Origin of the sequence: Streptomyces sp. NPDC004284 (assembly GCF_042874035.1) — a bacterium.
Lineage (GTDB): Bacteria > Actinomycetota > Actinomycetes > Streptomycetales > Streptomycetaceae > Streptomyces.
In genome coordinates this window covers 1-55,371 of record NZ_JBIAMJ010000015.1, presented here as the reverse complement: position 1 = coordinate 55,371, position 55,371 = coordinate 1, and the positions used below count along the sequence as shown (strand labels likewise).

General features: G+C 71.9%; 54 protein-coding genes and 1 tRNA gene (1 of these 55 only partly in view). 23 read left to right on the top strand and 32 right to left on the bottom strand.

Annotated features, from left to right (window positions below; translation table 11 throughout):
* From ACFYUS_RS30015 to ACFYUS_RS29990, 6 genes are all read left to right on the top strand, one after another.
* Positions 1-1,942, top strand: partial view of a SulP family inorganic anion transporter gene (locus ACFYUS_RS30015; protein WP_388858866.1) — the 3' portion only. The gene continues 452 nt to the left of window position 1, outside the view; 1,942 of the gene's 2,394 nt are visible here — the last part of the coding sequence; its start codon lies off the left edge, out of view; it ends in the stop codon at positions 1,940-1,942.
* Positions 1,943-2,135: 193 nt separating this feature from the next.
* Positions 2,136-4,091, top strand: coding sequence for an acetate--CoA ligase (acs, locus tag ACFYUS_RS30010; RefSeq protein ID WP_388858863.1), 1,956 nt, complete (start codon positions 2,136-2,138; stop codon positions 4,089-4,091).
* Positions 4,092-4,319: 228 nt separating this feature from the next.
* On the top strand, positions 4,320-5,711 hold the full coding sequence (gene nhaA, locus ACFYUS_RS30005) for a Na+/H+ antiporter NhaA (protein ID WP_388858860.1): 1,392 nt from the start codon (positions 4,320-4,322) through the stop codon (positions 5,709-5,711).
* A 76-nt stretch (positions 5,712-5,787) separates the two neighbouring features.
* On the top strand, positions 5,788-6,273 hold the full coding sequence (locus ACFYUS_RS30000) for a phage holin family protein (RefSeq protein WP_388858857.1): 486 nt from the start codon (positions 5,788-5,790) through the stop codon (positions 6,271-6,273).
* The gene (locus ACFYUS_RS29995) at positions 6,270-7,205 is read left to right on the top strand and encodes an alpha/beta fold hydrolase (protein WP_388858854.1); all 936 of its coding nucleotides are present in this window, start codon (positions 6,270-6,272) and stop codon (positions 7,203-7,205) included. The genes ACFYUS_RS30000 and ACFYUS_RS29995 overlap by 4 nt, the downstream gene beginning before the upstream one ends.
* A gap of 121 nt (positions 7,206-7,326) precedes the next feature.
* Positions 7,327-7,518 (top strand): hypothetical protein, encoded by a 192-nt coding sequence (locus tag ACFYUS_RS29990; protein ID WP_388858851.1) that lies wholly within the window; start codon positions 7,327-7,329, stop codon positions 7,516-7,518.
* Positions 7,519-7,536: 18 nt separating this feature from the next.
* On the opposite strand, the gene ACFYUS_RS29985 is transcribed toward ACFYUS_RS29990, so the two are convergent.
* The 3 genes from ACFYUS_RS29985 to nth form a co-directional block, all read right to left on the bottom strand.
* On the bottom strand, positions 7,537-8,736 hold the full coding sequence (locus ACFYUS_RS29985) for a MarP family serine protease (protein WP_388858848.1): 1,200 nt from the start codon (positions 8,734-8,736) through the stop codon (positions 7,537-7,539).
* A gap of 79 nt (positions 8,737-8,815) precedes the next feature.
* Entirely contained in the window at positions 8,816-9,520 is a 705-nt protein-coding gene (locus ACFYUS_RS29980) for an NUDIX hydrolase (protein WP_388858845.1), read from the bottom strand.
* Positions 9,521-9,619: 99 nt separating this feature from the next.
* Positions 9,620-10,636 (bottom strand): endonuclease III, encoded by a 1,017-nt coding sequence (gene nth / locus ACFYUS_RS29975; RefSeq protein WP_388858842.1) that lies wholly within the window; start codon positions 10,634-10,636, stop codon positions 9,620-9,622.
* A 314-nt stretch (positions 10,637-10,950) separates the two neighbouring features.
* Between nth and ACFYUS_RS29970 the strand changes: the two genes are divergently transcribed.
* Entirely contained in the window at positions 10,951-11,625 is a 675-nt protein-coding gene (locus ACFYUS_RS29970; RefSeq protein ID WP_015034542.1) for a Crp/Fnr family transcriptional regulator, read from the top strand.
* Between the two features lie 68 nt (positions 11,626-11,693).
* Here ACFYUS_RS29970 and ACFYUS_RS29965 read toward each other — a convergent pair whose 3' ends face one another.
* From ACFYUS_RS29965 to ACFYUS_RS29945, 5 genes are all read right to left on the bottom strand, one after another.
* The gene (locus tag ACFYUS_RS29965; RefSeq protein WP_388859254.1) at positions 11,694-12,578 is read right to left on the bottom strand and encodes a prohibitin family protein; all 885 of its coding nucleotides are present in this window, start codon (positions 12,576-12,578) and stop codon (positions 11,694-11,696) included.
* A 125-nt stretch (positions 12,579-12,703) separates the two neighbouring features.
* Complete coding sequence (locus ACFYUS_RS29960; RefSeq protein WP_388858839.1) at positions 12,704-13,534, bottom strand: MBL fold metallo-hydrolase; 831 nt, start codon at positions 13,532-13,534, stop codon at positions 12,704-12,706.
* Positions 13,531-14,481 (bottom strand): NUDIX hydrolase, encoded by a 951-nt coding sequence (locus ACFYUS_RS29955; protein ID WP_388858836.1) that lies wholly within the window; start codon positions 14,479-14,481, stop codon positions 13,531-13,533. The genes ACFYUS_RS29960 and ACFYUS_RS29955 overlap by 4 nt, the downstream gene beginning before the upstream one ends.
* A gap of 87 nt (positions 14,482-14,568) precedes the next feature.
* Entirely contained in the window at positions 14,569-15,039 is a 471-nt protein-coding gene (locus ACFYUS_RS29950) for a RidA family protein (RefSeq protein WP_388858833.1), read from the bottom strand.
* Positions 15,036-15,194, bottom strand: a complete 159-nt coding sequence (locus tag ACFYUS_RS29945; RefSeq protein WP_015034547.1) for a DUF4177 domain-containing protein — start codon at positions 15,192-15,194, stop codon at positions 15,036-15,038. The genes ACFYUS_RS29950 and ACFYUS_RS29945 overlap by 4 nt, the downstream gene beginning before the upstream one ends.
* Before the next feature lie 170 nt (positions 15,195-15,364).
* Between ACFYUS_RS29945 and ACFYUS_RS29940 the strand changes: the two genes are divergently transcribed.
* Together ACFYUS_RS29940 and ACFYUS_RS29935 are read left to right on the top strand one after the other, a co-directional pair.
* Positions 15,365-16,327 (top strand): ArsA family ATPase, encoded by a 963-nt coding sequence (locus tag ACFYUS_RS29940; protein ID WP_388858830.1) that lies wholly within the window; start codon positions 15,365-15,367, stop codon positions 16,325-16,327.
* Entirely contained in the window at positions 16,324-17,706 is a 1,383-nt protein-coding gene (locus ACFYUS_RS29935; RefSeq protein WP_388858827.1) for an ArsA family ATPase, read from the top strand. Before ACFYUS_RS29940 ends, ACFYUS_RS29935 begins: the two co-directional genes overlap by 4 nt.
* A 99-nt stretch (positions 17,707-17,805) precedes the next feature.
* Here ACFYUS_RS29935 and ACFYUS_RS29930 read toward each other — a convergent pair whose 3' ends face one another.
* Positions 17,806-18,150, bottom strand: coding sequence for a WhiB family transcriptional regulator (locus tag ACFYUS_RS29930; protein WP_015034550.1), 345 nt, complete (start codon positions 18,148-18,150; stop codon positions 17,806-17,808).
* A gap of 588 nt (positions 18,151-18,738) precedes the next feature.
* The gene (locus ACFYUS_RS29925) at positions 18,739-19,041 is read right to left on the bottom strand and encodes a hypothetical protein (protein ID WP_388858824.1); all 303 of its coding nucleotides are present in this window, start codon (positions 19,039-19,041) and stop codon (positions 18,739-18,741) included.
* A gap of 180 nt (positions 19,042-19,221) precedes the next feature.
* Here ACFYUS_RS29925 and ACFYUS_RS29920 point away from each other — a divergent pair, with 180 nt between their 5' ends.
* A complete protein-coding gene (locus ACFYUS_RS29920; RefSeq protein ID WP_388858821.1) occupies positions 19,222-21,462 on the top strand; it encodes a transglycosylase domain-containing protein in 2,241 nt (746 codons plus the stop codon).
* A gap of 71 nt (positions 21,463-21,533) precedes the next feature.
* Here ACFYUS_RS29920 and ACFYUS_RS29915 read toward each other — a convergent pair whose 3' ends face one another.
* Positions 21,534-21,998 carry a GatB/YqeY domain-containing protein gene (locus ACFYUS_RS29915; protein ID WP_030690864.1) on the bottom strand — a complete coding sequence of 155 codons (465 nt, stop codon included), beginning with the start codon at positions 21,996-21,998 and terminating at the stop codon, positions 21,534-21,536.
* Positions 21,999-22,072: 74 nt separating this feature from the next.
* On the opposite strand from ACFYUS_RS29915, the gene ACFYUS_RS29910 reads away from it, so the two are divergent.
* The 3 genes from ACFYUS_RS29910 to ACFYUS_RS29900 all read left to right on the top strand — a co-directional run bounded on the left by ACFYUS_RS29910 (position 22,073) and on the right by ACFYUS_RS29900 (position 23,878).
* On the top strand, positions 22,073-23,011 hold the full coding sequence (locus ACFYUS_RS29910; protein ID WP_388858818.1) for a metallophosphoesterase: 939 nt from the start codon (positions 22,073-22,075) through the stop codon (positions 23,009-23,011).
* A gap of 17 nt (positions 23,012-23,028) precedes the next feature.
* Positions 23,029-23,766: a Pr6Pr family membrane protein gene (locus tag ACFYUS_RS29905; protein WP_388858815.1), complete on the top strand. Its 738-nt coding sequence runs from the start codon at positions 23,029-23,031 to the stop codon at positions 23,764-23,766.
* Between the two features lie 38 nt (positions 23,767-23,804).
* A tRNA-Pro gene (locus tag ACFYUS_RS29900) sits at positions 23,805-23,878 on the top strand.
* Positions 23,879-24,018: 140 nt separating this feature from the next.
* Here ACFYUS_RS29900 and ACFYUS_RS29895 read toward each other — a convergent pair.
* Both ACFYUS_RS29895 and ACFYUS_RS29890 read right to left on the bottom strand, forming a co-directional pair.
* Positions 24,019-24,348, bottom strand: coding sequence for an SCO4225 family membrane protein (locus tag ACFYUS_RS29895; protein ID WP_388858812.1), 330 nt, complete (start codon positions 24,346-24,348; stop codon positions 24,019-24,021).
* Positions 24,349-24,642: 294 nt separating this feature from the next.
* Complete coding sequence (locus tag ACFYUS_RS29890; RefSeq protein ID WP_388858809.1) at positions 24,643-25,521, bottom strand: glycosyltransferase family 2 protein; 879 nt, start codon at positions 25,519-25,521, stop codon at positions 24,643-24,645.
* 210 nt (positions 25,522-25,731) lie between these two features.
* Here ACFYUS_RS29890 and ACFYUS_RS29885 point away from each other — a divergent pair, with 210 nt between their 5' ends.
* Entirely contained in the window at positions 25,732-26,880 is a 1,149-nt protein-coding gene (locus ACFYUS_RS29885) for a protein kinase (protein WP_388858806.1), read from the top strand.
* Positions 26,881-26,914: 34 nt separating this feature from the next.
* Here ACFYUS_RS29885 and ACFYUS_RS29880 read toward each other — a convergent pair whose 3' ends face one another.
* Positions 26,915-27,196, bottom strand: coding sequence for a hypothetical protein (locus ACFYUS_RS29880; RefSeq protein WP_388858803.1), 282 nt, complete (start codon positions 27,194-27,196; stop codon positions 26,915-26,917).
* A 208-nt stretch (positions 27,197-27,404) separates the two neighbouring features.
* Here ACFYUS_RS29880 and ACFYUS_RS29875 point away from each other — a divergent pair, with 208 nt between their 5' ends.
* On the top strand, positions 27,405-29,291 hold the full coding sequence (locus ACFYUS_RS29875) for an alkyl/aryl-sulfatase (RefSeq protein WP_388858800.1): 1,887 nt from the start codon (positions 27,405-27,407) through the stop codon (positions 29,289-29,291).
* A 32-nt stretch (positions 29,292-29,323) separates the two neighbouring features.
* On the opposite strand, the gene ACFYUS_RS29870 is transcribed toward ACFYUS_RS29875, so the two are convergent.
* Together ACFYUS_RS29870 and ACFYUS_RS29865 are read right to left on the bottom strand one after the other, a co-directional pair.
* On the bottom strand, positions 29,324-30,331 hold the full coding sequence (locus tag ACFYUS_RS29870; protein WP_388858797.1) for a YdcF family protein: 1,008 nt from the start codon (positions 30,329-30,331) through the stop codon (positions 29,324-29,326).
* Positions 30,332-30,400: 69 nt separating this feature from the next.
* On the bottom strand, positions 30,401-31,813 hold the full coding sequence (locus tag ACFYUS_RS29865; protein WP_388858794.1) for a tetratricopeptide repeat protein: 1,413 nt from the start codon (positions 31,811-31,813) through the stop codon (positions 30,401-30,403).
* Between the two features lie 143 nt (positions 31,814-31,956).
* On the opposite strand from ACFYUS_RS29865, the gene ACFYUS_RS29860 reads away from it, so the two are divergent.
* Both ACFYUS_RS29860 and ACFYUS_RS29855 read left to right on the top strand, forming a co-directional pair.
* Positions 31,957-32,991 (top strand): Lrp/AsnC family transcriptional regulator, encoded by a 1,035-nt coding sequence (locus ACFYUS_RS29860; RefSeq protein ID WP_388858791.1) that lies wholly within the window; start codon positions 31,957-31,959, stop codon positions 32,989-32,991.
* A gap of 32 nt (positions 32,992-33,023) precedes the next feature.
* Positions 33,024-33,311: a DUF6191 domain-containing protein gene (locus ACFYUS_RS29855; RefSeq protein ID WP_388858788.1), complete on the top strand. Its 288-nt coding sequence runs from the start codon at positions 33,024-33,026 to the stop codon at positions 33,309-33,311.
* A gap of 54 nt (positions 33,312-33,365) precedes the next feature.
* Here ACFYUS_RS29855 and ACFYUS_RS29850 read toward each other — a convergent pair whose 3' ends face one another.
* Positions 33,366-34,196 carry a class I SAM-dependent methyltransferase gene (locus tag ACFYUS_RS29850; RefSeq protein WP_388858785.1) on the bottom strand — a complete coding sequence of 277 codons (831 nt, stop codon included), beginning with the start codon at positions 34,194-34,196 and terminating at the stop codon, positions 33,366-33,368.
* 62 nt (positions 34,197-34,258) lie between these two features.
* Here ACFYUS_RS29850 and ACFYUS_RS29845 point away from each other — a divergent pair, with 62 nt between their 5' ends.
* A complete protein-coding gene (locus tag ACFYUS_RS29845) occupies positions 34,259-36,085 on the top strand; it encodes a prolyl oligopeptidase family serine peptidase (RefSeq protein WP_388858782.1) in 1,827 nt (608 codons plus the stop codon).
* A 24-nt stretch (positions 36,086-36,109) separates the two neighbouring features.
* On the top strand, positions 36,110-36,850 hold the full coding sequence (locus ACFYUS_RS29840; RefSeq protein WP_388858779.1) for an SURF1 family protein: 741 nt from the start codon (positions 36,110-36,112) through the stop codon (positions 36,848-36,850).
* A gap of 569 nt (positions 36,851-37,419) precedes the next feature.
* On the opposite strand, the gene ACFYUS_RS29835 is transcribed toward ACFYUS_RS29840, so the two are convergent.
* From ACFYUS_RS29835 to ACFYUS_RS29790, 10 genes are all read right to left on the bottom strand, one after another.
* Positions 37,420-38,706 (bottom strand): hypothetical protein, encoded by a 1,287-nt coding sequence (locus ACFYUS_RS29835; protein WP_388858777.1) that lies wholly within the window; start codon positions 38,704-38,706, stop codon positions 37,420-37,422.
* Positions 38,703-39,431 carry a SigE family RNA polymerase sigma factor gene (locus ACFYUS_RS29830; RefSeq protein ID WP_388858775.1) on the bottom strand — a complete coding sequence of 243 codons (729 nt, stop codon included), beginning with the start codon at positions 39,429-39,431 and terminating at the stop codon, positions 38,703-38,705. Before ACFYUS_RS29830 ends, ACFYUS_RS29835 begins: the two co-directional genes overlap by 4 nt.
* A 252-nt stretch (positions 39,432-39,683) precedes the next feature.
* Positions 39,684-40,790 (bottom strand): aspartate-semialdehyde dehydrogenase, encoded by a 1,107-nt coding sequence (locus tag ACFYUS_RS29825; RefSeq protein WP_388858772.1) that lies wholly within the window; start codon positions 40,788-40,790, stop codon positions 39,684-39,686.
* Entirely contained in the window at positions 40,787-42,067 is a 1,281-nt protein-coding gene (locus ACFYUS_RS29820) for an aspartate kinase (protein ID WP_388858769.1), read from the bottom strand. Before ACFYUS_RS29820 ends, ACFYUS_RS29825 begins: the two co-directional genes overlap by 4 nt.
* Positions 42,068-42,182: 115 nt before the next feature.
* Entirely contained in the window at positions 42,183-43,985 is a 1,803-nt protein-coding gene (locus ACFYUS_RS29815; RefSeq protein WP_388858767.1) for a tetratricopeptide repeat protein, read from the bottom strand.
* A 59-nt stretch (positions 43,986-44,044) separates the two neighbouring features.
* The gene (locus tag ACFYUS_RS29810) at positions 44,045-44,443 is read right to left on the bottom strand and encodes a hypothetical protein (RefSeq protein ID WP_388858763.1); all 399 of its coding nucleotides are present in this window, start codon (positions 44,441-44,443) and stop codon (positions 44,045-44,047) included.
* Positions 44,444-44,461: 18 nt separating this feature from the next.
* Positions 44,462-46,465, bottom strand: a complete 2,004-nt coding sequence (locus ACFYUS_RS29805; protein ID WP_388858760.1) for a tetratricopeptide repeat protein — start codon at positions 46,463-46,465, stop codon at positions 44,462-44,464.
* Positions 46,462-47,124, bottom strand: a complete 663-nt coding sequence (locus tag ACFYUS_RS29800; protein ID WP_388858757.1) for a DUF5063 domain-containing protein — start codon at positions 47,122-47,124, stop codon at positions 46,462-46,464. The genes ACFYUS_RS29805 and ACFYUS_RS29800 overlap by 4 nt, the downstream gene beginning before the upstream one ends.
* Positions 47,125-47,171: 47 nt before the next feature.
* Positions 47,172-47,771, bottom strand: a complete 600-nt coding sequence (gene recR / locus ACFYUS_RS29795) for a recombination mediator RecR (RefSeq protein WP_030747474.1) — start codon at positions 47,769-47,771, stop codon at positions 47,172-47,174.
* A gap of 66 nt (positions 47,772-47,837) precedes the next feature.
* Positions 47,838-48,173 (bottom strand): YbaB/EbfC family nucleoid-associated protein, encoded by a 336-nt coding sequence (locus ACFYUS_RS29790; protein ID WP_352018515.1) that lies wholly within the window; start codon positions 48,171-48,173, stop codon positions 47,838-47,840.
* 288 nt (positions 48,174-48,461) lie between these two features.
* Here ACFYUS_RS29790 and ACFYUS_RS29785 point away from each other — a divergent pair, with 288 nt between their 5' ends.
* Entirely contained in the window at positions 48,462-49,166 is a 705-nt protein-coding gene (locus ACFYUS_RS29785) for an SLATT domain-containing protein (RefSeq protein WP_388859249.1), read from the top strand.
* A gap of 25 nt (positions 49,167-49,191) precedes the next feature.
* Here ACFYUS_RS29785 and ACFYUS_RS29780 read toward each other — a convergent pair whose 3' ends face one another.
* From ACFYUS_RS29780 to ACFYUS_RS29770, 3 genes are all read right to left on the bottom strand, one after another.
* Positions 49,192-49,842, bottom strand: a complete 651-nt coding sequence (locus ACFYUS_RS29780) for a hypothetical protein (RefSeq protein ID WP_388858754.1) — start codon at positions 49,840-49,842, stop codon at positions 49,192-49,194.
* A 112-nt stretch (positions 49,843-49,954) separates the two neighbouring features.
* Complete coding sequence (locus ACFYUS_RS29775) at positions 49,955-50,653, bottom strand: GntR family transcriptional regulator (protein ID WP_388858751.1); 699 nt, start codon at positions 50,651-50,653, stop codon at positions 49,955-49,957.
* A gap of 67 nt (positions 50,654-50,720) precedes the next feature.
* Complete coding sequence (locus tag ACFYUS_RS29770; protein WP_388858748.1) at positions 50,721-52,082, bottom strand: aspartate aminotransferase family protein; 1,362 nt, start codon at positions 52,080-52,082, stop codon at positions 50,721-50,723.
* Positions 52,083-52,118: 36 nt separating this feature from the next.
* Between ACFYUS_RS29770 and ACFYUS_RS29765 the strand changes: the two genes are divergently transcribed.
* Positions 52,119-53,105: a hypothetical protein gene (locus tag ACFYUS_RS29765; RefSeq protein ID WP_388858745.1), complete on the top strand. Its 987-nt coding sequence runs from the start codon at positions 52,119-52,121 to the stop codon at positions 53,103-53,105.
* Here the strand turns inward: ACFYUS_RS29765 and ACFYUS_RS29760 are convergent.
* A complete protein-coding gene (locus tag ACFYUS_RS29760; protein WP_388859246.1) occupies positions 53,092-53,547 on the bottom strand; it encodes a hypothetical protein in 456 nt (151 codons plus the stop codon). The two genes, ACFYUS_RS29765 and ACFYUS_RS29760, sit on opposite strands and share 14 nt — an antisense overlap.
* Before the next feature lie 178 nt (positions 53,548-53,725).
* On the opposite strand from ACFYUS_RS29760, the gene ACFYUS_RS29755 reads away from it, so the two are divergent.
* Positions 53,726-54,562, top strand: coding sequence for a helix-turn-helix transcriptional regulator (locus ACFYUS_RS29755; RefSeq protein WP_388858742.1), 837 nt, complete (start codon positions 53,726-53,728; stop codon positions 54,560-54,562).
* Positions 54,559-54,744, top strand: a complete 186-nt coding sequence (locus ACFYUS_RS29750; RefSeq protein ID WP_388858739.1) for a DUF397 domain-containing protein — start codon at positions 54,559-54,561, stop codon at positions 54,742-54,744. The genes ACFYUS_RS29755 and ACFYUS_RS29750 overlap by 4 nt, the downstream gene beginning before the upstream one ends.
* Here the strand turns inward: ACFYUS_RS29750 and ACFYUS_RS29745 are convergent.
* Positions 54,735-55,371 (bottom strand): chitinase (locus tag ACFYUS_RS29745; RefSeq protein ID WP_388858736.1); only part of this gene is annotated, 637 nt, incomplete at its 5' end. The genes ACFYUS_RS29750 and ACFYUS_RS29745 overlap by 10 nt on opposite strands.

Below are 55,371 nucleotides of genomic sequence, written 5' to 3'. Positions count from 1 at the left end.
CGCCCAGCTCCACATCGTGCTCGGCGGCACCCCGCAGAGCTCCCCCGTCGACAACGTCCTCGGCCTGCCCGCCCAGTTGGCGCGCGCCCACCCGGCCACGCTGACCATCAGCGCCCTCACCGTGGCCGTGCTGCTCTGCTGGCCCCGGCTGCCGGGCCGCGCGGGGCGGCTCGTGCGGAAGGTTCCGGCCGCGCTCGTCGCGGTGGCCGGGGCGACGGCCGTGGCCGCCTTCGCCGGACTCGCCGTGCCCCGCGTGGACCTGCCGTCCTGGAGCAGTCACGCGCTGCCCGGACTGCCCGAGGGCCCGGTCCTCGGCATCGCGGCGGGCGTGCTCACGATCACCCTGGTCACCAGCGTGCAGTCACTGCTGTCGGCCGTGGCGGTCGACAAGCTGGTCGCCGCCCGCGCGGACCGCGGCAAGGGCGTGCCCCGCTCCCGCCTCGACCGCGAGCTCGCCGGACAGGGCGCGGCCAACGTGGTCTCCGGGGCGCTCGGCGGCCTCCCGGTCGCCGGGGTCGCGGTCCGCAGCGTCGCCAACGTGTCGGCGGGCGCGGTGAGCCGCGCCTCGGCCATGCTGCACGGCCTGTGGATCGTGCTCGCGGCCCTGCTGCTCGTGCCGCTGCTCGACCTGATCCCGCTGGCCGCGCTCGCCGCCCTCGTCATGGTGGTCGGCATCCAGATGGTGAGCATCACCCACATCCGTACGGTCACACGCCACCGCGAGGTCGTCGTCTACGTGGTGACGCTGGCGGGTGTCGTCCTCCTCGGCATCCTGGAGGGCGTCGCCCTCGGCATCGCCGTGGCGATCGCGGTCGCCCTGCACCGGCTGGCCCGCACCCGGATCACCCGCGAGGAGCGGGACGGGCGCCAACTGCTGCACGTCCGGGGCCAGCTGACCTTCCTCGCCGTGCCCCGGCTCAGCCGGGCCCTGCACCAGCTGCCGCAGGGCTCCGACGTGGTGGTCGAGCTGGACGGGTCCTTCATGGACCACGCCGCCTACGAGACGCTGAACGACTGGACCGCCGGGCACCTCGCCCACGGCGGGACGGTCGAGACGACCGGCCCCTCCGGTGTCCGGATCGCCGATCCCGCCCCCGTCACCGCCTCCGCCGCGCACCCCTGCTGCCGCCCCTGGACGCCGTGGCACAACCACCAGTGCGGGGAGGAGAAGCCCGCCGACACACCCGGCACCACCGACACGCCCGGCACCCCCGGCGCCCCCGAGTCGGCCGAGCCCAGACCGACGAAGGGGCTGCACCTGGCGAGCGGCATCGGCAAGTTCCAGCGGAACACCGCCCCGCTCGTGCGGGACGAGCTCGCGCGGCTCGCCCGGGAGGGGCAGCGGCCCTCGCAGCTCTTCCTGACCTGCGCCGACTCCCGGCTCGTCACCAGCATGATCACCTCCAGCGGCCCCGGCGACCTCTTCACCGTGCGCAACGTCGGCAATCTCGTGCCGCTGCCCGGCGAGGAGAGCGGGGACGACTCGGTGGCGGCGGCGATCGAGTACGCGGTGGAGGTGCTGCGGGTCGCGTCGATCACCGTCTGCGGCCACTCCGGCTGCGGCGCGATGCAGGCCCTGCTCAACGGCAGCCCGGACGACCCGCCGACCCCGCTCCGCCGCTGGCTGCGCCACGGCAGGCCCAGCCTGGAGCGGATGGCGAGCCGGCGCCACGCCTGGGCCCGGATCTCCGGGCGCCTGCCGGCCGACGCGGTCGAGCAGCTCTGCCTGACCAATGTGGTCCAGCAATTGGAGCACCTGAGGGCGTACGAGCCGGTCGCGCGCCGGCTCGCCGAGGGCACGCTCACGCTGCACGGCGTGTACTTCCACGTGGGCGAGGCGCAGGCGTACCTCCTCTCCGGGACGGACGAGGTGCACAGCTACGACGACGTCTTCACCCAGGTCATGCCGACGGACCCCCTCGAAACGGCGCGCGCGTCCTGAACCTTCCGCTCCGGCCGGCCGTGAGACTGTGTGGCCCCTTCTTCCACCGCTCGGGAAGAAGGGGCCACCGCACGCCAGGCCGCTCATAGGTCTAAACCAATTTCCTGGAGGCTCTTGTCACCCGGGCCTCTGGCTGGTGAGCTATGACGCGGGACACATACGCACAGAGGACGCCCTGGGAAAGGGAGATGTCGTGAGCAACGAATCCTTGGCCAACCTGCTCAAGGAAGAGCGGCGGTTCGCGCCGCCCACCGAGCTGGCCGCGGACGCCAATGTGACGGCGGAGGCGTACGAGCAGGCCAAGGCGGACAGGCTGGGCTTCTGGGCCGAGCAGGCCAGGCGTCTCAGCTGGGCCACCGAGCCGACCGAGACCCTCGACTGGTCGAACCCGCCGTTCGCCAAGTGGTTCGCCGACGGCGAGCTGAACGTGGCGTACAACTGCGTCGACCGGCACGTCGAGGCCGGCCACGGCGACCGGGTCGCCATCCACTTCGAGGGCGAGCCCGGCGACAGCCGCGCGATCACCTACGCCGAGCTCAAGGACGAGGTCTCGAAGGCCGCCAACGCCCTGACCGAGCTGGGCGTCCGCAAGGGCGACCGGGTCGCCGTCTACCTGCCGATGATCCCCGAGGCGGCCATCACGATGCTGGCCTGCGCCCGTGTCGGCGCCGCCCACTCGGTGGTCTTCGGCGGCTTCTCGGCCGACGCCGTGGCCTCCCGCATCCAGGACGCCGACGCCAAGCTGGTCGTCACCGCCGACGGCGGCTACCGCCGCGGCAAGCCGAGCGCCCTCAAGCCGGCCATCGACGAGGCCGTCGCCAAGTGCCCGCAGGTCGAGCACGTCCTCGTGGTCCGCCGTACGGGCCAGGACACCGCCTTCACCGAGGGCCGGGACGTCTGGTGGGACGACATCGTCGCCCGCCAGTCCGCCGAGCACACCCCGGAGGCGTTCCCGGCGGAGCACCCGCTCTTCATCCTCTACACCTCGGGCACCACGGGGAAGCCGAAGGGCATCCTGCACACCTCCGGCGGCTACCTCACCCAGGCCGCCTACACGCACCACGCCGTCTTCGACCTCAAGCCGGAGAGCGACGTCTACTGGTGCACGGCCGACATCGGCTGGGTCACCGGGCACTCGTACATCGTCTACGGCCCGCTGGCCAACGGCGCGACGCAGGTCATGTACGAGGGCACCCCGGACACCCCGCACCAGGGCCGGTTCTGGGAGATCGTGCAGAAGTACGGCGTCACGATCCTCTACACGGCGCCCACCGCGATCCGCACGTTCATGAAGTGGGGAGACGACATCCCCGCGAAGTTCGACCTCTCCAGCCTCCGCGTGCTGGGCTCGGTCGGCGAGCCGATCAACCCCGAGGCCTGGATCTGGTACCGGGAGCACATCGGCGCGGGCAAGACCCCGATCGTGGACACCTGGTGGCAGACCGAGACCGGCGCGATGATGATCTCGCCGCTGCCGGGCGTCACCGAGACCAAGCCGGGCTCCGCCCAGCGCCCGCTGCCGGGCATCTCCGCCACCGTCGTGGACGACGAGGCGAACGAGGTCCCGAACGGCGGCGGCGGCTACCTGGTCCTCACCGAGCCGTGGCCGTCGATGCTCCGCACCATCTGGGGCGACGACCAGCGCTACATCGACACGTACTGGTCCCGCTTCGAGGGCAGGTACTTCGCGGGCGACGGCGCCAAGAAGGACGAGGACGGCGACATCTGGCTGCTCGGCCGGGTCGACGACGTCATGCTCGTCTCGGGCCACAACATCTCGACCACCGAGGTCGAGTCGGCCCTCGTCTCGCACCCGGCCGTCGCCGAGGCGGCCGTCGTCGGCGCCGCCGACGAGACGACCGGTCAGGCGATCGTCGCCTTCGTCATCCTGCGGGGCACGGCGAACGAGGACGAGAACCTGGTCACCGACCTGCGCAACCACGTGGGCGCGACGCTCGGCCCGATCGCCAAGCCGAAGCGGATCCTGCCGGTGGCGGAGCTGCCGAAGACCCGCTCGGGCAAGATCATGCGCCGTCTGCTGCGCGACGTCGCGGAGAACCGCGAGCTGGGTGACGTCACCACCCTGACCGACTCCTCGGTCATGTCGCTCATCCAGACCCAGCTGCCGGCCGCCTCCAGCGAGGGCTGATCCCCTTCCCGTACGGAGAAGCGCCCGTCCCGAGCCACCGCTCGGGGCGGGCGCTTTCGCATGCGGGCAAACCGCCCCGTACCCACCTAAAGTGAATTCCGCCGGACACACCCCGGGCTCGTTAGGTAAAGTAAGGATCGCGTCAGGAACGCGACAGAAAGACCTAGGTGCGCCGGGAAGTCTGGTCGGCATGTGCTCAGCCCTGCCTGCCCGACGGAGGTCACCCCCGTGTCCGTGTCTCACGACCGCAAGTTCCTCGGCCGTCTCTCGCTGCCCGAGCGGCGCTACATCGCCGACGCGCTGCGCACCGAGACCGTCGGCGGCGTCCTGCTGCTGCTCGCCGCCGTCGCCGCCCTCATCTGGGCGAACAGCCCGCTCAGCGACAGCTACGAGGCCGTACGGGACTTCCACATAGGCCCGGCCGCCCTCGGCCTCGACCTGTCGATCCAGCACTGGGCCGCGGACGGCCTCCTCGCGATCTTCTTCTTCGTCGCCGGCATCGAGCTCAAGCGCGAGCTGGTCGCGGGCGAGCTGCGCGACCCCAAGGCCGCCATGCTCCCGGTCGTCGCCGCGCTCTGCGGCATGGCGGCCCCCGCCCTCGTCTACACCCTGGTCAACGCCGTCGGCGACGGCTCGACGGCCGGCTGGGCCGTGCCCACCGCGACCGACATCGCCTTCGCGCTCGCCGTCCTCGCCGTCATCGGCACCTCGCTGCCGTCCGCGCTGCGCGCCTTCCTGCTCACGCTCGCCGTCGTCGACGACCTCTTCGCGATCCTGATCATCGCGATCTTCTTCACCAGCGACCTGAACTTCGCCGCGCTGGGCGGCGCCGTCGCCGGACTCGCCGTCTTCTGGCTGCTGCTCCGCAAGGGCGTCCGCGGCTGGTACGTGTACGTGCCGCTGGCCCTGGTCATCTGGGGCCTGATGTACAACAGCGGCGTCCACGCCACCATCGCCGGCGTCGCCATGGGCCTGATGCTCCGCTGCACCACCCGGGAGGGCGAGGAGCACTCCCCCGGCGAGCACATCGAGCACATGGTCCGGCCGCTCTCGGCCGGTCTCGCCGTGCCCCTCTTCGCGCTCTTCTCCGCCGGTGTGAGCGTCTCCGGCGGCGCGATCCACGACGTCTTCACCCAGCCGGTCACCCTCGGTGTGGTCCTCGGTCTCGTCGTCGGCAAGGCGATCGGCATCTTCGGCGGCACCTGGCTCGCCGCCCGCTTCACCCGGGCGGAGCTCAATCCGGACCTGGCCTGGCCGGACGTGTTCGCCGTCGCCACCCTCGCCGGGATCGGCTTCACCGTCTCCCTCCTCATCGGCGAACTCGCCTTCGCCGGAGACCCCGTCCTCACCGACGAGGTGAAGGCCGCCGTCCTGATCGGCTCGCTCATCGCGGCCGTCCTCGCCTCCGTCCTGCTGAAGCTGCGGGTCCGGAAGTACCAGGCCCTCGTCTCCGACGAGGAGCGCGACGAGGACGAGGACGGCATCCCCGACATCTACGAGCAGGACAACCCGGAGTACCACCTGCGGATGGCCGAGATCTACGAGCGGAAGGCGGCGGAGCACCGGGAGCGCGCCCAAGTGGCGGGGGCATCGCGCGACAGGGCCGACCGTCCGGCATGATCTGATTCGGACCGTAGAAGAGGACTCGCACCACAAGAAGAGGACCTCGGACCGCAGAAGAGAAGAGGGAGCAGCGATGAGCGACCCGTTCGACGGAACCGAGCGCAGCCTCGGCCAGCTGGTCGCCTCGGCGACCGCCGAGATGTCCGCGCTGGTGCACGACGAGATCGCCCTGGCCAAGGCCGAACTGCGACAGGACGTCAAGCGCGGCGCGCTCGGCAGCATCATGGGCATCGGCGCCCTCGTGGTGCTGCTGTTCTCGCTGCCGATGCTGAGCTTCGCGCTCGCGTACGCCATCAACACCTGGACCGGCGGGCACAACGGCAACGGGGGCTGGAACCTCGTCTGGTGCTTCCTGCTGTCCTTCGCGTTCAACGTGCTGCTGGCGGCCCTCCTCGGGCTGATCGCCGTCGCCAAGTTCAAGAAGGTCAAGCCGCCGGAGAAGTCCATCGCCTCCGCCAAGCAGACCGCGGCGATCATGGGGAACGTGAAGCCGCACCCCCGTCCGGAGCAGCGTCCCGCGCTGGAGAAGTCCTCCACTGTGGCACGCTCGTCCGTATGACCCTCCCCGAGAGCAGCAGCGGCAACGGCGGGCCCGTACGGCTCGACGGGCCGTGGACCCACCGTGACGTGGCCGCCAACGGCGCCCGCTTCCACATCGCCGAGATGGGCGACGGCCCGCTGGTGCTGCTCCTGCACGGCTTCCCGCAGTTCTGGTGGACCTGGCGCCACCAGCTGCCCGCCCTCGCCGAGGCAGGGTTCCGGGCGGTCGCGATGGACCTGCGCGGAGTGGGCGGCAGCGACCGCACACCGCGGGGTTACGACCCCGCCAACCTGGCGCTCGACATCACCGGGGTCGTCCGCTCCCTGGGCGAGCCGGACGCGGCGCTGGTCGGGCACGACCTGGGCGGCTACCTCGCCTGGACGGCCGCCGTGATGCGGCCGAAGCTGGTGCGCCGGCTCGTGGTCTCCTCGATGCCGCACCCGCGCCGCTGGCGTTCGGCGATGCTCTCCGACTTCGCCCAGTCGCGGGCCGGCTCGCACGTGTGGGGCTTCCAGCGGCCGTGGCTGCCGGAGCGTCAGCTCGTCGCGGACGAAGGGGCGCTCGTGGGCGAGCTGATCCGGGACTGGTCGGGGCCGAGGCCGGTCGACGAGGAGGCCGTCGAGGTGTACCGGCGGGCGATGTGCGTCCCGTCGACGGCGCACTGCTCGATCGAGCCGTACCGCTGGATGGTGCGGTCGCTCGCCCGCCCGGACGGCATCCAGTTCAACCGGCGCATGAAGCGGCCGGTGCGGGTGCCGACGCTCCATCTGCACGGCTCCCTGGACCCGGTGATGCGGACCCGCAGCGCCGCGGGGTCCGGCGAGTACGTGGAGGCCCCGTACCGCTGGCGGCTCTTCGACGGCCTCGGGCACTTCCCGCACGAGGAGGACCCGGTGGCCTTCAGCACGGAGCTCGTCAACTGGCTGAAGGACCCCGAGCCCGACCGCTGAGCCCCCGTCAGGGCCGTGTCGGCGTACAGCCGTCCGTCGAACGGCCATGTGCCCCGCGCATACTCCAATTGGCGGGCCCGGAAGCGGTTACCGACCTCGGCCCCCGGGCAGACGTCGAGGTATGGGCTGGACGCACGACTACGGTGACACGACAGCACGCGAACGCCGCTCGGCCACGGGGCCGGGCTCCCGCGAGCGGGGTGGCCCCCCGGACCAGGGGCACGCGACGCAGGGGGTGGGGATCTCTCGTATCCTGCGCCGCCGGGCCCGCTGGGTCTCGGCCCGGCTCCGACACCCCAGAGACACCGCATAGGCCCCTGTCAGGCCCGGCTCAGAGGGCGCAGCCCTGGGTGTCGACCTGCTGGTCGGCGGTCCGGCCGCGCTCGATGTCCTCGCGGATCTCGTCGGCCGTCAGGGCGTATCCGGTGTTCGCGTCGTCCAGGGAGCGGGCGAAGATCACGCCGTACACCTCGCCGTCCTCGGTGAGGAGCGGGCCGCCGGAGTTGCCCTGGCGGACCGTCGCGTACAGCGAGTAGACGTCCCTGCGCACCTCGTCGCGGTGGTAGATGTCGGGGCCCTTGGCGCTGATGCGGCCCCGCACGCGGGCCGAGCGCACGTCGTACGAGCCGTTCTCCGGGAATCCGGCGACGATCGCGTCGTCGCCGCTGCGGGCGTCCTCGTCGGTGAAGACCAGCGGCGTGGCCCTGAGGTCCGGCACGTCCAGGACGGCGATGTCGCGCTGCCAGTCGTAGAGGACGACCTTGGCGTCGTAGAGCTTGCCCTCGCCGCCTATCTGGACGGTCGGTTCGTCGACGCCCCCGACGACGTGGGCGTTGGTCATGACGCGGCGGTCGGCGAAGACGAAGCCGGTGCCTTCGAGGACCTTGCCGCAGCTCTGCGCGGTGCCGACGACCTTCACGATGGAGCGCTGCGCGCGGGCGGCGACCGGGCTGTCGGCGAGCGCCGGGTCGGGCGGGGTGACCTGGGTGATCGGCTCGTTCGCGAAGGGGCTGAAGACCTGGGGGAAGCCGTTGCGGGCCAGGGTGGAGCTGAAGTCGTCGAACCAGCTGGAGGCCTGATCCGGCATCACCTGCTCCACGCCGAGCAGCACCTTGGAGTTCCGCACCTCCTTGCCCAGGGTGGGCAGTGACGTACGGGCGAGGGCGGAGCCGATGAGCCAGGCCACGAGCAGCATCGCGACGACGTTGACGAGGGCGCCGCCGGTGGCGTCCAGGGCGCGGGCCGGCGACCAGGTGATGTGGCGGCGCAGTTTGTTGCCGAGGTGGGTGGTGAAGGCCTGGCCGACGGAGGCGCAGACGATGACCGCCATGACGAAGACGACGGTGGCCGTGGTCGAGACCTCGCTGTTGTCGGTCAGCTGGTCCCAGAGGATCGGGAGCAGCAGAACGGCCACGAGACCGCCGCCGAGGAAGCCGATCACCGACAGGATGCCGACCACGAATCCCTGGCGGTAACCGATGATCGCGAACCACACGGCGGCGAGCAGCAACAGGATGTCCAGCACGTTCACCGTCAGTAGCCTCGCAGATTCGTTTCCGGTCGCCCGGGGTCGGTCGGCCCGCCCGAGGGCCGGCCCGGGAGCCAGCCTGTCATGAGCGCCAGTCGAGCGGGACCTTCTTGGACCGGTCCCAGGGACGCTCCCAGTCGGCGAAATGGAGCAGCCTGTCGATGACGCCGGCCGTGAAACCCCAGACCAGAGCGGATGCGACGAGGAACGCGGGGCCCTCGTGGCCGAGCGGGTGCACGGCGGTCGCGCGGTTCGCGGGGTCCGTGAGATCCGCCACGGGCACGGTGAAGACGCGGGCGGTCTCCCCGGGGTCGACGACGCCGACCGGGCTGGGCTCGCGCCACCAGCCGAGGACCGGGGTGACGACGAAGCGGCTGACCGGGATGTAGAGCTGGGGCAGCACGCCGAAGAGCTGGACGCCCTGCGGGTCGAGGCCGGTCTCCTCCTGGGCCTCGCGCAGGGCGGCGCGCAGCAGCCCGCCGTCCGCCGGGTCGCCGTCCTCGGGGTCGAGGGCGCCGCCGGGGAAGGAGGGCTGTCCCGCGTGCGAGCGGAGGCTGCCGGAGCGCTCCATGAGGAGCAGCTCGGGTCCGCGCTCGCCCTCGCCGAAGAGGACGAGGACGGCGGACTGGCGGCCGTCGCCGCTCTCGGGCGGCAGGAAGCGGCTCAGCTGCTCGGGCCGGACCGTGCGGGCGGCCCGGTCGACGGGCGCGAGCCAGTCGGGCAGCCCCTCGCGGCTGAGCAGGCCGGCCGTGCCGGGCCCCTGGATGTCTTCGTCAGTGCGCGTCATCGGCACCCCCGTGGTTCACAACGCAATCGGTGGACGGGTTCGTTCCCGGCGGTCCCGGCCGCCGGGCTCCCGGGCGCGTCCCGGGCTCCCTGACCGGGCTCAGGCGCCGCCGCCCAGCGGGGGTGCCGGGCGGCCCGGGAAGCCGGGCGGCGGGTTGAGCCGCTGGCCGGGGAAGCCGCCCATCTCGTACTTGAGCAGCTTCCTCGCCTTCTCGGGGTCGGTCTCGCCCTCTCCGTACGAGGGGCAGAGATGGGTGATCGGGCAGGCGCCGCAGGCGGGCTTGCGGGCGTGGCAGATCCGGCGGCCGTGGAAGATCACCCGGTGCGAGAGCATCGTCCACTCGCTCTTCGGGAAGATCGTGGCGACCTCGGCCTCGATCTTCACCGGGTCGTCGGACTCGGTCCAGCGCCAGCGCCGGGCGAGGCGCATGAAGTGGGTGTCGACGGTGATGCCGGGGACCCCGAAGGCGTTGCCGAGGACGACGAAGGCGGTCTTGCGGCCGACGCCGGGGAGCTTGACGAGGTCCTCCAGGCGGCCGGGGACCTCGCCGCCGAAGTCGTCCCGGAGGGCGGCGGCCAGGCCCATGATCGACTTGGTCTTGGCGCGGAAGAAGCCGGTCGGCCGGATCAGCTCCTCGACCTCCTCGGGCACGGCGGCGGCGAGGTCCTCGGGCGTGGGGTACTTCGCGAAGAGGGCGGGGGTGGTCTGGTTGACCCGCAGGTCGGTGGTCTGGGCGGAGAGCACCGTGGCGACGAGCAGCTCGAAGGGGTTGCGGAAGTCGAGCTCCGGGTGGGCGTACGGGTAGACCTCGGCCAGTTCGCGGTTGATCCGGCGCGCCCGACGGACCATCGCGAGCCGCGACTCGGGCTTGGCGGGCTTCGACGGCTTGGCGGGCTTCGAGGCGGCGACGGGCTTCGAGGGCGCGGCGGCCGCGGAAGACTTCGAGGGCTTGGCGACCGCAGCGGGCTTCGTCGGCTCGGCAGGCTTCGTCGGCTTGCCGGGCTCGGTGGGCTTCGACGGCTCGGCGATCGCGGCGGGCTTCGTCGGCTTCGCGGCTGCGGCGGACTCGGCGATCGCGGCGGGCTTGGTGGGCGTGAGGGAGTCGGTGGGCTCCACCGACCCCGCGGACTTCCGTTTTGCGGCTTTCGCCCGTTTCGACACGCCGCGTTCGCCCACAGCGGAATTACCTTCGGCCGACACTCTTTCAGCCCCCTTGGCCTGCGCTCTCACCGGCGAGTTGGACACCCGGCCAGCCTAGGCGCCGACACCGACATCCGCCCCGGTCGTGGCCGATCGGAGCCCAATCGGGCCCCTGGCGTACGACTGGGCGGCTCGGTACGTCAAACTTGTTGTGATTGATCGCACTGTTTTGTGCGTCCGGCATCATGGGACCCAGGTCCTTTGAGCAGGTCGACAGTAGGAGAGAACTCGTGGACGACGTTCTGCGGCGCGCCCCGCTCTTCGCGGCGCTCGATGACGAGCAGGCTGCCGAGCTGCGCGCCTCGATGAGTGAGGCGACGCTCGCCCGTGGCGACGCGCTCTTCCACGAGGGCGACCCCGGCGACCGCCTGTACGTGGTGACCGAGGGCAAGGTGAAGCTGCACCGCACCTCCCCCGACGGCCGCGAGAACATGCTGGCCGTCCTCGGCCCCGGCGAGCTCATCGGCGAGCTGTCCCTCTTCGACCCGGGCCCGCGCACCGCCACGGCGACCGCGCTGACCGAGGTCAAGCTCCTCGGCCTCGGCCACGGCGACCTCCAGCCCTGGCTGAACGCCCGCCCCGAGGTGGCCACCGCGCTGCTGCGCGCCGTCGCCCGCCGGCTGCGCAAGACCAACGACCAGATGTCCGACCTGGTCTTCTCCGACGTCCCGGGCCGTGTCGCCCGCGCGCTCCTCGACCTGTCGCGCCGCTTCGGCGTGCAGTCGGAGGAGGGCATCCACGTCGTCCACGACCTCACCCAGGAGGAGCTGGCCCAGCTGGTCGGCGCCTCCCGCGAGACGGTCAACAAGGCGCTCGCCGACTTCGCCCAGCGCGGCTGGCTGCGCCTCGAGGCCCGCGCCGTGATCCTGCTGGACGTGGAGCGCCTCGCGAAGCGCTCGCGCTAGAACCCAGGCATACGCGGAAGGCCGCCCCGGTCGTCGGACCGGGGCGGCCTTCCGCGTACGTGCGGGGGTCAGCGCTTCGAACCGTCCACGATCACCGGGGCGGAGCCGCCGCTCCCGCAGGGCACCGCGTAGACCGGGTTCTTCCCCGCGGCCTCCCTGTACGCGTCGATGCACTGGTTCATCAGGACCTTGTCCGTCAGCGAGTCGTTGAGGATCTTGTTGGCGCGGGCGATGCCCTCCGCCTCGATGCGACGCCGGTCGGCCTCGGCCTTCGCCGTACGGGAGGCCTCCAGGGCCCGCTCGGTGGCCTGCTGCTGCTGGATCTTGCGGTCGATCTGGGCCTGGAGGGAGTCCGAGGGCTTCACGTTGCGCAGGTTGACCATGGTCACGTCGATGCCGCGCGGGGCCAGGCGCTCCTTGATGAGGCGGCCGATCTCGGCGTTGATCCCCTCGCGGTCGGAGGCGTAGCCCTGCTCGCTCGTGTAGTGGGCGAAGACGTTACGGACGATCTCGCGGCTGTCGGGGTAGACGAGCCGCTGCTGGATGGCGTCCTCGCTGCCCGCGAGCTTGTACAGCTCGACGGCCTTGGCCTGGTCGACGGACCACTTCACCGTCACCTCGGCGTACATGACGCCGCCCTGCGAGGAGCGGACCTCGACCACGTCCTTGTCGGAGAGGTTGAGGTCGACCGGGCGGGTGGAGAAGGTCGTGACGTCCGTGAACGGCGACTTCATGTGCATGCCCGAGGCCATCGGCGTACCCACCTTGCCGAAGGCGACCGGCACACCGACCTCGTACGCGCTGATCACGTACGTCATGCTCACGATCAGCGAGAAGGCGCCGGCCAGGACCGCGCCCAGGGCGCCGAACTTCAGCCCCGTGGAATCGTTGGCGCGGCCGACGAAGAAGAGCACCACTGCGGCTATGACCAGCAGGATGGCGATGACGAACACGGGCATTCCCCCCGAAGCTACGGCCAGAAGTAAGCGGAGCGTAAAACATTGGTCAGGAACGCCCAAGGGCCGGGGCCCCCTCGGGACAGGATCGTGACGACCCGCGGACCGGGGTCGGACAGGCCCTAGACCAGACCGCGCCCCCGCAGGTACTCCAGCTGCGCCCGTACGGACAGCTCGGCCGCCGGCCACAGCGAGCGGTCCACGTCCGCGTACACATGGGCGACGACCTCCGCCGCCGTGCGGTGCCCGGCCGCGACCGCCGTCTCGACCTGCGCCAGCCGGCTCGCCCGGTGCGCGAGGTAGAACTCCACGGCACCCTGGGCGTCCTCCAGGACCGGCCCGTGCCCCGGCAGGACCGTGTGCACCCCGTCGTCGACGGTCAGCGAACGCAGCCGCCGCAGCGAGTCCAGGTAGTCGCCGAGCCGCCCGTCCGGGTGCGCGACCATCGTCGTCCCGCGCCCCAGGATCGTGTCGCCCGTCAGCACCGCCCGGTCGGCCGGCAGGTGGAAGGAGAGCGAGTCCGAGGTGTGCCCGGGCGTAGGGACGACCCGCAGCTCCAGGCCGCCGACCGTCACCACGTCCCCCGCGCCGAGGCCCTCGTCACCGAGGCGCAGCGCCGGGTCGAGGGCCCGCACGGCCGTCCCGGTCAGCTCCGCGAAACGGCCCGCGCCCTCCGCGTGGTCCGGGTGGCCGTGGGTCAGCAGGGTCAGCGCGACCCGCTTGCCGAGCTTCTCGGCGGTGTCGATCACATGGCGCAGATGGTCCTCGTCGAGCGGGCCCGGGTCGACGACGACCGCGAGGCCGGAGCCCGGCTCGGAGAGCAGCCAGGTGTTGGTGCCGTCGAGGGTCATCGCGGACGGGTTCGGCGCCAGGACGTTCACGGCACGCTCGGTCGCGGGCCCGGAGACCACGAGCCCGCGCGGCTGCCCGGGCAGAGCGGCGGCGTCACTCATCGCGCACCCCCGGTGGCTCCGGCGGCCCCTGCATCTCCGGCGGCCCTCGCGCCTCCGGCCTCCCCGGCGTCCCCTGCGGGGATGACCTTGGTGAACTCCTCGTGTCCCGGCCAGCTCAGGACCAGTTCGTCGCCCTCCAGGCGCGCCTGCGCGAGGACGGGGGCCATGTCCTGGCCCTCCGCCGCCGCCAGCGCCTCGGCGGCCGTCCCGTACGGCTCCAGGGTGCGCAGGGTGGAGATCGTCGGCGGCATCATCGTCAGCTCGCCCCGGTCGTAGCCGGCCGCGGCCTCCGTCGGTCGTATCCAGACCGTGCGGTCCGCCTCCCCGGAGACGTCCCGGGTGCGCTGTCCGGCCGGGAGCGCGGCCACGAAGAACCAGGTGTCGTACCGGCGCTGCTCGAACTCGGGGGTGATCCAGCGGGCCCACGCGCCGAGGAGGTCCGAGCGCAGGACGAGCCCGCGCCGGTCCAGGAAGTCGGCGAAGGACAGCTCCCGGGCGACGAGCGCCTCGCGGTCCCGCTCCCACTCCTCGCCGGTCGTGTCGCCGACGACGCCGTCCTCGGCCTCCCCGGCGAGCAGCACGCCCGCCTCCTCGAACGTCTCGCGCACGGCGGCGCAGACCACGGCCTGCGCCTGCGCCGGGTCGTCGAGGCCGAGCCGGGCCGCCCACGCCTCCAGGGACGGGCCCGCCCAGCGCACCGGCTGCTCGTCGCGCGGGTCGACGCCGCCGCCGGGGTAGGCGTACGCGCCGCCCGCGAAGGCCATCGAGGTGCGGCGGCGCAGCATGTGGACGTCGGGCCCCGCGGCCCCGTCCCGCAGGAGCAGGACGGTGGCGGCGCGCCGGGGCGTCACCGGGGTGAGCTCACCTGCGGCGAGGGCGCGGATGCGGGCGGGCCACTCCGGCGGGTACCACTGACCATTCGACTGCTTCGACCGACCATTCGACATGGCCGGATGCTATGCGCAAGCATCGGAATGCACGAGAGCCGGTTTCCCGGGCTGTGGAAAACCGGCTCTCCGCGTCTCTTCGGAAGGTCAGGCCTCGACGAGCTCGACCTGGACCTCTACCTCGACCGGCGCGTCGAGCGGCAGCACGGCCACGCCGACGGCGCTGCGGGCGTGCACGCCCTTCTCGCCGAGGATCTCGCCGAGCAGCTCGCTGGCGCCGTTGACGACGGCCGGCTGGCCGGTGAAGTCGGCGGCGGAGGCGACGAAGCCGACGACCTTCACGACGCGCTTGATGCGGTCGAGGTCACCGGCGACCGACTTCACGGCCGCGAGCGCGTTGAGCGCGCAGGTGGCGGCGAGCTCCTTGGCCTCCTCCGGCGTGACCTCGGCGCCGACCTTGCCGGTCACCGGAAGCTTGCCCGCCACCATCGGGAGCTGGCCCGAGGTGTAGACGTACACGCCGGACTGCACGGCCGGCTGGTAGGAGGCGATCGGCGGCACGACCTCGGGCAGGGTCAGGCCGAGCTCGGCGATCCGCGCCTCGACGGCCCCGCTCACGACTTGGCCCGCTTCAGGTAGGCCACGAGCTGCTCGGGGTTGTTCGGCCCGGGCACGACCTGGACGAGCTCCCAGCCGTCCTCGCCCCAGGTGTCCAGAATCTGCTTGGTCGCGTGCACCAGAAGCGGCACCGTGACGTACTCCCACTTGGTCATGGGGCCGACTGTATCCGCTGCCGCGGGGCTGTCCGCCGAGGCGGGCCCTCCGAGGCGGCCCCCCACCGCTCCCCGCGGCTCCTTCTCGGCTCCCCCGAGGCTCCCCCTAGGTGGCTTGTCCGGGGCGGCCTGCTGATTGCGCGCGGCCGCCAGTGGTTAGGCTCGACAACGTGAGCAGGCTCCAGGTCGTCAGCGGCAAGGGTGGTACCGGTAAGACGACGGTCGCCGCCGCCCTCGCCCTCGCCCTCGCGACGGAGGGGAAGCGGACCCTCCTCGTCGAGGTCGAAGGCAGGCAGGGCATCGCACAGGTCTTCGAGACGGAAGCCCTTCCGTACGAGGAGCGCAAGATCGCCGTCGCGCCGGGCGGCGGTGAGGTGTTCGCGCTGGCGATCGACGCCGAGCGCGCGCTCCTCGACTACCTCCAGATGTTCTACAAACTGGGCGGGGCGGGGCGGGCCCTGAAGAAGCTCGGCGCGATCGACTTCGCGACGACGATAGCGCCGGGCGTCCGGGACGTGCTGCTGACCGGCAAGGCGTGCGAGGCGGTCCGGCGGCGGGAGAAGGACGGCCGCCCCACCTATGACCACGTGGTCATGGACGCGCCGCCCACCGGCCGCATCACCCGCTTCCTCAACGTGAACGACGAGGTCGCTGGCCTGGCCAGGATCGGCCCGATACACAACCAGGCGCAGGCCGTCATGCGGGTCCTCAAGTCCCCGGAGACGGCGGTGCATCTGGTGACCCTCCTGGAGGAGATGCCGGTCCAGGAGACCGCGGACGGCATCGCGGAGCTGAGGGCCGCCGAACTGCCGGTGGGCAGGGTCGTGGTGAACATGGTCCGCCCGCACGTGCTCGACGAGGCGGCGGTACGGGCCGCCTCCGGCGACCACCGGGACGCGATCGCGCGGACCCTGGCCTCCGTCGGCGTCACGGGCGGCACGGCCCTCGTCGAGCCGCTCCTCGACCAGGCGGCCGAGCACGCGCGGCGGGTGGAGCTGGAGCGGGCGCAGCGCGCGGTCCTGGACGGCGTCGGCGTCCCCTCGTACGAGCTCCCCTTCCTCGGGGACGGGGCGGACATCGCCGGGCTCTACCGGCTGGCGAAGGAACTGCGGAAGCAAGGGGTGGGCGCGTGACGGAGAAAGCGGGCGCCGTGGCGGCCGGCGCCGGGGCGGGTCCGGGGCTCGACCATGCCCCCGTTCTGGAGCTCGACCCGATTCTCGACGACCGGGGCACCCGGATCATCGTCTGCTGTGGCGCGGGTGGGGTCGGGAAGACGACCACGGCGGCGGCGCTCGGGGTGCGGGCGGCGGAGCGGGGCCGGCGGGTCGTGGTGCTCACCATCGACCCGGCGCGCCGGCTCGCCCAGTCCATGGGGATCGACTCCCTCGACAACACGCCCCGCAAGGTCGACGGCATCAAGGGCTCCGACGGCGGTGAACTGCACGCCATGATGCTGGACATGAAGCGGACCTTCGACGAGATCGTCGAGGCGCACGCGGATCCCGAGCGGGCGCGGGCGATCCTGGAGAACCCCTTCTACCAGTCCCTGTCGGCCGGATTCGCCGGTACGCAGGAGTACATGGCGATGGAGAAGCTGGGCCAGCTCCGGGCCCGCGACGAGTGGGACCTGATCGTCGTCGACACCCCGCCGTCCCGGTCGGCCCTGGACTTCCTGGACGCGCCGAAGCGGCTCGGGTCCTTCCTCGACGGGAAGTTCATCAAGCTGCTGATGGCCCCGGCGAAGGTGGGCGGCCGGGCCGGGATGAAGTTCCTCAACGTCGGCATGTCGATGATGACGGGGACCCTGGGGAAGCTGCTCGGGGGTCAGTTCCTCAAGGACGTACAGACGTTCGTGGCGGCGATGGACACGATGTTCGGCGGATTCCGGACCCGCGCGGACGCCACGTACAAGCTGCTCCAGGCCCCGGGCACGGCCTTCCTCGTGGTCGCCACGCCGGAGCGGGACGCGCTGCGCGAGGCCGCGTACTTCGTGGAGCGGCTGGCCGCGGAGGAGATGCCGCTGGCGGGTCTCGTCCTCAACCGCGTCCACGGCAGTGGTGCCGCCCGGCTGTCGGCCGAGCGGGCGCGGGCCGCCGCGGAAAATCTTGACGAGGGACGCATTGTCGATCAGGGGGGCGGGAAGGCTGGACTGGGTGGCTCCCCGGCCACCGCACACGAGCCCGAGCCCGAGCCCGAGCCGAATGATCTCGCCACCGCCGCCGCAGAATCCGTACCCGAGGCTGCCCCCACAGCCGAACCGGCACAGGAAACAGAAGCATCAAACACGGACATCGCCGTGGACGTACGTCAGCTCACCGCGGGACTTCTGCGCCTGCATGCCGAGCGCATGCGGGTGCTCGCGCGTGAGCAGCGCACGCGCGACCGCTTCACCGCGCTCCACCCCGAGGTGGCGGTGGCCGAAGTGGCGGCCCTGCCCGGCGATGTGCACGACCTCGCCGGGCTGCGGGCCATCGGTGACCGGCTCATGGCGGGGCAGACGCCCTCGGCCTGAGCCGTCTCGCGTACGAGTACCCGTATCCGTACTCGTACCCGTGCTCCGTACGGATCGAAGGTGCGGATCGAAAGTACGGATCGAGGGGACAGGTCGGGACTAGCCGACCGCGGCGTACGCCTCGTACGTCGCGTCGTCCTCGATCGCCACGGGCAGCAGGCCCGCTCCCCGCTCGTACTCCGTCCGCGCGGTCTCCAGGAGCCGGCGCCACGAGGTGACGGTCGGCCTCCGGCGCAGCAGGGCGCGGCGCTCGCGCTCCGTCATGCCGCCCCACACGCCGAACTCCACGCGGTTGTCGAGGGCGTCGGCGAGGCACTCGGTCCGCACCGGACATCCGGTGCACACCGCCTTCGCCCTGTTCTGCGCCGCTCCCTGCACGAAAAGTTCATCCGGATCGGTAGTGCGGCAGGCCGCCTGCGCACTCCAGTCAGCTACCCAGCCCATACCGGCGCCGTCCTCTCCCGAATCGAGGCTCCCCCACGGCGGTAGCGGCATATTCACCGCTGCCAGTTGGGACGTTACGGAAGGTGGGCACAGCGCAACACCCCCTTCGGGCCCAATCTTGAATGGTCCGAACGGACTATGCGTGCGCGCCAGATCACCCAGAGGAGTGATCGAAAGGCATGCGTGACATAGCGGACATATCTCGCGGACATGCCCTTATTTGATGGGGCCACTTCGGGCACCATGTGACGCATGAGCCGGAATCGGACACGAGATTCCCGTGTTTCGGGGTCACGGGAATTCATACCGATGTCACGCACAGGTCTTGATGCGAGACCACACTGCTGTGACAGTTGAGAGCAGCTTAGGCCAAGGCATACACGTGTGTCCGGCGAATGAGAACGTAGGCGCTTCGCGTTGCCGTGCCGCCGAGTTCAGGGGGCACGTACTCCGCTTTCAGAGGACGAGTCCTCCGTCTCCAAGGGACGAGTGCTCCGCTTTCAGGAGACGAGCCCTCCGCCTTCAAGGGACGAGTGCTCCGCCTTCAGGGGATGAGTCCTCCCCCTTCAAAGGACAAGTGCTCCGCCTTCAGGGAACGAGTCCTCCGTTCACGGCGCGGAGGTAGAGCCGCTGGTGCCACTCGTTGGCGTCCGGCCCGGGGTCGGTGGCCAGGACGGGGTTCGGGCCGGTCTCGATGAGGTGCAGGAGCGTCCAGGCGACGCCGTAGCAGTCGTCCGGGCCGAAGCAGGAGACGAGCGCCTTCGCCTCCCCTCCCGTGACCGGCCCGGCGATCGCGCGAAGCTGGTCGAAACGCCGGTCGATCTCTTCCTCGGTCGAGTCCCAGTCGGGGAGCGGGCCGTCGGCGACGAACGTCTGCACTTCGGGTCTCATGGGCGCATGATCGGCCGCCGTCACCGCAGCGGGCAAACCGGCCGGGACGGCCGGTCAGGGCCCGGTTTCGCGAGGACATTCCCTCCGGCGCCCGCCCGGATGTCACGGTCTGGTACGCGAACGCTCCGAGAGGCCCCTGCTCCTGCGGATCTCTCATCCTGACGGATTAGGCTGCCCCCCATGGCAAAGAAGCGCTCGGGCGGTGGTCTGACCGGGACCCAGCAGACCGCCAAGTTCCTCGGTGTCAGTGTGCTCGCCGGAGCAGTGCTGGCGGGCATCGCCCTGCCCGCGGCCGGCGCACTCGGGCTGGCCGCGAAGGGCACGGTGGAGGGGTTCGACGAGATTCCCTCCAACCTGAAGACCCCACCGCTGAGTCAGCGCACCACGATCCTGGACGCCGAGGGCGGTCTGATCGCCACGGTGTACTCGCGCGACCGGAAGGTCGTGCCGATCGACAAGATCTCCCCGTACATGCAGAAGGCGATCGTCGCGATCGAGGACGGGCGCTTCTACGAGCACGGGGCGATCGACCTCAAGGGCGTGCTGCGCGCCATCAACCGCAACGCGCAGTCGGGCGGGGTCGCGCAGGGCGCGTCCACGCTGACCCAGCAGTACGTGAAGAACGTCTTCGTCGAGGAGGCCGGTGACGACCCCGAGAAGGTCGCGCAGGCCACCCAGCAGACCATCGGCCGCAAGGTCCGCGAGCTGAAGTTCGCGATCCAGGTCGAGGAGGAGCTGGGCAAGAAGAAGATCCTGGAGAACTACCTCAACATCACGTTCTTCGGGCAGCAGGCCTACGGCATCGAGGCCGCCTCCCAGCGGTACTTCTCCAAGCACGCCGCCGACCTGGACCTGGGCGAGGCGGCGATGATGGCCGGTCTCGTCCAGTCGCCGAGCCGCTACGACCCCATCAACGACATCCAGGAAGCCACCAAGCGCCGCAACACGGTCCTCCAGCGGATGGCCGACGTGAAGGACATCAGCCAGGCCGAGGCGGACGCCGCGAAGGCCAAGCCGATCAAGCTGAAGGTCAAGACCCCGAAGAACGGCTGCATCACCGCCGTCGACGGCGCGGGCTTCTTCTGCGACTACGTCCGCAAGACGATCCTCAACGACCCGACCTTCGGCAAGACGGCCGAGGAGCGGACGAAGCTGTGGAACCTGGGTGGTCTCACCATCAGGACCACGCTCGACCCGCGCGCGCAGGCCGCCGCCAACGAGGCCGCCATCGCGAAGGTCAACAAGGACGACCCGGTCGCCGCCTCCGTGGTGCAGGTCCAGCCCAAGACCGGCCGCATCCTGTCGATGGGCCAGTCCCGCCCGTACGGCCTGGACCAGAAGCAGCACCAGACGACGCTGAACCTCGCCGTCGGCAGCAAGATGGGCGGCACGACGTACGGCTTCCAGGTCGGCTCGACCTTCAAGCCGATCACCGCCGCCGCGGCCCTGGAGAAGGGCATCAGCCCGGCGACGAGCTTCAACGACCCGGCGCAGATCAACATGAACGAGAGCCAGTACACCCGCTGCGACGGCAAGCCCGCGGGTTACGCGAACTGGGAGGTGAACAATGAGATGAAGTCGGAGAAGGGCGTCTTCGACATGACGAGCGCCCTCGGCAAGTCCATCAACACCTACTTCGCCAAGCTGGAGCAGATGGCCGGCCTCTGCGAGACGCTGACGATGGCCAAGAACGTCGGCTACGAGCGCGAGCTGGGCAAGCCCCTCAAGCAGATCCCGTCCGCCACCCTCGGCAGCGCGGAGAGCACCCCGCTCGACATGGCGTCCGTCTACGCGACCTTCGCCAACCGCGGCATCTACTGCACCCCGATCGCCATCGAGTCGATCAAGGCCGCCAACGGCGACAAGCTGAACGTGCCGCAGACCAAGTGCACGCGCGCGATGAGCGACCGCACCGCCGACACCGTCAACCAGATGCTGAAGGGCGTCGTCGAGGACGGCACCGGTACGCGGGCCGGTCTCAGCGACCGCGACAACGCGGGCAAGACCGGTACGACCAACGACCGCAAGGACGCCTGGTTCGTCGGCTACACCCCGAACCTGTCCACCGCCGTCTGGGTCGGTGACGACGTCGGCGAGAAGAAGTCGATGTACGACATCACCATCGGCGGCGAGTACTACGACAAGGTCTGCGGTGGCTGCCTCCCCGGCCCCATCTGGAAGATCGCGATGACGGGCGCCCTGGACGCCGGCCAGACGCCGGGCTTCGTCCCCGTCTCCGTGCCGCGGGCCGAGAAGCCCAAGGACCCGGAGGAGGGTGACGCGGGCCCGAACAAGCCCCGCAAGCCCGCCGACGCCAAGCCCGGCGACACCACGCCGACGACCGACCCGCTCCCCGGAGGGATCACGCTCCCGCCGAACCTGATCGGCGGCGGCCACGGCGGCCGCAAGCCCGGCCACTGACGCACCACCCCTGATACGAGGAAGGGCGCCCCACCTGAGTGGGGCGCCCTTCCTCGTACGTACTGCGCGGATCAGCCCGCGAGCAGCTTCTTCACCGCGGCGGCGACGCGGCCGCCCTCGGCCTGGCCGGCCACCTTCGGGTTCACGATCTTCATGACGGCACCCATGGCGCGCGGCCCCTCGGCGCCCGCCGCCTTCGCCTCCTCGACGGCCGCCGCGACGATGGAGTCGAGCTCCTCGTCGCTGAGCTGCTTCGGCAGGTACGCGTCGAGGATGAGGCCCTCGGCCTTCTCGCGCTCGGCGGATTCGGGGCGACCGCCCTTGGCGAAGGCGTCCGCGGCCTCGCGGCGCTTCTTCGCCTCCTTCGCGATCACCTTCTGCACCTCGTCGTCGGAGAGTTCGCGCTTCGTCGTGCCCGCGACCTCCTCCTTGGTGATCGCGGTGATGGTGAGCCGCAGGGTCGAGGAGCGCAGTTCGTCGCGCTCCCGGATCGCGGCGTTGAGGTCGTCCTGGAGCTTCGCCTTGAGCGTGGTCATGGGGTCAAGTGTCGCAGGTGGCCCACCCGTACCGCCCGCGCATTTCGACTCGGCGGGTCTGCGACGATAAGGGGATGCGCGCACGGTACGGGATCCCCCTGAAGATCACGGCAGGCCTCACGGCGACGGCTGCGGCCGGAATCGTCTACGCGGCCGGCTTCGAGGCCCGGTCCTTCCGGCTCCGCCGGGTGACGATCCCGGTCCTCCCGCGCGGCATGCGCGATCTGCGGGTCCTCCAGGTCTCCGACATCCACATGGTGAGCGGCCAGCGCAAGAAGCGCGCCTGGCTGCAGTCCCTCGCGGGGCTCCGCCCGGACTTCGTCGTCAACACCGGCGACAACCTCTCCGACACGCAGGCCGTGCCGGAGGTCCTCGACGCGCTCGGGCCGCTGATGGACTTCCCCGGCGTGTACGTCTTCGGCTCCAACGACTACTACGGGCCGACGCCGCGCAACCCCGCCCGCTACCTGAAGGAGAAGGTCCAGGGCCGCCACGGGCTCAACGGCAACCCGCCGGTCGTCGGCGCCGTGCACAACCCGTGGGAGGGCATGAAGGAGGCCTTCGACGCGGCGGGCTGGGTGGACCTCACCAACACCCGCGGCCGGCTGAAGCTGCCGCAGGCCGAACTCGCCTTCACCGGCCTGGACGACCCGCACATCAAGCGCGACCGGTACGAGCGGGTGGCCGGCGGCCCCGACGCGACGGCCGACTTCACGGTGGGCGTCGTACACGCCCCGTACCTGCGCTCCCTCGACGCCTTCACGGCCGACGGGTACGAGCTGATCCTCGCCGGGCACACCCACGGCGGGCAGCTGTGCATCCCCTTCTACGGGGCGCTCGTCACCAACTGCGACCTGGACACGGACCGGGTGAAGGGGCTCTCCACGCACACGGTCGCGGACCGGACCTCCTACCTCCACGTCTCCGCGGGCTGCGGCACCAACCGGTACACCCCGGTCCGCTTCGCCTGCCCGCCCGAGGCCACCCTGATCACCCTGACGGCGCGCGCCTGAGCACTTACGGTGGGGCCATGCTCACGCCTCACACCGGGGCCGTGCCGGCCTCCGCCGTCATACCCCCCGCCCGCCGCCGCCCCTGGGCGGCGGTTTTCCGGGGCCTGATCGCCCTGTCCGCGGCGACGGGCATCGTCATCGAGTGCGTGTACGGGGACGTGCTCGTCGTCCTGAGCTTCTTCACCATCTGGTCCAACGTCCTGGTCGCCGCCGTCCTCGGCCTGGGCGCCGTCCGGGCCTGGACCCGCCGCCCGCCGCTGCCCGCGCTGTGGACCGGCGGGGTGCTGCTCTGCATCTCGGTCGTCGGCCTCGTCTTCCACCTGGTCCTCGACAACGAGGCGAGCGAGTTCAACATGGCCGCCGAGATCGCCCGCCTCACCGGCGCGAAGGCCGTCGCCAACCAGCTCCTCCACACCGTGACCCCCCTCGGCACGGCCCTCGACTTCCTCCTGCTCACGGCACCCGGCGCCCTCCGGTGGCGCCACGCCGCCCAGTGGCTCGCGGCCCCGTTCCTCTACTTCGCCTTCGCCCTGGTCCGCGGCGAGCTGATCTCCCCCGACGCGCCGACCCGCTACACGTACCCCTTCCTCGACGTCACCGTCCACGGCTACGCCGGCGTCCTCACCAACGCCGTCGTCCTCGGCGCGGCCTTCTACGCCCTCGGCCTGGCGATCGTCGGCCTGGACCGCATCCGACCTGCGCCGAGGTCCCCCGAATACCGGATTTCGTCTCAGCGCGCGCGTGGGCTAAAGTAAGCGATGTCGCCGGGACGGGAAGACCGAAACAGCGACATCGGGGTGTAGCGCAGCTTGGCAGCGCGCTTCGTTCGGGACGAAGAGGTCGTGGGTTCAAATCCCGCCACCCCGACAGCCGAAACAGCAGGCGAGGCAGGTACTGAGATCAGTACCTGCCTCGCCTGTTTCTGCTGCCTGTGTGACTGCCGTCGGCCCAGGCAAGCCGAGCAGACACGGCACCGGGAGCAGCCGCCGGGTCAGGAGCGGAGCAGTTCAGCCGCGGCTCGGACGGGTGAGCCCTTGGCGATGACCGCGCAGGACCTCCCAGAGCGCTCCCAGGGCACATGACTGGACCAAGGCACTGACGAGGACCCCGCCGACCACGTACAGGAGGGGCGCGTCCATGCCCCAAACCGCCCCGACGCCCCCCGCGGCCAGCAAGGAGGTGGGGGCGGTGAGGAGGAACGGCCATATCCCGACGATTCCGGGATCCGCGAACAGCGCGGCGGCCACCTCGAACACGACGGACGCACCGACGAGCCCCAGATAGACGGCGGAAGCGGCATTGGCGAAGGTCAGACGGAACAGGGTGCGAGCGTTCATCGATTCCCCCCGGAGATGTGGTGCTCCCATGCTCCTGGCGGACCATGACTCCGGCGTGAGTATCCGTACTCAAACCGACCCGTCTCGCCCCCCAGTGGGCAGTCGGACCGAAACGGGAGAGCCCCCGACCGGTCACGCCGGCCAGGGGCATCGGTGGTCACGGCGCTCATGCGCCTTGCAGACCTGACGAGCTGCAGCCTTGCGGATCGTCGGCAGGGGGGCGGGACTCTTCCTGCGGCACCGGAGCGTCCCCCGATTCCCTCGAAACCCCCGCCACCGCGGGGGCGTCCGGTCCTAGATCACCGGCGGGCGGCCCAGCCGGGTCATGCGGAGGACCGTGGTCCAGCGCATCGGGGCGCGGGGGCCGCAGGAGCGGCGGACGCCTTCCGCGAAGCCGCCGAACCAGGCCTTGAGGCCCGGCAGGGAGCGGGTGCGGGCCAGGGTCAGGAGGGTCCAGACGCCGAGGTAGACGGGGACGAGGAGGGCCGGGAGGTTCCGCTTGGCCAGCCAGACGCGGTTGCGGGCGGTCATCCGGTAGTAGACGGCGTGCCGGGCCGGGCTGGTCTTCGGGTGCTGGAGGAGCAGCTTCGGCTCGTAGATGACCTTCCAGCCGGCGTCCAGGGCGCGCCAGGCGAGGTCGGTCTCCTCGTGGGTGAAGAAGAAGTCCTCCGGCCAGCCGCCGATCTCGTCCAGCATGCGCATCGACAGGCCGTGGCCGCCGCCGAGGAAGGTGGTCACCTCGCCGCCGCGCAGCGGGTCCTTCGCGCCGAGGCGCGGGATGTGGCGGCGCTGGGTCTCGCCGGTCTCGTCGGCGATGCGGAACGAGACGACGCCGAGGGCCGGGTCCCCGTCGTACAGGTCCGCCAGGCGGCGGAAGACGTCCCTGTCGACGAGGAGGCCGTCGTCGTCGAGGTCCACCACGATGTCGACGTCGCCGAAGGACCGCAGGGTCTCGATCGCGACGTTGCGGCCGCCGGAGACACCCCGGTTCTCGGGGAGTTCGACGCCGGTGACGCCCTCGGGAAGGGCCGGGAGCGACCCGGTGCCGTTGCCGACGACGACGATCCGGGCGGCGGCCTCGTCCTGGTCGGCCACGGCGTCGAGCAGGGCCCGCAGCTCGGCCGGGCGCGTGCCCATCGTCAGTACCGCCACACCCACACGAGGTCGTGCCACGACCCACTCCGTCCCATGTCCGCTGTCCGCCGGAAACCGCTCCGGGCCGCGATGCTAACCGCCTGGGGACACCTTCCGTTCACCCGGACCACGGGTGTCGTGCACCGGGCGGGAGCCCGGAGGGGGGAGCGCGGCGAGCGGCGGACGCGGGCGGCTCTACGCTGGTTCTCTTCCGTCAGGTTGATCGATCGTCGAAAGGGTGGTCTCCAGGTGCTGGTCGCGGACCGATATCGGCTTCATGTGTGTATCGGCCGGGGCGGCATGGGCGAGGTGTGGCAGGCCACCGACGAGGTCCTGGGGCGGGCCGTGGCCGTGAAGCTGATGCTGGCCCAGGCGACCGATCCCTCCGCCGGCGACCGCTTCCGGCTCGAGGCGCAGACCGCCGCGCGGCTGAGCCACCCGCACGTCGTGGGCGTCTTCGACTTCGGCACGTGGGACGGAAAGCTGTTCCTCGTCATGGAGTTGGTGGAGGGCGACAGCCTCCAGGGAAGCCCCTCCGAGCCGATGGTCCTGCCCGCCGAGCGGGTCGCGGTGGTCGCCGCGCACGCCGCCGCCGGGCTCGCCGCCGCCCACCGGCAGGGCGTGGTGCACCGGGACATCAAGCCGGGGAACCTGCTCGTCGACGCCGAGGGCACGGTGAAGCTGGCGGACTTCGGCATCGCGCGGTTCGTCGACGACCCCTCGGCCGCGCTGACGACGACCGGTCAGATCGTCGGCACGGGGCTCTACCTCGCGCCCGAGCGGGCCCTCGGGCAGCCGGCCTCGCCCGCCTCCGACGTGTACTCGCTGGGCTGCGTGCTGTACCAACTCACCACCGGACGGCCGCCGTTCCGCGCGGACACGGCGACGGCCCTGCTGTACCAGCACATCGACACCCCGCCGGTGCCGCCGAACCGGCTCGGCGCGATGCTGCCGCCCGACTTCGAGGCGTACCTGCTGAGCCTGCTCGCCAAGCAGCCGGAGCAGCGGCCCTCGGCGCAGGCGATCGCGGACTGGTTCTCCTCCGGCGCCTGGCGCTCCTACCCCGGCGCCGCCCCGGTCCGGCCCCCGGCACCGCATCAGCCCTCCGGGCACGCCCCGGGCCAGGCCCACGCGCCCCATCGGTCCGCCGGGTCCGCCCCCATGCCGATGCCCGCGCCGGTGCACACGCCCGCGCCGACCCCGCCGCCGATGAACCGGCCGCCGGCGACCCGGCCCGTCTCCCCCGCGCCCGCGTCCCGGCGGCGCCAGAGCCCGGCGGCGAGCACCGGCGGCGCGCTCGCGGAGCTCTCCCGGCGCCGCCCGCGCAAGACGGCGGCGGTGGCCGGGGCGATCGCCTTCGTGGTCTTCCTGATCATCGGGATGGCCTGGCTGTCCTGAGCCTGGATTGCGGGGGCCTGGATTGCGGGGGCGCTCAGTACAGTCTCGGCGCCATCACGTGCGGCTCCCCGTCCGCCTCCGTGAGCAGCATGCAGCGCGGTACGCCGGGCCCCGGGGTCGCCCGTACGGTCACCGGCGTCGGCGGGTCGGTCGGCAACTCGATCGCGAGGGTGACCGGCCGGTCGTCGCGGGACGTGGCGTGGCCGGTCTCCTTGCCGTCGACGAGGACCTCGACGACGGGGGTGTGCCCGGTCTGGACGGTCGCGGAGACCGAGTGCCCGAGGTAGTCGATGTGGAAGTGGTGGCGCGCTCTCATGGGCCACCTCCGTACCGCCAGGGTGGGGGAGCGTACCTCCAGCGTAGGCATGGTCCGGCGCTTCCGCCGCTCCTGCCGCTTCTGCTCCCGCTCCTGCTCCTGCTCCCGCTCCTGCTGCTGTCTCTCCGAAGTGCGGCCGTAGTACCCCGGTGTTCAGATGGACCGGTACGCCGACCACCGGCCCGCGTGGGAACGGAGCACCTGGCACATGAGCGACACCCTGCCCTCCTTCGACGACACCGCCGACTTCGAAGACGCCGACCGGGGCTTCCTCGGTGCCCTCGTCCCCGGTGTGGTGCAGGCCGAGGACGGCCGCGTGATCTGGGACAACGACGCCTACGCCTTCCTCAAGGGCGACTGCCCGGACACCGCGCACCCCAGTCTGTGGCGGCAGGGGCAGCTCTCCGCGCGCCAGGGCCTGTACGAGGTCACCTCGGGGATCTACCAGGTCCGCGGCCTGGACCTCTCCAACATGACGCTCGTCGAGGGCGAGCGCGGGGTGATCGTCATCGACCCGCTGATCTCCGTGGAGACGGCGGCCGCCGCCCTCGCGCTCTACAAGGAGCACCGGGGCGACCGGCCGGTCACCGGCGTGATCTACACCCACTCGCACGGCGACCACTTCGGCGGCGTCCGCGGCGTCCTCCCGCACGGCACCGAGGGGGGCGTCCCGGTCCTCGCGCCCGCCGGGTTCCTGGAGCACGCGGTCAGCGAGAACGTGTACGCGGGCAACGCGATGACCCGCCGGGCCAGCTTCATGTACGGCGTCGGCCTCCCGAAGGCCCCCGACGGGCAGATCGGCGTGGGCCTCGGCCAGTCCACCTCCACCGGCACGATCAGCCTGATCCCGCCGACCGTGGACATCACGGAGACCGGACAGCAGGAGACGGTCGACGGGGTGCGGATCGTGTTCCAGCTGACGCCGGGCACCGAGGCCCCGGCCGAGATGAACTTCCTCTTCCCCGACCACCGCGCCCTGTGCCTGGCGGAGAACGCCACGCACAACATGCACAACGTGCTCACCCTGCGCGGCGCGGTCGTCCGCGACTCCCGGATCTGGGCCCACTACCTGGACGAGGCGATCGAGTACTTCAACGGCCGGTACGACGTCGCCTTCGCCTCCCACCACTGGCCGACCTGGGGCCACGACAACGTGGTGCGGTTCCTGTCCGAGCAGCGCGACCTCTACGCGTACCTGCACGACCAGACCCTCCGCCTGCTCAACGAGGGATGGACGGGCGTCGAGATCGCCGAGCGGATCGAGCTGCCGCCCGCCCTGCAGAAGGCCTGGCACGCCCGCGGCTACTACGGCTCCCTCAGCCACAACAGCAAGGCTGTCTACCAGCGGTACCTCGGCTGGTACGACGGCAACCCGGCCCACCTGTGGGAGCACCCGCCGGTGGAGCTCGCGCAGCGGTACGTGGACGTGGCCGGCGGCCCCGCCGAGGCCCTCGCCAAGGCCCGCCGGTACATGGCGATCGGCGATCCGCGCTTCGCCGCGACCCTCCTCAACCACGTGGTCTTCGCCGACCCCGGGAACGAGGAGGCGAAGCAGGTCCTCGCCACGGTGTACGAGGAGCTCGGGTACGGCGCCGAGAACGCGACCTGGCGGAACTTCTACCTGCGCGGCGCCCAGGAGCTCCGACAGGGCGTCACGGGCGAGATGGTCGACATGGGCAACCCCGAGATGGCGATGGCCCTCACCGTCCCCATGCTGATCGACTCGATCGCCATCTCGATCGACGGTCCGCGCGCCTGGGACGAGGACCTGACGATCGACCTGGTGCTCCTCGACGGCCCCGCAGGGGCGGGCGAGGGCGGCCCCGCGGACGCGGGCGAGGGCGGCCCCGCGGACGCGGGCGAGCGGCACCGGCTCACCCTGCACAACGGCGCCCTCACCCACCGGGTGGTCGCCGAGCCCCGGACGCCCGCCGGACTCGTCCTCACCCTCGGGAAGGCCCAACTGCTCGGCCTCCTCGCCGGGAAGAGCCTCCAGGAGCTGGGGATCGGGGTGGAGGGCGACCCGGCGCTTCTCACCCGTCTCTTCTCGTACGCGACGAAGCCCGACGCCCGGTTCCCGATCGTCACCCCGTAGACCGTCCGTGAGGAAGCCGCGATGAACCGCGCTCAGTGCACCGTCCACGCCAGGACGCCCAGCAGGATCAGCATCAGGCAGATCCCCAGGTTGACCACCTTGTACTGGAGGAAGACCGCGACGAACTCCCGGATCGTCGCCGAGGGCCAGAAGTAGGCGGCGGTCGGCGAGCCGACCACATGGCCGTCGATCCCCGCCCGGCGGGCCATCAGCGCGGCCCGGAAGGCATGGAAGTTGTTGGTGACGATCACGCAGGAGGAGCCGGGTCTGTCCCGCTCCATCAGCTCCTTGCTGAAGAGCATGTTCTCCTCGGTCGTGCGCGAGCGGTCCTCGCGCACGACCGCCCCGGCCGGAAAGCCGCCGTCGATCAGGTAGTCGGCCATCGCGTGCGACTCGGGCAGTTCCTCGTCGGGCCCCTGTCCGCCGGAGGTGATGAGGACGGGCGCGTCCCCGCCCCGGGCGGCCAGCGTCTCGTACACCTGCCGGCCCCGGTCCAGACGGCTCGCGAGGAGCGGCGGCACGCGGCGGCCGCCGATCAGGCCCGAGCCGAGGACCACGACGTAGTCGGCGTCGCGGTGGATCCGCATCCGGCCGTACAGGAACGCGTAGCCGACGAAGCAGAGGAAGAGGAACGAGACGTAGCCGAGCACCAGCAGGGTGGTGCTCGTGAGCAGGCCCAGGATCCGCGAGCCGGTCGCGGCCGTCGCCACCGCCAGGGCCATCACCCCGAACATGGCGAGTCCGGCGAGGAGCGCGAGCAGATTGGCCGGGCGTCTGCCCTCCTTGCGGAGCATCTTCACGCCGTTCGCGCAGAGCAGCCCGGCGAGGATCACCGGCCCGATGCCCAGCGCGAGCAGCACGACGACCATCACGGTCTCGGCGAGCCCGGGGCGGGTCTCGTCGATCCCGAAGAGGAGGCCGATCCCGAGGAAGGTGACGGCGAGACCGAGATACACGGCATTGCTGAAGCGGCGCCGGTCGCGCAGCACACCGACCCCGAAGAGCAGCAGAAACACGGCAGCTACGACGAAGGCGAACATTCCGACATCGTAGGCATCGGAACCGACATCGGACCGGCCGCGATCGGCGCCCTGTGGAAAACTCCGGCCCTAGGCCTCGCCCGCCAGCGCGAACAGGCCGCGTCTCGCGCCCTCTTCGTAGGCGCTCCGCAGCTCCGGGTCGACGAGCAGCGCACCGAGGGCCTCCTCGCCGCGCGTGCGCGTCACCACGCAGTACTCCGCCGGCCGGTACGAGGAGTCGAAGACCGAGGTCCGCAACAGGTCGACCGCGCCCAGGAGATGGGCCGCCGCGTCACGCCGGCCCTCCAGCGCCCGCATCTGGGCCAGGAGTTCCGCCGCGCAGGCCGCGCCCACCGCGGAGCCGAGCCGCAGATGCTCGCGCAGGGCCCGCCTGGCGTACTCCGACGCGCGCTCCCGGTCCCCGTCCCAGGCGCCGAGTTCGGCCCGTACGTGGTTCGCCCAGGCCTCGGCGAACATGTCACGGCCCACCCAGGCCCGCCGGCTCTCCCGGTCCAGGTCCCCCTGGTCCAGCGCCTCCTGCGCGGCCTCGGGGTCGGAACGGCACAGGGAGAGCGCGAGCCCGACCCAGCACGCCCGCCGGGTCGGCCCGAACTCCGGGTGCTCCTCCATCAGGGCGAGGGCCTCCCGGAACTCGGCCGCCGCCGCGCGCGTACGCCCCTGGTAGAGGGCGGTCGAGCCGCGCAGATGGGCGAGGAGCGCCAGACAGCGTTCGTCGCCGTCCCGGACGGCCGCCGCCCAGGCCTGGGCGAGGAGCGGATCGGCGTCCTCGGGGCGGCCCGACTCCAGCTCCAGGAAGGCGGCGAGCCACAGGGCACGGGCGGACGGCGGTCCCGAGTGCAGGCTGAGGGCGTGCCGCAGCCGGGCGCGGCCCTCGGCGATCCGCCCGCAGAGCGCCCACAGGAACCACAGGGACACCGCGATCTCGACGGCCGTGTCGGCCTCGGCGCTCGGCGAGAGCGGAGCGGTCGTCGGGTCCATGGCGGCGGCCAGATCGGGGAGTTCGCGCAGCGCCAGGTCCCGGGCGTCGAGCTGCCGGCCCCGCTGCCACCAGTCGGCGGCCCGCCGGGCCACCTTCACGCACCAGCGGCGGTGGTGCAGGAGGACGGCCCAGCGGTCTCCGCGCGCGGTGAGCCGGCGGGCGCCGACGGCCCGCATCGGGTGCGGCATCCAGTAGCGGGGCAGGCCGTCCTCGCCGTCGAACAGGTCGTCGACGGGGAGCAGGGCGAGGGGCGCGAGCCGGTCCAGGACCGCCTGGATCTCCCCGGCGGGCAGCGTGCCGGAGGCGCAGACCTCGCGGACGGCCTCCCGGCCGAAGGCCCCCTCGAAGACGGACAGCCGCTCCCACAGGAGCTGTTCGGCGGGACCGCAGCTCTCGTAGCCGCGCTCGGCCGCGGCGATCTGGTCGAGGCCGACGTGCTCGCCCCACAGGCGTTCGGTCTCCGGTGGTTCTCCTGCCCACATGTGCCCCAGCCCCCGTGTCACTCCTCCGCCCTTCTCCTGTGACATAGGACGGTTCTCATGGAAACAAGCCAGCTTCACGGCTTGAATGCATGTGCCCCGGTCCACATCCTGGGGCCTTCCCGTGCCCGCACCCAGGGTTTCCCCGGGATCGACCAAGGAGGCACATGCATACCAGGGAATCCGTCCTGGGGGAGGTGGATCTGGCATTGATCCACGCACTGCAGATAGCGCCCCGGGCCAGCTGGACCCAGCTCTCCGGCGTCCTCACCGTCAGCCCGGACACCCTCGCACGGCGCTGGGAGACCCTCACCTCCAGGGGGTACGCCTGGAGTTCGATGCTCGCCGCCCGCCGCGGCACCGCGGCCACCCTGTACGCGTGGGTGGAGCTGGAATGCGTCGCCGGCGCCACCGACAGCACCGCGACCGCGGTCTCGGACGACCCGTACACCCTCGGCGTCCACCAGGTGACCGGCGACGCCGACCTGGTGCTGCTCGTCAACTGCCCGGACCTGCACTCCCTCGACGGCTATCTCGCCGGGCGGGTGCGGCGGCTCCCCGGGGTGCTCAGGACCCGCACCCAGGTCGTCACACAGCTGCACAACCGCCCGTACCGCTCGCGGATCGAGCAGCTCACCCCGGGACAGGCGCAGCACCTCGCCGAGATCACCGGCGGCGACCGGCGGACCCGGCACCCCGCGCGCGCGTACCCGGTCGTCACGGAGCTCGACCAGCGGATCGTCGCGGAGCTGGCAGGGGACGCCCGGCGCAGCGCCGCCGAACTGGCCCGGCAGTGCGACACGAGCGAGTCGACCGTACGCCGCAGGCTGGACGCCCTCGGCGCGGCCGGCGTCCTCCACCACCACTGTCTGCCGGCCCCGCGGTTCTCCGGCCGGCCCGTGTGGGCGCTGGTCACGACGGACGTACCGCCCCTGGACGTGACCGAGTCGGTGGCCGCCCTGAGCCGGCTGCGCCAGACCCGCCTGATCACCTCGGTCACCGGGCCGCACAACCTGGCCCTCGCCATGTGGCTCCGTACCGTCGAGGAGCTCCACGACGTGACGGCGGCCCTCGTGCGGGCCGCGCCGGCGCTGCGGATCACCGGTACCGCGGTCGCGCTGCGCACCCACAAGATCGGCGCGCAGGTCCTCGGGCCGGACGGGCGCCGCACCCATCACATAAGGCCCGCGACGCCCCCCTGACAGGGCTCCGGGGGCGTGTTCTGATGGAGGGCATGGAGTTCGCCGTGTTCGTGACGCTGCCCGGCCTGGTCATCCTGCTGACCGTGATCGCCTTCGCCGACCAGTTCCTCCGCATGACCGGACGCGGCAAGCGCAGGGGGCAGGTCTCCTCGACGGGCTTCGAGCAGCTGCACGCCACCTTCTCGCAGGGCAAGCAGAACGAACTCAAGGAGCGGCAGAGCTCCCTGGTGCTGCGCGACGACGAGGAGGACGGCGCCCCGCCGCGCCACTCGACGGTGGACCTCGGCGGCGGGCGGGCCGTCATCAGGATCGGGCGGTGACCCGGGTCGGGCCGGCCTGGACGATCAGGCCGGCCGGAGCGCGCCGCCCCGGGATCAGGCCGGTCGGGACGCCTTGATCGAGTACATCAGGGGGATGCGGGGGCGGTCCGCGGGGAAGCGGTAGTAGCCGTCCTCGTGCCGCTGGAGGGCTCCGTAACGGGGGAAGAGCGAGACGTCGTGCTCGTGCAGGAACTCGATGCGCAGACCCGCCTTCGCCAGCGCCGTGACGACCTCGCCGACCGGGTGCACCCACTCCACGCTGCGGTTGTGGACGGTGGCGGCGTCGAGGTCGGCGTACGTCCCCGGGGTGGTGTCCACCCACGGATCGCGGACGAAGTAGTCGTGCACGACCCGGCTGCCGGTCTCGTCGTCGAACGAGTCGGTCAGCGGATGGAACTCGGCGACGTAGAGGAAGCCGCCCGGGGCGACGAGCGAGGCGGCGGTCTCCGCCCAGCGGTCGAGGTCGGGCAGCCAGCACAGCGCCCCGCTGCCGGTGTAGACGACGTCGTACGAGGAGTCCGGGACGGCCTCGGCGGCGTCGTACACGTCGGCGGCGACGAAGGCGGCGCGCTCCTGCGGGAGGCCCAGGTCGGCGGCGAGCGAGCGGGCGGTCTCGACGGCCGGCTCGGAGAAGTCGAGGCCGACCACGTGGGAGGCGCCGTGCCGGGCCCAGGAGAGGGTGTCCAGGCCGATGTGGCACTGGAGGTGCAGGAGGGAGCGCCCGGTGACGTCGCCGACCTCCGCGAGCTCGAAGTCCCGCAGGGCGTCCTTGCCCGCGCGGAAGGTGTCGAGGTCGTAGAACTCGCTGGCGGCGTGGATCGGGACGCGCTCGTCCCAGCGGGCGCGGTTGGCCTCGCGCCAGTCCTCGGGGGTCGGTGAGTACATGTCGGCGAGGTTATCCACAGGCTGCGGAGGGCGCGACCCGTTTGTCGGCCGCGCGGAGCATGATGGATGCCATGACTACCGAGAGCAAGCACATCGACACCCCGGTCTGGGAGCAGCGCTTCCGGGCACCCCGTGTCTCCCTGCCCGAATGGGCCGAGGAGGCCCCGGACCGCTCACTGTTCGTGTCCAACGCGACCGGGACGTACGAGCTGTACGCCTGGGACCGGGCGAGTGGCGGGCAGCGGCAGGTGACGGACCGGCCGAACGGGACGACGGACGGCACGCTGTCGCCGGACGGCGCCTCGATCTGGTGGTTCGCGGACACCGACGGGGACGAGTTCGGGGTGTGGATGCGCCAGCCGTTCGCGGGCGGCGCGGACGAGCCGGCCGTGCCCGGTCTCGCCCCCTCCTATCCGGCCGGCCTCGCCATCGGCCGGGAGGGCACGCTCGTGGTGGGCCGCTCCACGGACGAGGACGGTTCGACGGTCCATCTCGTACGGCCCGGGGCCGACGCCCCGGTCGAGATCTACCGGCACCGGGAGTCGGCCGGCGTCGGCGACCTGTCGTACGACGGCTCGCTGATCGCGATCGAGCACACCGAGCACGGGGACGCGATGCACTCGGCGCTGCGGGTGCTGCGGGCCTCGGACGCGAGTGTGGTGGCCGAGCTCGACGACACCAAGGGCGGCACGGAGGAGCTGGGGCTCACGGTCCTCGGCTTCGCCCCGCTGGCCGGGGACACCCGGCTGCTCGTCGGCCATCAGCGGCGCGGCCGCTGGGAGCCGATGCTGTGGGACGTGGCGACGGGCACCGAGACCGACCTGCGGCTCGATCTGCCGGGCGACGTGTCGGCCGAGTGGTATCCGGACGGCTCGGGCCTGCTGATCGTGCACGGCTTCGAGGCCCGCAGCGAGCTGTGGCGGTACGAGATCGCGACCGGCGCCCTGGTGCGGGTGGAGACCCCGGCCGGTTCGGTGTCGAGCGCGACGGCCCGGCCCGACGGCTCCGTGGAGTACCTGTGGTCCTCGGCGGCCGAGCCGCCGGTGGTGCGCTCCACGACCGGCGGTGTCGTCCTCGACCCGCCCGGTCCGAAGGCGCCGCCGTCGGTGCCGGTGGAGGACGTGTGGGTGGAGGGACCCGGCGGCAGGGTGCACGCGCTCGTGCAGCGCCCGGCGGAGGGCGAGGGCCCCTTCCCGACGGTCTTCGAGGTGCACGGCGGCCCCGCCTGGCACGACAGCGACGCCTTCGCCTCGGGCCCGGCGGCCTGGGTGGACCACGGGTACGCGGTGGTGCGGGTCAACTACCGGGGCTCCACGGGGTACGGCCGGGAGTGGACGGACGCGCTCAAGCACCGGGTCGGTCTGATCGAGCTGGAGGACATCGCGGCGGTCCGGGCCTGGGCGGTGGCGAGCGGCCTCGCGGACCCGGCGCGCCTGGTCCTGTCCGGCGGCTCCTGGGGCGGGTACCTCACCCTTCTCGGTCTGGGCACCCAGCCGGACGACTGGGCGGTCGGTCTGGCGGCGGTCCCGGTCGCGGACTACGTCACGGCGTACGAGGACGAGATGGAGGCCCTCAAGGCGCTGGACCGGACGCTGCTGGGCGGCTCGCCGGAGGAGGTGCCCGAGCGGTACGCGGCCTCGTCGCCGCTGACGTACGTGGACGCGGTGAAGGCCCCGGTGCACGTGTCGGCCGGCGTCAACGACCCGCGCTGCCCGATCCGCCAGATCGACAACTACATCGACCGGCTCGCGGCCCGGGGCGCGGTCCACGAGGTCTACCGGTACGACGCGGGCCACGGCTCGCTGGTGGTGGAGGAGCGGATCAAGCAGGTCGCCCTGGACCTGGACTTCGCGGCGAGACACCTGGGGACCCGGGCGTCGGAGGGCTGAGCCGGCTTGCGTACCGTGGGGGGCGTGTACCGGTTCCTGATGACGCCCCGCTGGTGGGGGATCAACGTCTTCGTCCTCCTCGCGATCCCGTTCTGCGTGTTCATGGGGACGTGGCAGCTCGGCAAGTTCGAGGACCGCGTGAAGTCCCACCAGGAGGCCGAGCGGCGGCCCGCCGCGAGCTCGCTGAAGGCCGAGGCGCTGGACTCGCTCCTGCCGGTCGACAAGGAGACCTCGGGCCGCTCGGCCGAGGCGCGCGGCCGGTTCGGGGAGCAGTTCCTCGTGCCGGACCGCGAGCTGGACGGCCGGACCGGCTCGTACGTCCTGACGCTGCTGAAGACCGACGGCGGACGGTCGCTTCCGGTGGTCCGGGGCTGGCTCCCCCAGGGCGCGAAGGCCCCCGCCCCGCCGTCCGGCGAGGTCACGGTGGTCGGCGCGCTCCAGGCCTCGGAGAACCCGGGCACGAAGGGCGTCGACGCGGCGGGCGGGCTCCCGGAGGGCCAGCTCGCCATGATCAGCGCGGCGTCCCTGGTGAACGTGGTCACGGACGACGTCTACGACGCCTGGATCACCCTCGCGGACTCCCCCACCGGCCTCAAGCCGGTCCCCGCCACAGCCGCGGAAGGCACGAGCCTGGACGCGAAGGCCTTCCAGAACCTCGGCTACACGGCCGAATGGTTCGTCTTCGCCGGCTTCGTCGTCTTCATGTGGTTCCGCCTCGTCCGCCGCGAGGCGGAAGCCTCCCGCGACGCGGCGCTGGGTCTGTAGACCCTGGCCCTGCGGACGCCGGGCTGCGGGCGGCCGGGCTTGCGGGCGGTGGGGCTGCGGGGCTGCGGGGCTGCGGGGCTGCGGCCGGGCCTACAACGCGCCGGCCTGTAGGCCCTGGGCCTGCGGGGCCCCGAGCCTGTGGGGCCCTGGTCCTGCGGGGCCCCGAGCCTGCGGGCGCGCCGGCCCTGCGGACGCGCCGGGCCCTGCGGACGCCAGGCTGCGGCTCACCGGGTCTGCGGGGCTTGCCGGGCCCTGCGGGGCTCCCCGGTCCCGGTCCCCCAGGCCGCCGGGCCCGTAGGGCACCCCGACCCGTAAGCCTCCCCGGTCCCCCAGACCGCCCTGACCGTCCGGCTGTCCCGGCCGCCCTCGCCGCCCTGACCGTCCCGGCCGCCCTGACCGTCTGGCCGTCCTCGCCGCCCTGACCGTCCGGCTGTCCCGGCCGCCCTGACCGTCTGGCCGCCTGACCGTCCCGGTCGTCCCGGCTGTCCTCGCAGCCCTGACCGTCCTGGCCGCCCTGACCGTCCTGGCCGCCCTGACCGTCCTCGTCGTCCTCGGCGTCCCGGCGGGGCTCAGGAGGTCGGGAGGACGCCTGTGCGGTAGAGGGTGCCGGAGCAGGCGTTGGGGATGAGGGCCGAGGCGGTGGGGCCGCCGGAGGGGGCGGTGTGGGTGACCACGACGCTGCCGTCGGCCGGGGCGGCGTCCTCGTGGCCCAGTTGGGGGGCCGTGCCCACTTCGGGGGCGGTGCTGGGGCCGGTGCCGGTGCCGCCGGAGTCGGTGCCGGGGCTGGGGTCGGGGTTGCCCGTACCGCCCGAGGGGGTGGGCGTCGGGGTCGGGGTGGCGGGCGGTTCGGTCGGGGTGGTGGGCGTGGGGGTCGGGGTGGTGCCGGTCGTCGGGCAGGTCTCGCTCGGCACCCAGACGAACTTCACCTCGTAGCTGTCCTTCGGCTTCAGGACGAGCGCGAAGGACTCCTGCGAGGGGTCGGGCAGTCCGCTGCCCGCGTCGCCCGCGGTGTGCCGGACCACCGAGATCTGGGCCGGGTCGGCCGCCCCGCGGGCCTCGACGCCGACGGTGCCCGCGCCGTCCACGACGCAGTCCGCGCCGGAGACGTTGGCGATGCGGAAGGTGCCGTGGACCTTGCCCTCGGCGTCGGGCCCGCCGGCGCCCTCCTGGGTGACGCCGAGCTGGTCGGCGGCGCACCGGGGGGCGGAGTCGGAGCCGGTGCCCGGCGTCCCCTGCGGGCTCTTGTCGGCGGCGTCGGCCCCCGGGCGCTGCGGCTTGCCGGAGGCGCCGTCGGCCTCGCCCGGGCTGGGCGAGGCGCCGCCCGCGGGGGGCGTGGAGCTCTTGCCGCCCACGACGCCGGTCTCGGTGCCGGTGCCGCCCTGGGCCTGCTCGCCGTGGCCGGCGTTCACGGGGTTGGCGGCGGAGATGCCGCCCGAGGTGGCGACGTGCACGAAGGCGGGGACGGCGGTGCCGATGAGGACGGCGGCGGCCGCGGCGCCGACGACGACCTGCCGCTTGCGGGCGCGTCGTGCGGGCACGGCGCGGCGCAGGTGCTCCAGCGAGCCGAGGGAGGGCTCCAGGCCGCCCACGGCGTCCTGGAACAGCCGCCGCAGCGCGAGCTCGTCGTCTCCCTCGCCGGTGCCGGGCTCGATCTTCACCATGCGCTGTCCACTCGGCTCGTCACGTACATCCAGGGCGTCGGGCTGCTTCTCTGCGGCGTTGCCGTCCTCGGGCGCCGTCTCGGGCGCCGCCTCGGGCGCCGCCTCGGGCGCCGCCTCGGCGGCATGCCTCTCGGGGACGTCGTCGCCGTCACGCTTCTCGTGGGCCACGCCGTCCCCGCCGGGTGCCTTGTTCATGTCGTCGCTCCCATCGCGACGCGCAGCGCCGCGATGCCCCGCGAACCGTACGCCTTCACCGATCCCAGGGATATCCCGAGCGTCTCGGCGACCTGAACCTCGGTCATGTCGGAGAAGTACCGCAGGGCGAGGACCTCGCGCTGGCGCCGCTGGAGCCCGCGCATGGCCTTGATCAGGTCCTCGCGCTCCAGCTGCTCGTACGCCCCCTCCTCCGCGCTGGCCATGTCCGGCATCGGCTTGGACAGCAGCTTGAGGCCGAGGATGCGGCGGCGCAGCGCGGACCGGGAGAGGTTGACCACGGTCTGGCGGAGGTAGGCGAGCGTCTTCTCGGGCTCACGGACCCGCTTGCGGGCCGAGTGGACGCGGATGAAGGCCTCCTGGACGACGTCCTCGCAGGAGGCCGTGTCGTCGAGGAGCAGCGCGGCGAGTCCGAGCAGCGACCGGTAGTGGGCGCGGTAGGTCTCGGTCAGGTGGTCGACGGTGGTGCCGGCCGCCGGGACGGTCTCGGCGCTCTTGCGGGGCGACGGGATGCCGTCGACGCCGCGCGTGTGGGCTCCGGTGGGCACGGGGGCGATCACCGGCATGCCGCCGAGTGCGCGCGGGCGCCGGAGCGGACGGATCGCCGAGCCGCGTACGGGGACGACGGCGCCGCTCCGCACGGGGAGCACCGCCGTGCCTCCGCCGCGCGGCGGGGCGATGGTCGCGATGTCGAGTACCTCTGCCACGCCTGTTGGACACGCTTACCCCCGACAGGGTTGTACGCGTACGCCACCCTTTTCGACGGTGAGTTGTTCGTCCTCATGCGTAACCGTTCTCCCCCGATGCCCCGCCTCCGGCGTGTCCCGCGCCACACGGTCGTGGGTGCACGCAGAGACGCGCCCCGCCCAACTCTGGTTGCAGTACGGGGGAAGTGCATCGTCGACCACGGCATCACCGCAGTTCAAGGGGTATCTGACGCCTTTTTGCTCACAGGTCTTTCACAGATCCCACAAATCCGTGACAAGGGATTCCGCGATCTGGAGCGCGTTCAGGGCGGCGCCCTTGCGGAGGTTGTCGGCGCAGACGAAGAAGTCGAGGGCGCGCTCGTCGTCGAGGGAGCGCCGAACCCGGCCGACCCAGGCGGGGTCGGTGCCGACGACGTCGGCGGGGGTGGGGAAGTCGCCCGCGGCCGGGTCGTCGTAGAGCACGACCCCGGGGGAGGTCGCGAGGACCTCGTGGGCGCGTCCGACGGGGACGGGGTTCTCGAAGCGGGCGTGGACGGAGACGGAGTGCCCGGTGACGACGGGGACGCGCACGCAGGTGGCGGCGATCCGGAGGCGGCTCAGGCCGAGGACGCGCCGGGTCTCGTCCCGTACGCGCTCCTCCTCGGTGGAGGACCCGTCGGCGGCGGGGGCGCCCGACCAGGGCAGGACGTTGAGCGCGAGGGGGCCGGGGAAGGGGCCGGTGCTGTCGCCGACGGCCCGCCGTACGTCTCCGGGGTGGGTGCCGAGGTCGCCGTCGGAGGCCACCAGGCCGAGCTGGGCGCGGAGCGCGTCGACGCCCGCCTGTCCGGCGCCGGCCCCGGACGCGGCCTGCTGGACGGTGACGACCAGTTCGGCGAGCCCGAACTCGGCGTGCAGGGCGCCCACGGCGACGATCAGCGCGAGGGTGGTGGAGCCGGGTCCGGCGACGATGCCCCGGGGGCGCACCCGGGCGGCGTGCGCGTTGATCTCGGGGACCACGAGGGGGACGTCGGGGTCCGCCCGGAAGGCGGCGGAGGTGTCCACGACGACGGCGCCCTTGGAGACGGCGATCGGCGCCCAGCGGGCGGCGACGTCCTCGGGCACCAGGAACAGCGCCAGGTCGACGCCGTCGAAGACCTCCTCGCTCAGCGCGAGGATCTCGCACTCCTCCCCGCGCACGGCGGCCAGGGGGGTCCCCCCTGCTCGAGCGGAGCCGAGAGCTTGGGGGAGGCCGGCCGAGCGCGGGGAGGAGACGAGGCGTATCTCGCCCCAGACGTCCGCGTGGTGCGTGAGCATCTGGAGCATCACCGAGCCGGCCGCCCCGGTCGCTCCCACGACCGCGAGCGTCGGCTTCGGGGTCATCGGCCGGTGCCTCCGTAGACGACGGCCTCGTCCGAGTCGCTGTCCAGACCGAAGGCGGTGTGGACGGCGCGCACGGCCTCGTTGACGTCGTCGGCGCGGGTGACGACCGAGATGCGGATCTCGGAGGTCGAGATGAGCTCGATGTTCACGCCCGCGTCGGAGAGCGCCTTGAAGAAGTCCGCGGTGACGCCCGGGTTGGTCTTCATACCGGCGCCGACCAGGGAGATCTTGCCGATCTGGTCGTCGTAGCGCAGCGAGTCGAAGCCGATCGCGCTCTTCGCCTTCTCCAGGGCGTCGATGGCCTTGTGGCCCTCGGCCTTGGGGAGGGTGAAGGAGATGTCCGTGAGGCCGGTGGAGGCGGCGGACACGTTCTGCACGATCATGTCGATGTTGATCTCGGCGTCCGCGACGGCGCGGAAGATGGCCGCGGCCTCGCCCGGCTTGTCCGGCACGCCGACGACGGTGATCTTCGCCTCGGAGGTGTCGTGGGCGACACCCGAGATGATGGCCTGCTCCACCTTCTGGTCCTTTGCGTCGGAAAGCGGTTCGTTGCTGACCCAGGTGCCCTGGAGTCCCGAGAAGGACGAGCGGACGTGGATCGGGATGTTGTAGCGGCGCGCGTACTCGACGCAGCGGTGCAGCAGCACCTTGGAGCCGGAGGCGGCGAGCTCCAGCATGTCCTCGAAGGAGATCCAGTCGATCTTCTTCGCCTTCTTCACGACGCGCGGGTCGGCCGTGAACACGCCGTCGACGTCGGTGTAGATCTCGCAGACCTCGGCGTCGAGCGCCGCGGCGAGCGCCACGGCGGTCGTGTCGGAACCGCCGCGCCCGAGCGTGGTGATGTCCTTCTTGTCCTGGCTGACGCCCTGGAAGCCGGCGACGATGGCGATGTTGCCCTCGTCGAGGGCGGTACGGATCCGGCCCGGCGTGACATCGATGATGCGCGCTTTGTTGTGGACCGAGTCGGTGATGACACCGGCCTGGCTGCCCGTGAACGACTGGGCCTCGTGGCCCAGGTTTTTGATCGCCATGGCCAGCAGGGCCATGGAGATCCGCTCTCCGGCGGTCAGCAGCATGTCGAACTCACGTCCGGCAGGGATCGGGGATACCTGCTCGGCGAGATCGATCAACTCGTCCGTCGTGTCGCCCATCGCGGAAACCACGACGACCACCTGGTGGCCGTTCTTCTTGGCGTCCACGATCCGCTTGGCGACGCGCTTGATGCCTTCGGCATCGGCAACGGAGGAGCCTCCGTACTTCTGCACGACAAGGCCCACGTGCGCTCCTCGCTCAGTCTATGCCGCAGCTGATGCTGCGATCGGCTCAGTCTATCGAGGGGGGACGAAACGCCAGGGTGATATCGGATGGTGAGACGGGGTGCTCGCGGAGTGATCACGGGGTCGGCTCTGCGAGGGCCTCCGCCACATGAACGGTGAGCGGGTGCCGCTCCCCCAGGACACGTACGCAGACGGGCAGCAGGTCCCTGTACTCGGCCAGGGCTCGGTCGGCCTCCCCCGAGGCCGCGTGCAGGTCGGCGAGGAGGATTCGCGCGCCCAGGGCCTCCATGCGCTCCTCACCGAGGAGGGTCCGCAACTCGGCCGCCACGTGCGAGCACAGTGCGAGGGCGTCGGAGGTGCGGTTCGCGGCCTGGTACATCTCGGCGAGGCCGAGCAACGTTCCCAGCGTCCGCTCCTCGCCCGCGCCGAAGAGAAGCGCCTGGTCCGCGGCCGCGCCCTCCAGGAGGGCGATCGCCTCGTCGAGCAGCCCGGCCTCCCCGTACGCCTGCGCGAGGGTTATCCGCGCCAGGATCGTGCCCATGTCGTCGGCCCCGAGCGACTCGGTCATGCTCCGCACCAGTGCGGCCGCCCGCTCGACCGCCCCGTCCGTGCCTCCCGTCGTACCGAGGAGCAAGCCGCGCGCCCCGAGCGTGAACGGATGCTCCGGCCCGTGAAGCCGCTCGGCACCTGCCAGAGCCCGCTCGAACACCCCGACCGCCGCCCCGGGCAGCCCGGCGAGCACGTAGTACGTGCCGGCCGCGGACAGCGCCCCCAGCAGCCGCACGTCGTCCTCCGCCGGGTCGGCGTGCCGCAGATACGCCTCGACGTGCGGCACCAGCCCGCGCCACGTCTCCCAGCAGGCCGGATTCTCGACGTCGTACGGTACGGCTTCGACAATCGCCGCCTCCGCCGCCCGCCGGGCCTCCCCGACGAGCCCGAGGCCCTCCGCCCCGGGCCGCCGGACCACCGCCTGCACCAGCCGGTGCACCGACACCGCCCCGTCCTCGTGCAGCGTCACCATGCTGTGCGCGGCCAGCTCCCCCAGCGCCTCCCGCGTTCCCGGCGCGGACGGCAGGAGCAGCACGGGGATCCGGTCCGGGGCGAACCAGGCAAGCAGCCGCAGGACCGCCCGCGCGGAGGCGTCGAGCCGTTCCAGCGTGACGCGCAGGGTCCGCGCAACGGCCTCCTCCGCGTTCCCCGGCCCGCCGCTCCGGCCCAGCTCCTCCAGGTACGCGAGCGGAGGCATCGCCGTACGTCCGCAGTACGCGGCGGCGATCTCGACGGCCAGCGGGAGGTGCCCGAGGCTCTCGCAGAGCCCCTCCGCCCCCGTGGTGTCCCGGGGCCCCGCGTGCGTCGCGACCCGTGTGAACAGCTCCACGGCCTCGCCCGCCGGCAGCACGGGCAGGTCGAGGACCCGCCCGATCCCGTACCAGGCGTCCGTCGACCGGCTCGTCAGCACCACCCGCCCCCGCCCGGTCCGGGCGAGCAGGCCTGCCACGTCCTCCGGATCGGTGACGTTGTCCAGGACCAGCAGCCACCCGTCATGCGCCGACAGCCACTGCAACGCTCGTTCCCGCAGCGCCTCCTGCGGCAGTACGTCGATCAGCTCCGGCTGCATCGCGGCGGCGAGGCCCGCGAGGCCCGCGTCCACGTCGGCCCGGCTCTCCGCCGTGATCCACCAGACGGGGTTACGGTGCGGGGCCTGCCGCCGGGCCCAGCGGGCGACCAGCGAGGACTTCCCGACGCCGCCGAGGCCGCAGACGACGACGGGCTCCTCCGCGGCTTCCAGGACGGCGAGTTCGTCCGTACGCCCGACGAAGTGCGCCGATTTACGGGGGACGTTGACCAACCCGTCGGGGCAGCGGACCGGGCCGGTCGCCTCGGGCGGCAGCACCGTCACCCGGTCCCCGGTGTGCACCCACCCGATGTCCCCGCCGGCCGCGACGGACCTCTCCCCCGACGCCGATACGCCCCCGCTCACGCGTCGCCCGTCGACACGCTCCCGATGTCCCCGCCGGCGGCGACGGAACGCTCACCGGAGGCGGTGACGGGGCCGGCGGCGGGGGGGCCGGATCCCGGCATGGCGGGCGGGGCGGGCGGGGCCTGCACCCCGTCACCGGTGACGGCGACCCCGATGTTCCCGCCTGCGGCGACAGAACGGGGCCCGGACGCCTCCACCCCGCTCCCGGAGCGCCCGAACTGCGCCCACAGGGAGAGCCCGAGCCCGACGACCGCGAGGATGAAACCGGCGACGCTGGCGATCTGGTCGGCCTTGCCGAGGTCGGTGAAGGCGACGACGAGGAGGGCGGTGACGCCGACGGTGGCGACGCCGATTCCGCTCCAGAGGAGGGGTTTCGAGGGGGTGGAGGCTGCCATGCAGCCATGATGCGGGACTCAGTCGTTCAACGACAGCTGTTCGCGGGCGAGCTGGCGGACCATCATGGTCAACAGCGTTCCGCCCAGGGTGGATTCGCAGTCGTCGAGGAGATCTCGCACCAGGCGCCGGGCCCGGTCGAGTTCACCGGCCTCGGTCAGGACGAAGACGTGGAATCCGCGCCGCACGAGGGTGTTCGGATGTGTCAGACCGAACCGTGTCCGAGCTCCCGCGACTCCTGCCTCGGTGAGGGCGAGGGCCCGGTCGGTCCGTCCCAGGTCCAGAAGGTTGCCGACGAGCGACCTCTCGATGCTGTCGATCAGAGCGGTGTCCTCGGGCAGAACCTCCCTGGCCCGGGCGAGCAGTGCCTCCAGCCCTGCACAGGCGCTCAGAGGATCGGGGTCGGCGCCGAGCAGCGCACGCCGTGCCCCCAGAGTCTCCGGGGCGTCCTCGCCCAGGGAGCGGGCCGCTCGGTCCACGTTCTCCCGCAGCAGCTCCTCGGCCCGGCGAGGGTCCGACGGAAGGAGCGCCTTCGCCAGCTGTGCTCGGGCCTCGATCGTGCGAGCGTCGTCAGGGCCGTACAGCCGGATGTTGAGCTCGAAGTACTCCTTGGGCAGACCGGCCAGCTCTGGAGAGCCATCGAGCTGCTGCTGCAGCACCAAGCCGCCCATGGCCTGGCGAGAGAGCTCGCTCTCCTCGCCGTACAGACGCGTGTAGCCGAGCAGGGCTCGCGCGAAGAGCAGGAGGGCGCGGCGGTCGGTCGTCATTCCGAGGACCATCCCGGCCCAGTGGAAGAGCATGCACCAATCCCCGGTGTCCTCGTCCGGCTCCGTGTGCTGGGCGAGGGACGCTACCTGGGTCGCGTAGGGCAGGCACACGTTCAGGGTCGCGGAGATGTTCCCCTGCACTCCGGACGCCGCCCGGGCCAGCAGGCCCCTCGCCTCCTCCCGCCCCCCGCCCCCGGCCCGCACCACCGCCTGCACCAACCGGTGCACCCCGATCGACTCCCCGTCCAGGCTGATCATGCTGTGCGCCCGCAGCCTCCGCACCGCCTCCGTAACCTCCACCGGACTCCCCAACGGCTCCAGCAACCGCCTCGGGATCCCCTCCGGAGCCCACCACGCCAGGATCGAGAGAATCCGCCCCGCCAGCGGCGTGTCCCCCAGGCGGTCCAGGGTCACCTGCCACACCCGCGCCACCGTCCGCCCCGCCTCGCCGCCCTCCGCCGTCAGGGCGTACGTCTCGGCCGGGTAGCGGGCCAGGAGGTCCAGGTAGGCGCGCGGGGTGATGCCCGCCTCGGCGCAGTACGCGGCGGCCTGGCGGAGGGCCAGCGGAAGGTGGCCCAGCTCCGCGCAGACCTCGGGAACGCCGTCCCCGGGGCAGACGCGCGTGAAGAGGGCCGCCGCCTCCGCCGGGTCCAGCTCCGGTACCGCGATCGTCTCGGCGAGGTCCTGCCAGCCCGTGGCGCGGCGGGTGGTGATCAGGACGCGCCCGCCCGTCGCACGGGCGAGGAGCGGCTTCACGTCGGCCGGGTCGGAGACGTTGTCCAGGATGAGGAGCCAGTCGTCATGCGCCGACAGCCACTGCAACGCCCGCTCCCGCAGGGCGTCGTCCGGGAGGACCCCCACGTACGCGGGCTGCATCGCGCGGGCGAGGGCCGCGAGGCCCGCGTCCAGCTCGCCGGCCGTCTCCGCGGTGATCCACCACACAGGATCGTGGTCGTCGAGCCGGCCGGCGGCCCAGTGCGCGGCGAGGGTCGATTTGCCGATGCCGCCGAGGCCGCAGAGGACCTGGACGCCGGAGGGGGCGCCCGCGTCCAGGCGGGACAGTTCTTCCGTACGGCCGACGAAGAGTGTCGTCCGTTCCGGTAAGTGGACGAGCCTGGTGTCCGGTACGGAGAGGGACTCCGCGGGCAGCAGGACGCCGTTCTCGACGAAGGTCACCCCGTCACCCGTGACGACCTTTCCGATGTCCCCGCCCGCCGCGACCGACCGGTCTCCGGAGGCCTCCGGTCTTCCCCTCAAGCGCGCTTGCCCCGCAGGCCCAGCGGGGCCGCGATCTCCTCCAGCATGACGCGGCCCGCCTCCTCGGCGAGGTCGTCCTCGGTGAGGTCCTCGTCGGTGTCGAGGCCGTCGAGGGCGGCGAGGGGCTGGTCGAGGCGGACGTGGGCGACGAGGGACTGGAGGGCGCGGAGGGTGGCGGAGGCGGTGGGGCCCCAGTTGGAGAAGTACGAGAACTGCCACCACCACAGGGCCTCGCTGGTGCGGCCGGCGCGGTAGTGGGCGAGGCCGTGGCGGAGGTCGGTGACGATGTCGGCGAGGTTGTCGGAGATGCGGGCCGGGACGGGGGCCTTGCGCGGCTCGTACGGGTCGAAGACCTCGGAGAAGACGTCGACCGGGTCCAGCATCACCGCGAACCGCTCGCGCAGTTCGTCGACGTCCGGCTCCGGGCCCGTGTCCGGCTCGTACCGCTCGTCCGGGACGATGTCCGCGTGCGCGCCCAGCCGGCCGCCCGCGAGGAGCAGCTGGCTGATCTCCAGGAGCAGGAAGGGCACGGCGCTGTCCGGCTCGTCACCCTTGGCGACCTCGGTCGTCGCGACGATGAAGCTCTCGATCGAGTCGGCGATCTGGACCGCGAAGTCGTCCGGATCCTGCGTGACGGAGTGCAGTGTGGCGTCAGACATCGAGCAGCCTCCCTGAGAGCGCGCGGGCGAGCGCGCCGGCCCTGTCGTCATACATCTAGCAGCCTCCGTCCCTCGAAGGCACGGCCGAGGGTCACCTCGTCGGCGTACTCCAGGTCGCCGCCGACCGGGAGCCCGCTCGCGAGCCGGGTGACCTTCAGTCCCATGGGCTTGATCATCCGCGCCAGGTACGTCGCGGTGGCCTCGCCCTCCAGGTTGGGGTCGGTCGCGAGGATCAGCTCGGTGACGGTGCCGTCCGCGAGCCGCGCGAGCAGCTCGCGGATGCGCAGGTCGTCCGGGCCGACGCCCTCGATCGGGCTGATCGCGCCGCCGAGGACGTGGTACCGGCCGCGGAACTCGCGGGTCCGCTCGATCGCCACGACGTCCTTGGGCTCCTCGACCACGCAGATGACGGTGAGGTCGCGGCGCGGGTCGCGGCAGATGTTGCACTGCTCCTGCTGCGCCACGTTCCCGCAGACCGCGCAGAACCTGACCTTCTCCTTGACCTCCAGGAGCGCGTGCGCGAGGCGGCGCACGTCCGTGGGCTCCGCCTGGAGGACGTGGAAGGCGATCCGCTGCGCGCTCTTGGGACCGACGCCGGGCAGCCTGCCCAGTTCGTCGATGAGGTCCTGAACCACGCCTTCGTACACCGGAACGCCCTTCTCGGAAGTGCTTGATTCTTACGGTAGTGGCTGGAAGCGAGCCTTAGAAGGGGCTCAGAAGCCCAGGCCCGGCATCCCGCCCATGCCCTGCGCCAGCGGACCGAGCTTGGCCTGCTGGAGCTGCTGCGCGTTCTCGTTGGCGGCCTGGACGGCGGCGACGATCAGGTCGGCCAGCGTCTCGGTGTCCTCCGGGTCGACGGCCTTCGGGTCGATGACCAGGCCGCGGAGCTCGCCGGAGCCGGTGACGGTCGCCTTCACCAGGCCGCCGCCCGCCTGGCCGTCGACCTCGGTCGCGGCGAGTTCCGCCTGCGCCCGGGCGAGGTCCTGCTGCATCTTCTGGGCCTGCTGGAGGAGCTGCTGCATGTTGGGCTGGCCACCACCGGGGATCACGGTCACTCACTCCTACTGGTCATCGGAACGTCCCCACGGCTCGTCGGAACGTCGGTATCCCGAGCCTACGTGCTCCCCGAGCGGGGTGCCGACGCAACTCTTTCGAGTGAGAAACTGCGGGCTCCTCTACCTGATCAACACCCTCTTGCGGGCGGAAATCCCGGGATTCCGGGTCCGTCGCCCACCATTCGGCGGTAGGAAGGGCAGGCACCACGTGCACCGCACGTCACAGAAGGACATGAGCGCTGAGCTGAACAGAGGAGTCCCCCGGTGAGCCAGCAGCCGGAGATGCAGCCGCCGGGGCCCCCCGGGGGAGACGCCACCCACGACCTGACCGGTACGCCGTTCCCCCTGGGCGACTGGGGCGAGCCCGCCGAACGGCTCGACGAGCTGTACCGCTGGGTCGAGACGAACGCCCTGCGCACCGCCGAGTGGTACCTCTCCGACCGCGTCTGGAAGCGCCGGGCCGCCCGGATCCTGCGGATCGGCACGGCCGCCGGGGTGGTCGCGGGGGCCGCGCTGCCCCTGCTCGACGTGACCGGGGTCGCCGAGGGCCTCGCGGGCTGGGGCTATCTGTCGCTGCTGCTCGGGGCCGCCTGCCTGGCCTGCGACCGGTTCTTCGGCCTGACGTCCGGCTGGATGCGGGACGTGGCCACGGCGCAGGCCGTGCAGCGCCGGCTCCAGGCCCTGCAGTTCGACTGGGCCGCGGAGAGCGTCCGGGAGGTCCTGGGCCCCACGGAGGGCACGGCGAGCGAGGCGGCCGAGCGCTGTCTCGGCGTGCTGCGCCGCTTCTCGGAGGACGTGACGGAGCTGGTGCGGGTGGAGACCGCGGACTGGATGGTCGAGTTCCGCTCGGGCCCGGCGCCGCTGGCGCTCCAGTCGGCCGGCGTGACCCCGGCGCGCGCGGAGATCCCCCACCCCTCGGGCCGCTTCCCCCTGCCGCCGGGCACCCGCCCGAACATGCCGCGTCAGCGGCCTCCGGAGGCCCGCTGACGCGGGCCTCCGGTACGCGTCGGGATCAGCTCAGGATGATCATCGAGCCCTGGGCGAGGCTCCGGGTCGCCGCCGCGTGCAGGCCCAGCCAGACGTGGCGCTCCCGGGCGAAGGGGTGGTCCTCGTACGGGCCGGTCTCGGCCGGCTCCTCCAGGGTGGTGGGCCGCTCCGGGGGCCGGGGGGCGGCGGGCGGGTTCATCGGGTCGATGCCGATCGAGGGGGCCACGAACTCCAGCTCGCGCAGGAGGCCGTACGAGGAGCCGAGCGGCCCGCCGCCTTCGAGGAGCTCGTCGCTGGCGAGCGGCACGGGGAAGTCCACCGGCACGTACGCGCCCGCGTGGTCGTAGTGCCAGACCAGGTGGGACTGCTGCGCGGTCGCCTCGAACATCTCCAGGAGCTGTTCGTAGTCCCCGCCGAGCGCGCCGACCGGCTCGACCGGCAGCCCGCACATCTGGAGCAGGTAGGCGCGGCGCAGGAAGTGCAGGGCCTCGTAGTCGAAGCCCGCGACGGGAGCGACGTCCCCGGAGAGCCCCGGCATGTACGCGTAGACGGGCACGGTCGGCAGGCCCGAGGCGCTCAGCACGGCGTCGTAGGCGGCTATCTCTTCGGCGAAGGGATTGTCGGGGCTGTGGCACAGCACGTCGACGAGGGGGACCAGCCACAGGTCACAGGCCAAGGGAGGCTCGCTCTCCGTCGGTTGCAGGGACGGCCAGGGTAGTCGGCTCGGCCGACGACGCCCACCCGCCGGTGACCTGCCCCCGGAGGCCCGGCCTCAACCGGATGGCACGTCAGCGGGCCCGCGCCTCCAGGCGGTCCGCCCATTCCAGCGAGTGCGCGTTGTACTCCCGGACGACCTCGACGGCGGCCTCCGCGTCGCGGCGGGTGATCGCGTCGACCAGGTCCACGTGCCCGCTCCACAGCCAGCCGAGGAGGTCCCGCTCGGAGCGCAGGTAGGGCACGGAGAAGACCCAGGCCTGGACGCGGAGCCGGTGCAGGAAGTCGGCGATGTAGTCGTTGGCGGAGACCAGGCGGCCCAGCTCGCGCCAGTAGCGGATGTCGTAGCCGATGAGGATGTCCAGGTCCCCGGCGCGGGCGGCGCGGGCGGCGGCCTCGCCCCGGCGGCGTACGGAGACGAGCGCGAGGGCGATGGCGTGGTCGGGCTCGGGGACGGCGGGAGGGCCGTCCGCGTGGCGGCGGAAGATGCCGTCGACGACGAGCGTCCGGGCCGCGACCATGTTCCGGTAGTCGCCGATCGAGTACTGGTGGACGCGGAAGCCGCGGTGCTGGTCGGAGTCGAGGAGGCCCTGCGCGCAGAGGTCGACGAGGGCTTCGCGGACGGGCGTCGCGGAGACCCCGTACTGCTCGGCGATCTGCTTGACGGTGAATTCCTCGCCCGGCTCGAGACGTCCTGCGAGCACTTCGTCACGCAGCGCGTCCGCAATCTGCTGTCGCAAGGTGTTGCGCGTGACAGCTCCGCTCGCGGGCATGGGTCGGCCCCCTCCGTCCGGTTTCGGACACCCTAGTCCAGACGGAGGGGGCCTCCTCGTTACGAGGTCAGACCGTGTGCTCGTCGGCCACCGAGAGGGCCGCGTCGAGGGCCGCCAGGCCCTCCTTGGCCTCGGCCTCGGACACGTTGCAGGCGGGAACCGCGTGGGTGCGGTTCATGTTGATGAAGGGCCACAGGCCGTTCTTCTTCGCCGCCGCGCCGAGGGCCGCCATCGGCGCGTTCGCCTCGCCGGCCGCGTTGTACGGGACGAGCGGCTCGCGCGTCTCCTTGTTCTTGACCAGGTCGAGGGCCCAGAAGACGCCCATGCCGCGGACCTCGCCGACGGACGGGTGGCGCTCGGCGAGCGCGCGCAGGCCGGGGCCGAGGACGTTCTCGCCGATGTGGGCGGCGTTCTCGACGACCTTCTCGTCGGCCATCACGTTGATGGTGGCGACGGCGGCGGCGCAGGCCAGCGGGTGACCGGAGTAGGTCAGGCCGCCCGGGTAGGGGCGCTTGTCGAAGGTCGCGGCGATCTTCTCGCTGATGGCGACGCCGCCGAGCGGCACGTAGCCGGAGTTCACGCCCTTGGCGAAGGTCATCAGGTCGGGCACGACGTCGAAGTGCTCGGCGGCGAACCACTTGCCGGTGCGGCCGAAGCCGGCCATGACCTCGTCGAGGATGAAGACGATGCCGTACTTGTCGCAGATCTCGCGGACGCCGGCGAGGTAGCCGGGCGGCGGGGTCATGATGCCGGCGGTGCCGGGCACGGTCTCCAGGATGATCGCGGCGATCGTCGCCGGACCCTCGAAGGCGATCGTGTCCTCCAGGTGCTGGAGGGCCCGCGCGCTCTCCTCCGCCTCGGTGGTGGCGTAGAAGGGCGAGCGGTAGAGGAAGGGCGCCCAGAAGTGCACGACGCCCGCGGAGGCCGTGTCGGAGGGCCAGCGGCGCGGGTCACCGGTCAGGTTGATCGCCGTGGAGGTGGCGCCGTGGTACGAGCGGTAGGCGGAGAGCACCTTCGTACGGCCGGTGTGCAGCCGGGCCATGCGGACGGCGTTCTCGACGGCCTCGGCACCGCCGTTGGTGAAGAAGATCTTGTCCAGGTCGCCCGGGGTGCGCTCGGCGATGAGGCGTGCGGCCTCGGAGCGGACGTCCACGGCGAAGGCGGGCGCGAAGGTCGCGAGCTTCCCGGCCTGCTCCTGGATCGCGGCGACGACCTTCGGGTGCTGGTAGCCGATGTTCGTGTAGACGAGACCGCTGGTGAAGTCCAGGTAGCGGTTGCCGTCGTAGTCCCAGAAGTACGAACCCTCCGCGCCGGCGACGGCGAGCGGGTCGATCAGTCCCTGTGCGGACCAGGAGTGGAAGACGTGCGCGCGGTCGGCGGCCTTGACGGCCGCGCCGGCCTGGGGATCGGGTTCGACATGAGGGGTCATGCGGTCGAGGGTAAGGAACCGCAGGTGGGACGGGCCATGGCCATCTTGTCCATCGAGACCGTGGCGGACCCGACACCTTGCTGGGCCGTCCCCGACGGCTCCGGCACCCCTATGCTGCGCGGCATGGACACGCCCGGTCGCAGCGCCGCCACGACGCTCACCGGCTGGGGCATGGTCCTCAGCGCCGGAGCGGCCCTGCCCGTCTCCCTCGCGGGGGTCTCCCCGTACCCGCCGCTCGTGGCCCCGCTGGCGCTCGCCGGACTCTCCGTCGCCTTCGCCGCCGCCTGGGTCCTCGCCTCGTACCGGGCCTCCACCCACCGCTCCCGGGACCCGCTGTCCAAGCCGTACCGGGAGACCCGCCGGCCGAACCCCGCCCTGCGGTACGTGTTCGGCTTCGGCGTCGCCCTCGCCACCGCCGCCGCGTTCATGGCGGTCTTCACCATCGACAGCGACTACGGCCGCGAGACCGAGCGCCTGGAGGCCGCCGGGTACGACCAGTACCGGGTCCCCGTGGTCCGTCTCGTGAGCGATCCCGTCTTCCACAAGGGCGACGAAGACCACGACCCGTACTACACCACCGACCTCGTCCTGCGGATCCCGTACGCGTCGGGTCCGCGCGAGGTCACCGTCCGCGACGTGTACACCCGCGTCAAGCGGCCCGTGGCCGGCCGCACGAAGGTGGGCGTGTACTTCGCGCCCCGCGACCCGGCGGTACCCGTCGTCGAGAACGGCTCCCGCGACACGTTCTGGTACTTCCTCATCCCGTTCGCCATCTGGGGCGGCCCCTGGACCCTGATCGCGGGCGGGATCCTCTCCGGCTCCATGGACGACAACGAGGTGCACGGGCTGCGCCGCTTCGAGCCGGATGTCCACCTCCCCGCCCTCGGCATCCTCCTCGTCGGCCTGGCCCTGCTGCTGCCGGTCGCCCTCGGCTTCGAAGTGGCGGGCCACGACCGCCTGCCCGCCCTCCTCGCCTCCCTGACCCCGGCCCTGGCCTTCACCTGGCTGGTCAAGCGGGGCTGAACCGGCCGGGATCCGTGCGCACGACCTCCTCCCGGTACTCCCCCGCCGACCCCTGGTCGGCAAAGAGCTCCGACACGGCGCTCCGCAGCAACAGCGGGTGCACGAAGCGGTCCTGACACGTCGGCGGGAACCGCCACGCCAGGGGCCAGGTCCTCCCGGTGAGCGCCGGCACCGGTACGTAACTCACGTGCGCCGGTCCCGCGTTGAAGCGCGTCACCCCGCGCGGCCACGCCCGGTGCGCCGTCGAGCCCGGCGGCACGAGGAAATAGACCCCGCGCCGACCGTTCGCCTCCATCACGACGGGCCCCGGGTCTCCCCCCGTCAGCGCCTCCATCCAGTCGGCCAGCCGACGCCCTTCGTCACCGTCCACGCGAACGGCGTCGAATTGTACGCCCGCCTTACGGAGTTGGAATCCGGAAACTGGAATCCAATCCACCTTCACTTCCCGATTCTCTTCAATCACGACACCATGCTCCCGCGTCGGCGCTAGCGTTTTCCACGACTGCGGCGGGCGCGTCGACAACCCCTTGACCTGCGTCAACGCACCTCGCACGCAGTCGAATTCGGCGGGGAGCAGTTGAGACCGGTTGAGATCGGTTGAGTCCGAATGGGGAGCATGAATGGCACGAGCGGAAAACAGGGAAACAGTCGGCCCCGCGGCCCGCATGGCGGCCGCCGTGGCCAAGCGATTGCGACTGAAGAAGGGATGGACCCAGGAGTATCTGGGGGCGCAAATGGGCTTCACCGGCGCGGCCATCAGCGCCATGGAGCGCCTCATCCACCCGGTGAGCGACGACATGCTCGTCCAGCTCGAAAGCGTCCTCGGCGGCGGCACGGGCATCTTCGAGGAGATGCGGGAGCTCGTACGGCTGGAGAAGCTGCCGGAGCAGTTCCGGGAGTACGCGCCGATCGAGCAGAAGGCGGTGGCGTTGTGGTTGTACGCCAATCACGTCGTCCACGGGCTGTTCCAGACGGAGGCGTACGCACGGGCGCTGATCGCCGGCGGTTACCCGGAGCCGACGCCGGAGCGGATCGAGGAGCTGGTCGTCGCCCGTATGGCCCGGAAGAAGCTGTTCGACCGGAAGCCGGTGTGCGAGATCGAGCTGATCCTCGACGAGTCGGTGCTCAGGCGAACGATCGGGAGCGAGGACATCATGCGGGAGCAGTTGCTGTACTTGGCGGAGTGCGCCCAGAGGAGCAACGTGAACCTTCAGGTGCTCCCGCTGGACGCGGGGTTGGGGGGTAAGTACGCAGGGGCCCGAGGCGACCTGAACATCGTGGAGACCCCGGCCCACGACCACGTGACCTACCTGGAGATCCAGGGGGAAAGCCTGCTGATCACCGACCGGACGAAGGTCAGTACCCATCGGCAGCGGTATGCGAAGATCCGGGCACAGGCCCTGGATCCGCGCAGGTCGCTGGGCGTCATCGAGGAGTTGGCGGGAGTACGGAGATGAGCGAGACCCTGCACTGGTTCAAGTCCAGCTACAGCGACGATGGCGGAGGGAACTGCGTAGAAGTCGCCACCTGCGCCCACGCCGTCCACCTCCGCGACTCCAAGGTCAGCGACGGGCCCACGTTCGCCGTGGAGCCCGCCGCCTGGACCGCGTTTCTTGGATGGGCCGACCGTCAGCAGTAGAGGTTCGAGCCGGCGGGAACGCCCAGGATCTGGGTGAACTGCTGGTACTTGGTGACCCGGCTCTGGACCTGGGCCGGGTTGCCGCCGTTGCATTCCAGGCTGCCGTTGATGGCCCAGATGGTCTGGCCGAAGCCGGCGCCGTTGACCATGGCGTTGTGGGCGGTCATGGTGCCGGGGCCCTTCTGGGTGTTCCAGTACCAGAGGCCGGTCTGCATGGCGACGGACGGGTCCTGCTCGACGCGCCAGGGGTTGTTGAGCAGGTCGATGCCGAGGGCGTCACCGGCCGCCTTGTAGTTGAAGTTCCAGGAGAGCTGGATGGGGCCGCGGCCGTAGTACGCGGACTGGCCGGCGGGGCAGCCGTACGACTGCGTCGCGTCGCAGTAGTGGGGGTAGTTGGCGGTGTTCTGCTCGACGATGTAGTAGAGCCCGCCGGTCTCGTGGGAGACGTTGGCGAGGAAGGCGGCGGCCTCCTGCTTCTTCACCGTGTCGGTGCCGGTGGTGGCGAAGCCGGGGTAGGCCTTGAGGGCGGCCCCGAGGCCCGCGTACGTGTAGAAGGGGTTCCGGCTCGGGAACATCTGGTTGAACTGGGCCTCGGAGACGACGAATCCGGAGGGGTCCGGGTCCGTG

What these genes read in the sequence shown, in the direction of transcription:
- ACFYUS_RS29755 (WP_388858742.1), top strand. Translation starts at nt 53,726, where the DNA reads ATGGCACGAGCGGAAAACAGGGAAACAGTCGGCCCCGCGGCCCGCATG.
- ACFYUS_RS29785 (WP_388859249.1), top strand. Translation starts at nt 48,462, where the DNA reads ATGCAGCCGCCGGGGCCCCCCGGGGGAGACGCCACCCACGACCTGACC.
- ACFYUS_RS29995 (WP_388858854.1), top strand. Translation starts at nt 6,270, where the DNA reads ATGACCCTCCCCGAGAGCAGCAGCGGCAACGGCGGGCCCGTACGGCTC.
- ACFYUS_RS29810 (WP_388858763.1), bottom strand. Translation starts at nt 44,443, where the DNA reads ATGGCAGCCTCCACCCCCTCGAAACCCCTCCTCTGGAGCGGAATCGGC.
- ACFYUS_RS29825 (WP_388858772.1), bottom strand. Translation starts at nt 40,790, where the DNA reads ATGACCCCGAAGCCGACGCTCGCGGTCGTGGGAGCGACCGGGGCGGCC.
- ACFYUS_RS29920 (WP_388858821.1), top strand. Translation starts at nt 19,222, where the DNA reads ATGGCAAAGAAGCGCTCGGGCGGTGGTCTGACCGGGACCCAGCAGACC.
- ACFYUS_RS29955 (WP_388858836.1), bottom strand. Translation starts at nt 14,481, where the DNA reads ATGTCGAATGGTCGGTCGAAGCAGTCGAATGGTCAGTGGTACCCGCCG.
- ACFYUS_RS29895 (WP_388858812.1), bottom strand. Translation starts at nt 24,348, where the DNA reads ATGAACGCTCGCACCCTGTTCCGTCTGACCTTCGCCAATGCCGCTTCC.
- ACFYUS_RS29750 (WP_388858739.1), top strand. Translation starts at nt 54,559, where the DNA reads ATGAGCGAGACCCTGCACTGGTTCAAGTCCAGCTACAGCGACGATGGC.
- ACFYUS_RS29870 (WP_388858797.1), bottom strand. Translation starts at nt 30,331, where the DNA reads ATGTTCGCCTTCGTCGTAGCTGCCGTGTTTCTGCTGCTCTTCGGGGTC.
- ACFYUS_RS29980 (WP_388858845.1), bottom strand. Translation starts at nt 9,520, where the DNA reads ATGACGCGCACTGACGAAGACATCCAGGGGCCCGGCACGGCCGGCCTG.
- ACFYUS_RS29770 (WP_388858748.1), bottom strand. Translation starts at nt 52,082, where the DNA reads ATGACCCCTCATGTCGAACCCGATCCCCAGGCCGGCGCGGCCGTCAAG.
- ACFYUS_RS29925 (WP_388858824.1), bottom strand. Translation starts at nt 19,041, where the DNA reads ATGAGACCCGAAGTGCAGACGTTCGTCGCCGACGGCCCGCTCCCCGAC.
- ACFYUS_RS29775 (WP_388858751.1), bottom strand. Translation starts at nt 50,653, where the DNA reads ATGCCCGCGAGCGGAGCTGTCACGCGCAACACCTTGCGACAGCAGATT.
- ACFYUS_RS29990 (WP_388858851.1), top strand. Translation starts at nt 7,327, where the DNA reads ATGGGCTGGACGCACGACTACGGTGACACGACAGCACGCGAACGCCGC.
- ACFYUS_RS29945 (WP_015034547.1), bottom strand. Translation starts at nt 15,194, where the DNA reads ATGACCAAGTGGGAGTACGTCACGGTGCCGCTTCTGGTGCACGCGACC.
- ACFYUS_RS29845 (WP_388858782.1), top strand. Translation starts at nt 34,259, where the DNA reads ATGGATGCCATGACTACCGAGAGCAAGCACATCGACACCCCGGTCTGG.
- ACFYUS_RS29875 (WP_388858800.1), top strand. Translation starts at nt 27,405, where the DNA reads ATGAGCGACACCCTGCCCTCCTTCGACGACACCGCCGACTTCGAAGAC.
- ACFYUS_RS29880 (WP_388858803.1), bottom strand. Translation starts at nt 27,196, where the DNA reads ATGAGAGCGCGCCACCACTTCCACATCGACTACCTCGGGCACTCGGTC.
- ACFYUS_RS29800 (WP_388858757.1), bottom strand. Translation starts at nt 47,124, where the DNA reads ATGTCTGACGCCACACTGCACTCCGTCACGCAGGATCCGGACGACTTC.
- ACFYUS_RS29905 (WP_388858815.1), top strand. Translation starts at nt 23,029, where the DNA reads ATGCTCACGCCTCACACCGGGGCCGTGCCGGCCTCCGCCGTCATACCC.
- ACFYUS_RS29915 (WP_030690864.1), bottom strand. Translation starts at nt 21,998, where the DNA reads ATGACCACGCTCAAGGCGAAGCTCCAGGACGACCTCAACGCCGCGATC.
- ACFYUS_RS29860 (WP_388858791.1), top strand. Translation starts at nt 31,957, where the DNA reads ATGCATACCAGGGAATCCGTCCTGGGGGAGGTGGATCTGGCATTGATC.
- ACFYUS_RS29855 (WP_388858788.1), top strand. Translation starts at nt 33,024, where the DNA reads ATGGAGTTCGCCGTGTTCGTGACGCTGCCCGGCCTGGTCATCCTGCTG.
- ACFYUS_RS29960 (WP_388858839.1), bottom strand. Translation starts at nt 13,534, where the DNA reads ATGAGTGACGCCGCCGCTCTGCCCGGGCAGCCGCGCGGGCTCGTGGTC.
- ACFYUS_RS29850 (WP_388858785.1), bottom strand. Translation starts at nt 34,196, where the DNA reads ATGTACTCACCGACCCCCGAGGACTGGCGCGAGGCCAACCGCGCCCGC.
- ACFYUS_RS29910 (WP_388858818.1), top strand. Translation starts at nt 22,073, where the DNA reads ATGCGCGCACGGTACGGGATCCCCCTGAAGATCACGGCAGGCCTCACG.
- ACFYUS_RS30000 (WP_388858857.1), top strand. Translation starts at nt 5,788, where the DNA reads ATGAGCGACCCGTTCGACGGAACCGAGCGCAGCCTCGGCCAGCTGGTC.
- ACFYUS_RS29835 (WP_388858777.1), bottom strand. Translation starts at nt 38,706, where the DNA reads ATGAACAAGGCACCCGGCGGGGACGGCGTGGCCCACGAGAAGCGTGAC.
- ACFYUS_RS29765 (WP_388858745.1), top strand. Translation starts at nt 52,119, where the DNA reads ATGGCCATCTTGTCCATCGAGACCGTGGCGGACCCGACACCTTGCTGG.
- ACFYUS_RS29930 (WP_015034550.1), bottom strand. Translation starts at nt 18,150, where the DNA reads ATGGGCTGGGTAGCTGACTGGAGTGCGCAGGCGGCCTGCCGCACTACC.